Source organism: Kribbella capetownensis, assembly GCF_004331485.1.
GTDB lineage: Bacteria > Actinomycetota > Actinomycetes > Propionibacteriales > Kribbellaceae > Kribbella > Kribbella capetownensis.
Window position 1 is genome coordinate 1 of sequence record NZ_SJKD01000014.1, and the last position, 56,467, is coordinate 56,467.

A 56,467-nucleotide genomic window follows, 5' to 3' on the forward strand; every position below is an offset into this window, starting at 1 on the left:
AGACAGCTCCACTCCACGCCGGGAGGCCTTCACGCATCAACCACACTCACCGCGTGTCGTCACACTTTCTCAACCAACGTGCCTGATCAGTACAGCTAGGTGAGCCAGTCGGTGAGTGGGCCGATCGCGAAGTACACCACGAAGAGCGCCGACACGATCCACATCAGTGGGTGGATCTGGTGCGCCCTGCCCCGGACCAGCTTCAGGATGACGTACGCCACGAAGCCCGCGCCGATGCCGGCCGAGATCGAGTACGTGAACGGCATCAAGATGATGGTCAGGAACGCCGGGAACGCGATGTCGAAGTCGTCGAAGTTGATCCCCTTCACCTGGGTCATCATCAAGAACCCGACCAGGATCAACGCCGGCGTCGCCGCTTCGTACGGCACCAGCGTGACCAGCGGCGCGACCACCATCGAGATCAGGAAACAGATCCCGGTCACCACGCTGGCCAGCCCGGTCCGGGCTCCTTCACCGACACCGGACGCCGATTCGATGTACGACGTGTTGCTCGAGACCGAGGCGGCACCACCGGCCGCGGCCGCGACGCTGTCGACGATCAGGATCCGCTGCGCGTTCGGCGGGTTGCCCTCCTTGTCGAGCAGCCCGGCCTCGGCGCCGATCGCGGTCATCGTGCCCATCGTGTCGAAGAAGTCGGCGAGCATCAGCGTGAAGACCAGCAGCAGCGCGGAGATCACGCCGACCCGCTCGAACGCCCCGAACAGGCTGAACTCGCCGATCGTGTCCAGGTTCGGCTTGGTGAACCAGTCGTCCGGCAACTTCGGCACGCTCAGGCCCCAGCCGCCCGGGTTCTTGTCGCTGCGGGCCCCGATCCCGGCGATCGCCTCGATCACGATCGACAGCACGGTCGCGCCCAGGATGCCGATCAGGATGGCGCCCTTCACCTTCCGCGCGTACAGCGTCACGATCAGGATCAGGCCGACCACGAACACCAGCACCGGCCAGCCCCGAAGGTTGCCGGCGACACCGAGCTCGACCGGCGGCCCGGTCAGGGCGGCCGGGCGACGGACGAAGCCCGCATCGACCAAGCCGATGAACGCGATGAACAAGCCGATGCCGACACTGATCGCGACCTTCAGCTGTAATGGCACCGCCTCGAACACGGCTTTGCGGAACCCGGTCAGCACCAGGACCAGGATGATCAGGCCCTCCAGCACCACCAGGCCCATCGCGTCGGCCCAGGTCATCTTGGTCGCGACCGAGAACGCGATGAACGCGTTCAGGCCGAGGCCGGTGGCCAGCGCCAGCGGGAAGTTCGCCACGAGGCCCATCAGGATCGTGACCACGCCGGCGACCAGTGCGGTGGCGACCGCGATCTTCGCGATCGAGGCCGCCGTACTGGTGCCACCACCGACGAGCTGGCCGTCGCCGTCCGGCACGGTGCCGATGATCAGCGGATTCAGCACCACGATGTACGCCATGGTGAAGAAAGTGACCAGCCCGCCACGGATCTCCCGGCTGAGGGTAGATCCACGTTGGCTGATCTTGAAGAACGAGTCGACGACATTCGATCCGGAGCGGGCCGTCGCGGCCTGGGGCGAGCTCATGCCCGCATCGTGCCAGTTCCTACCCGTCGGTTGCGAGCACTGACGCAAAACCGTTCCGCTGCGGGATACGTCGGCGGTGGGTACTAAGGTGGTGCCGTGGCAGACGAACGGGAGGCGTCGAAGAAGCGGAACGACCCCACGAGCCAGCTCGCCCGCGGCGAACTGGTCCACGCCGAGGTGAAGCCGCTCGACCTGTCCGGCATCCCCAGCGTCATCGTCGGGATCATCGCCTGGGCGATCGCGTTCGTCGTTGTCCTCATCTTCCGCGACGACCTCAAAGAAGACGGCCTCGAATGGTGGCTCTGGGTCACCGTCGCCGGCTTCGGCCTAGGCCTCATCGGCCTCTGGTACTGCCGCCGCCGGTGGGCCGCCATCCAAGCCGGCCACCGCCCAGAACAAGAAGACTGACGCCCACCAAAGGACACCGCCTCCGGCCGTTCGCGGACTGGGGTCGCGGGCACATGTGATCGGCGGGTATGACTGCGAGTGGTGACTACCCCACCGCGCCACCTGCGACTCGTGACCGGCCGAACGACACCTCTTCGGTAAGCCATGGGTGCTCAAGGAACTGCGTTGCGCGGAAACAAGTTGCCACCAGGCGGCGAAAAGGTTCTGGGTAATGGACCGGCGAAAGGAGCGGGTGCGTCAGGCGGCCAACGGTCCACAGGTCCGCGCGAGTGTTGGGACGGCGCGTGGTCGGGCGCTTTGGCGGCGGACTACTTGAGTTCGTCGTCTGATTCTGGTTCGGCGGCGGCTTCGACTTCGGATTGGACTGCGTCGGCTAGTTCGAGGGTGTCGTAGCCGGTGGTGTCGAAGGCGTGTTCGGCGGACGGTTGGTCCGGGAGGTCGATGACCGTGTCGGAGTGGGCGCCGCAGCCGTAGTCGTACGCGACGACGCGGCCCTCGCCCGGGGCCATCTCGTTCGCGCAGATGCCGAAGGCTTGGCCGAGGCTGTCGGCGAGGCGGATCCAGTAGCCGCACGAGTGGCACTTGTACGGGACGGCCTGCGCGATCGGTGCGCTCGGGCCGAAGTCACCGGCGTACCAGCGCTCGGCTGCTTCTTCCCGGCCGAACGGCGAGAGCACGCGCTCCCGGCCGAGGCCGAGCTCGTCGACGACCGCGCGTACGTCGTCCGGGGCGCCAACCTCGGTGAAGCCGGCCTCGAGGCGCGGGTCGTCCGCGTGGGTCGGGAACAGGTCGCCGGGGCGGAGGTCGCCCGGCTGGACGCGCTCGGACCACGGGACCCACTCCGGTGCGACGACTGCCGCCTCGCCGGGGAGCATGACGACCTCATTGACCGTGACCGTCTTCGCCCGGGAGGCGCGGGTCACCGTGACCGCCCACCGCCAGCCCCGGTAGCCCGGGTGGGTGGAGGCGAAGTAGTGGGTGACGAGGCGCTCACCCTCCACCGAATGACCGAGGTACTCCCCGACCTGCGCAGTACCGGCCTCGTCGATCGCTGCCTCACGGGCAGGGTCGACCGCCGCGACACTGACCGCGTCGGCCTTGGCACGCACCGGTTCCGGAGTTCTGACGGGAGTCACAATCGCCCATTCTCGCACGCCCGCGGCAGTGTTCCGAACGCGCCGTGACTACGGTCTGTCCCCTGCAGGAGGCAGGATGGTTCCATGCACAGCCCAGACCCCGCCGACCCGAAGTCGACGCCCGGCGGAAAGCCCGCCGGCGAGCGACCGACCGGCGGTCAGCCGAGGGCGGGACAGCAGGCTGGCGGCCAGCAGACCAGCGGGCAATCGGCGGCGGGGAAGACACCCGGTGACCGGTTCAGTGACGCGCGGGACAAGTTGGGTACTGCGAGCAAGAAGGTCGGCCACGCCTCGAAGGTCGGCGCGACCGGGTTCGCGACCGCGTCGAAGAAGACCGCCGTCGTGGGTGGGAAGGTCGGCCGGGCCACCGGCCGCCGGATCCGCGGACTGACGGGCGCTCAGGGCGCCCGCGAATCGGGGCTGTCCCGGCTGATCGAGCTGGGCGCGGTCAACGCCGCCGGCGACACCGCGTTCGCGGTCTCGCTGGCTGGGACCGTGTTCTTCACCGTGCCGAGCGACCAGGCCCGTGACCGCGTCGCACTGTTCCTCTTGCTGACGATGGCGCCGTTCGCCCTGATGGCACCGCTGATCGGACCGATCCTGGACCGGTTCCGCCACGGCCGCCGCTGGGCGATCGGTGCGACGCTCGGTCTGCGCGGCTTCCTGGTCTGGAGCCTTGCCGCGTCGATGACCGGCTCGAGCTCGGCCTGGCTCTACCCGGCCGCGCTCGGCTGCCTGGTCGCCTCCAAGGCGTACGGCGTGACCCGGGCGTCCGCCGTACCTCGGCTGCTGCCGAAGGAGATCACGCTCGTCACCGCCAACTCCCGGATCTCGCTGGCCGGCGTCGTGGGTGCGACCGTCGGCGCGGGCATCGCGGGAGCGTTCGCCGTGATCGGGCCGCAGTGGTCGCTGCGCTGGGCTGCGGTGGTGTACACGATCGGCCTGATCCTCGCGATCCGGCTGCCCAGCGCGGTCGACTCCCCCGCGGACGAGGAGATCACCGGTACGGCGGGACGCGACGCGCGGCGCCGGGCGATCACGGCGGCGGTGGCACGCGGCATCCGCTGCAACCTCGGACTCCGGTTCGTGTCCGGCTTCCTCACCATGTATCTGGCCTTCCTGCTCCGGGACAAACCGATCAGTGGGGTCGACGGCGCGATCGCGGTCGCCGCGGTGATCGCCGCGGCCGGGATCGGCAACAGCCTCGGCACCCTGACCGGATCGTTGCTCAAGGCACGAAAACCCGAGGTGGTCGTGCTGGTGGTGCTGATCGTGGACGCGACGCTCGCGGTCGCGGTGGCGGTGCTGTACGGCTTCCCGAGCCTGATCGCACTCGGCCTGATCGCGGGGCTGTGCAGCTCGCTCGGCAAGCTGTCGCTGGACGCGATGATCCAGCGTGACGTCGCGGAGTCCGTGCGTACGTCGGTCTTCGCGCGCTCGGAGACAGTGCTGCAACTGGCCTGGGTGATCGGCGGTGGCTGCGGCATCGTGCTGCCGCTGATCCCGCGGCTCGGCTTCGGCTTCCTGGCGGTCGTCCTGCTCGCCGTGGTCTTCCTGGTGATCCGGATGAAGCCGTCGAAGCCACTGCCCACCGGCCTGCGCGCAGAGGGCGGGCCTGGTCACAGACCTGGTGGCGGGGAGCCGCACCGGCGGTCCGGCGAGGCGCCACACCGGACGAGCGACACGGAGCCGGAGCATCCGACCAGCACGAGCCGCACAATCCTGACCACCAGCGTCGCCGAGCAGCGGGCGAACCGGGCGCAGCGCTCCGGCCGGTACGACGAGCCGACGGTGGAGCTGAGGATCGAGGACCAGAAACCACCTGGCGACCCCCAGCAGCCGGTCGGACGGTGGTGGAGCGGACAGCAGGACGACGAGGACGAGGACACGCTCGAGGACCAGGCGCGGTGGGCCGAGGAGCCGACCGAGGAGCGGGCGCCTGAGCGCGAGCGCGGCCTGTTCAAACGGCGCCCAGGCGGCGACACCCCACGCCGCCCACCACGCTGAAGCGACGGACCTGCGGGCAAGCGCAGAGCAGCCCCGGCGGGTGCGCCGGGGCTGCTCGGTCGAGGGGTTCAGGCAACGGGCTGGAGTGCGGGGTCGTCCTCTTCGCCGGAGACGGGAACCGGCTCCGGCGAAGGAGCAGTGCCGCGCAGGGTTGTGGTGGCGACGACCGCGGTGACCAGAAGAAGGACGCAACCGACGACTGCGACCACGTTCATGCTGTGGGTGAAGGCGTGCCGAGCGGTGGCCAGAACGGTCTCGGCAACCTGGGCCGGCAGGTGGGCCGCCGCTGCGGTCGCCGCCGGCAGACCCTCGCGGACCGGAGCCGCCACATCCGACGGCAGGTCCGAGCGGTAGGCCGCAGTACCGATGGAGCCGAGGACCGCGATGCCCAGCGCGCCGCCGAACTCGCTGCAGGTCTCCATCACCGCGGAGGCCGAGCCGGCCCGCTCCGGGGCGACCGATCCGACGATCGCCTCGGTCACCAGCGACATCACCATCACCAAACCGGCGGCCAGCAGAGCAGCTCCAGTCAGGACGACCGCCAGCGAGGAATCCGGCCGCACCTGGGTCAGGACGCCGAAACCGGAAGCCGCCAGGACGAAGGCACCACCGATCACGTACGCCCGGTCGATCCGCCGAGCCAGCGAGGTCGCCAGCGGCGCCGCACCGCCAACCACCACCGACGGAGCCAGTGACCACAGCGCCGCCTTGAACGGGCTCAGACCGTGGACCAGCTGCAGGTACTGGGTCATGAAGACCGCGTTGCCCACCAGGGCCAGAGTCCCAACAGTGTTGGCCACCAGCGAACCGCTGAACGCCATGTTGCGGAACATCCCCAGCTCGATCATCGGGTACGCCGCGGTCCGCTGACGCTGCACGAACATCACTCCGAACATCAGGCCGGCCACGATCGCGACCACCGGCAGCGCGGACGCCCCGTTCGCCGCCAGCTCCTTGATCCCCCAGATCACCGGCAGTACGGCGGCCAGCGACAGCAGCGACCCGAGCAGGTCGAACCGGCCGCCGGTCGGCGCCTTGAACTCCGGCAGCAGCATCGGCGCGAGCACCAGCAGCAGGAGCATCGCCGGGGTGTTGATCAGGAACACCGAACCCCACCAGAAGTGCTCCAGCAGGAAGCCGCCGAGCACCGGGCCGAGCGAGATCCCGCCCATCATCACCGCGCTCCAGAACGCGATCGCCTTCGCCCGCTGCTCCGCGTCGTGGAACATGTTCCGGATCAGCGCCAGGGTCGACGGCATCAGGGTCGCGCCACCGATTCCGAGCACCGCGCGAGCCGCGATCAGCTGCTCCGGGCTCTGCGCGTACGCCGCGGCCACCGAGGCCAGACCGAAAGCGACGGCGCCGAAGATCAGCAACCGGCGGCGGCCGATCCGGTCACCGAGCGAACCCATGGTGATCAGCAGGCCGGCCAGCACGAACCCGTAGATGTCGAAGATCCACAGCTGCTCGGTCGCCGAGACTCCCAGGTCCGCGCTGATGTACGGGACTGCGAAGTACAGCACCGAGACGTCCATCGAGACCAGCAACAGCGGCAGTGCGAGCACGCCGAGCGCGATCCACTCTTTGCGTCCCGCTCGTTCTGTCGGACCCATGATGCCCCTCCGAAGATCTGTTTACGCCGCACACTGTGTGCGCCATACACAGACCATAACGACATCTGTCTATGATGTAAACAGTCAATCCGGAAGAACGCCGAGGAGGGCCACATGGACGAGCAGGTCGAGCTGCCGCGAGTGCTGCAGCAGCTGTGGGGGATCGAGGGCCCGGCCCGGCCCGGGCCGAAGCCGGCGTTCCACCTGAGTGACATCGGCCAGGCGGCGATCCGGCTGGCGGACACGGGCGGCCTGGCCGCGGTCTCGATGAGCAAGGTGGCGGCCGAGCTCGGCTTCACCACGATGTCGCTCTACCGGTACGTCGATTCCAAGGACGACCTGTACGCCGTGATGCTGGAAGAAGCGTTCGGCGAGGCACCCGAGCCGGTGGCCGGGCAGGACTGGCGCGGCCGCATCACCAGGTGGGCCGAGGCGTTCCGCGACAGCCTGCGGCAGCACCCGTGGATCCTGCAGGTGCCGGTGTCGGAGCCGCCGCTGTCACCCAACCAGCTGGGCTGGATGGAGTCGGCGTTGCAGGCGTTCGACGGTACGCCGTTGACGGCGAACGAACGGCTGTCGTCGATGCTGCTGGTGAACATCTACGTCCGCGGGACCATGCAGCTGACCTTGAGCATGCTGACGCAGACCCCCGAGGAGGCCGCGACCGCGGGCCGGCAATACAACCAGCGACTGCGCCTGCTCGCGACCGAGGATCGGTTCCCGGCGATCGCGGCCGGCGTCCAGCAGCCGAACTCGGTGGCCGACCTCGACGTGGACTTCGAGGACGATGGATTCCGCGACGGCCTGGAGACCGTCCTCGACGGCATCCAGGCCCGGATCGACCGGCAGCCCTCGACTGATCGCGAGGGCTGAACTCAGATGTCCAGCTTGTCGGCGACCCCGCGCAGCACGGTCGCGACCTGACGGGCGGCCTTGTTGTCGGGGTGGCGGCCGCGGCGGTAGCCCTCGCCGAGGTTGTCCAGCAGCTTGATCAGGTCCTCGATGACGAGCTGCATCTCCTCCGGCTTCGGCCGCATCGCCTTCGCCACCGACGGCGGCGGGTCGATCAGCCGGACCTGCAGAGCCTGCTCACCCTTGCGGCCCTCGACGACCCCGAACTCGACCTTCTGCCCCGGCTTGAGGTTGGTCACTCCGGCGGGCAGGGCCTCGGCCCGGACGTAGACGTCACCGCCCTCTTCCTTGCTGAGGAAGCCGAACCCCTTCTCGGAGTCATACCACTTGACCTTGCCAACGGGCACGGGAACCTCTTCAGTCGTCAATCGTCGGAACCGACCGGGCGGGCGGCCTGATCGGGAACCCAGCGTACGTGAACCGGCGCCGCGGCGCCTCCGGGAAACCATCTGATCCGGCAGGCTTCCCGCAGAGACCAGGACCCACACCTCATCGGTACTTCTCCGGATTCTTCAGACGCTCGTTCATCGAGCCCGAGCGGAAGCCGCGCGGGTCGAGCCGGGCGGCCGGGAAGCCCTCGGCGACGACCGCGGCGATGAGTGGCTCGTGGTCCACCCGGTCCAGCAGGTCGCGATCGATCTCGATGCTCCCGGCGTCACCCAGATCCCGGACACGGACGTTCTGGACGCCGTACGGCGTGAGGCGGGAACGGACTGCCTGCTCGGCCCGGTCGACCCGGGCCAGCAGGTTCGGCGTGATGCGGATGCCGTACGCGATCCGGCTGGACAGGCAGGCCGCGGCCGGCTTGTCCGAGGTCTCCAGACCCCAGCTACGGGAGGCCTCGCGGATCTGCGCCTTGGTCAGCCGCGCGTCCTTCAGCGGCGTGAGCGCACCCCGCTCGAAGGCGGCCCGGATTCCCGGCCGGAAGCCGGCGATCGCGTCATCGGCGTTGGTGCCGGTCGCGATCGCAGTCATGCCGAACTCGTCCGCGATCGGCTGCAGCGTCTCGACCAGCTCGGCCTTGCAGAAGTAGCACCGGTCGCCCGCGTTGGCCTGGTAGCCCTCGCGATCCATCTCGTGCGTGTGCGGCGTGAGATGCCGGACGCCGAGGCTGTCGGCGAACCGCGCCGCCGGCTCGAGCTCCGCCGCCGGCAACGAAGGCGAGATCGCGGTCGCGGCGACCACGTTGGCCGGGCCGATCGCCCGCGCCGCGGCCGCCAGCAGGAACGCCGAGTCGGCGCCGCCGCTGAACGCGACGACCATCTTGTCGTAGCCGGACAGCCGCTTCATCAACGCTTCCAGGCGCTGCTCGAGGACGTACGCGTCCAGCCAGGCCGGGAACTCGGTCAGATCATTCAGTACGACGTCCGCGCCGTACGCACGCAACTCGTCCGCGGTGAACGGCCCGGTCGCCACGGCCACCGCGACTGCTCCGGCGGCACGGGCTCCCTCGATGTCGGCGGTGTGGTCACCCACGTAGATCGTCGCCTTGTGCTCGCGCAGTGCCGTACCCTTCTCGGCGCCGTGCAGGTCGCCGACCGGCTCGTCGATGTCGAGGCCGAGGTGCTGCATGTGCAGCAGCACCGATGGCGTGTACTTCGCCGACACCACCATGGTCCGGCCACGCAGGGCGCGGACGGCGGCCAGCGACTCGGCCGCACCGGGCAGCGGCAGGCTCCCGGTGATCGCGTGCGACGGGTAGTGCTCGCGGTACCGCACGACCATCGCGTCGATCTGCTCCGGCGGGAACCAGTTCGCCATCTCAATGGTCAACGGCGGCCCGAGCCGACTGACCACCAGGTCGGAGTCGATCGGTACGCCGGTCTCCGCAGACAGCAGATCCCAGACCGCCTGGATCCCCGGCCGCGAGTCGATGAGCGTCATGTCCAGGTCGAAGCCGACCACCAGTTCCGGCACATCGGCGGTGGCGGGCGCGGGCTGGATCTCGGCGGTTGACACGTCCCCAACCCTACGTGTTCCGGCGACGGGACCGCGCGCGGATTCCGCGATCAGTTGACAATCCAAGATCTCATGTCCTGCTACTTGACACTCAGGACGAAAATGTAAACCATCGGCCCCATGGACTCGTTCGCCGACCGGACCAAGCGCCGACTGCGTGAGGAACTGCTCGATGCGGCATACGACGCGATCGTGGCCGGCGGGTACGACGGACTCCGGATGGCCGAGGTGGCCCGGCGTACCGGCGTCTCCCGCCAGACCGTCTACAACGAGTTCGGCGACAAGTGGAGCGTGCTGCAGGCGGTCGTGGCGCGCGAGACCGAGAGGTTCCTGGTCGAGGTGAACGTGGCGCTCGCCGAGCAGTCCGACCCGATCGACGGTCTCCGGGCCGCGGTCGAGGGCGCGCTACGGCAGGCCGCGGACAACCCGCTGCTGAAGGCCGCGCTGGGACAGCCGGGATCCGACCAAGCCAGTCAGCTGCTGACCACACGGGGGCAGCAGGTGCTGGAGCTGTGTCATCAGCGGCTCGACGCACACGTCCGTACGCACTGGCCGCAGATCCCTGTCGACGACGCGACCGCGTGTGTCGACGTCGCACTGCGTCTCGTGATCAGTCACATCGTCAGTCCCGGTCCCGCGCCGGTCATGGTCGCCGACCAACTCGCCAGGGTGCTCGGTCCGTTTCTCAGCACAACAGGAGGTCGCGCATGACGAATCCTTTGCACCGGCAGGGCTTCACTTCGCTGCGGTCCGGAGGACTGAACTGGGAGGCGCTGCCGCTGCGATTGTTCGACAAGGGCAATCGCAAGTTCTGGAATCCACGCGACATCGACTTCAGCCAGGACGCGAAGGACTGGAAGGAGCTCAGCGACAACGACAGGCACAACGCGTTGATGCTGTGCTCGCAGTTCATCGCCGGCGAGGAGGCGGTGACCGAGGACCTGCAGCCGTTCCTGCAGGCGATGGCGGCCGAGGGACGCTTCGGCGACGAGATGTACCTGACCCAGTTCTGCTTCGAGGAGGCCAAGCACACTGCGGTCTTCCGGCTTTGGCTGGACGCGGTCGGCGTCACCGAGGACCTGCACCACTTCATCGAGAACAACCCGGGCTACCGCGCGATCTTCTACGAGGCCCTGCCGGTCGCGCTGAAGTCCTTGGCCGACGACCCTTCGCCGGCCAACCAGGTCCGGGCCTCCGTCACCTACAACCACGTGGTGGAAGGGACTCTGGCCCTGACCGGCTACCACGCGTGGAACCTGCTCTGCACGTCCCGCGGAGTCCTGCCCGGCATGCAGGAACTGATCCGCCGCATCGGCGACGACGAACGACGCCACATGGCCTGGGGCACGTTCACCTGCCGGCGGCACGTCGCCGCGGACGAGTCGAACTGGAAGGTCGTCACCGACACGATGGAGGAGTTGCTCCCGCACGCGCTCACCCAGATCCAGTGGGCGATGGACAACTCCCCCGCGCTCCCGCCCGAGATCAACCCGACCGCCCTGATGGCGTACGCCGGCGACCGCGCGACCCGTCGCCTCGGCGCGATCGAGTCGGCGGTCGGCGCGGACGTGGCCGGGATCGACCTCGACTACTCCCCCGAGCAACTCGAGGACACCTTCGGCGAGGAGGACTCAGCCGCGCTGGCGGCGGTTCGCTAGCACCACGATCAGCGCTGCCGTGCCGAGGACTGCCGGTAGCCAGGTGACGGTCGTCGTACCGAGGTGGTCGGCTGCTTGGCCTCCGGCGAAGGCACCCAGTGCGATCGCGCCGTTGTAGACACCTACGAGTACGGCGGACGAAGCTTCGGGGGCACTGGGTGCTGCGGCGTGGCCCCACGCCTGCGTGCTCACGCTGGTGCCGCCGTGCGAGAAGCCCCAAACAACCAGCAGAACAAGGGCTCCGGCGAGCGTCGTACCGAGGAGAGGCATGAGTACGGCGACCGTCGCGATGCCGAGGGCAATCATTCCGAGGGCACGGGTCGGGCGGAGCGATCCCGCGACGAAGTTTCCGATGACGCCGGCCACGCCGTACGCGAGGAGCAAGGTGCCGATGAGGGCGGGTGTGATGCCGGCCTGCTTCTCGAGCAGCGGACGCACGTACGTGTAGGCGGCGAAGTGGCCGGTGACGAGGAGTGCGACCAGGGCCAGCCCGACGCGCAGTTGCTTGATCTTGAGGACTTCCGCGACGTCGCTCAGCCGGACCGCCTTCTCAGCGGATAGCGGAGGCAGGAAGAGCGCGAGAGCGGCGGCGAGCGTTGCGGACAATACGCCGACGGCGGCGAAGGCCCAGCGCCAGCCGACCAGTTCACCGACGTACGCGCCGGCCGGGATCCCCAGTACAGAAGCGATTCCGATGCCGCTGAAGATGAGCGAGGTCGCCGGTCCGGCCGCGTGCGCCGGTACGACGCGACGCGCGAGGCCGATCGTGAACAGCCAGACACCGCCGAGCGAGATGCCGAAGACGACGCGGGCGATCATCAGTACGCCGAAGGTCGGGGCCGCCGCCGCGAGGAGGCTCGCGGCGGCGAGGAGCACCATCAGCCCGACCATCACGATGCGGCGGTCGAGCTTGCCCAGCACCAGCGGGAGGATCGGCGAGGCCAGCGCGGACACCACACCGGTGACGGTCAGGCTGAGGCCCGCCGTACCTTCACTGACCTGCAGGCTCGACCCGATCGGGGTGAGCAGACCGACCGGCAGCATCTCGGCGGTGACCACGGTGAACACGGTCGCCGCCATCACCACTGGAGGCGCCCAGCCGCGGGTGGCCGGTGCGACCTGGTCGGCGCAGATTGTCGTCATACATCCACTGAACGGCCGCGCACCGGTGCGGAACAACGGCGATGTGATCATGCTTGTATTAGTTGAGCTCATCGATCGGAGGAGGCGCCGTGGCCGTCGAGATCCGCGAACTGGAGTGCTTCCTGGTGCTCGCCGAGGAGCTCCACTTCGGGCGTACGGCGGAGCGCCTCTACCTCTCGCAGAGCCGAGTCAGCCAGTTGCTGCAGTCGCTGGAACGCCGGATCGGCGGACCGCTGTTCGAGCGGACCAGCCGCCGGGTCGCGCTGACCCCGCTCGGCAAGGAGTTCCTCACGTCGCTGCGACCCGCGTACGCCGCGCTGGAACGGGTCGTCGAGAGCGCGCGCGAGTTCGCGAACGACGTGAAGGGGACGCTGCGGATCGGCTTCCAGGGCTCGGCCGGCGACGAACTGCTCGGCGCGGTCTCGTCGTTCCAGGCGCAGAACCCGAACTGCCTGATCAACACCTGCGAGCTTCCGCTGAACGATCCGTTCGGCGCGCTCCGGCGCGGTGGCGTCGACGCCGCGGTCGTCCTGCTGCCCATTGCCGAGGACGACCTGGTCATCGGGCCGGTGTTCTCCCGGCAACCACAAACCCTCACGGTCTCCTGCCGCCACCGCTTTGCCGACCGGGACAGCCTCGACGTCGAGGACCTCGCCGATGAGGTGCTGATCGCTGTCGCGGGCCCGGCGCCGAGCTACTGGCGGCAGGTCCAGGCGCCGACGCAGACACCGGACGGAGCCCTCATCCACCGCGGTCCCGAGATCCACACCCGGGAAGAAGGCCTGTCGCTGATCGCGGCCGACCGCGGCGCGATGCTGCTGTGCCGAGCCACCGCCGAGAACAACCGCCGCGCCGACATCGTCAACATCCCCATCGCCGGCGTCCCCGACTCAGCCCTCGCACTCATCTGGCGCCGCGGCGAGGACACCCCCGCCCTGCAGAAGTTCGCCGCCCACCTCAAGGGAGCTTGAGATGTCCAGCTGGGACGAGGTCGGCCGGATCGCGCTCGGGTTGCCGGAGGTCGCCGAAGGCCAGGCGCACGAGGGCTCACCGGCGTACGACGTCTCCGGCAAACAGTTCGCCCGGCTTCGCTGGGAGGACGACGGCCGCGAGATCCTGCAGTTCTGGACCGGCGACGACCGGAACGCCTTGATCCAGAGCAATCCGGACGCCTATTTCATCGTCAGGGCCTTCCCGTCCGCCATCTTCGCCTACCTGGGTGCGCTCGGCGTCGATGAGTTGCGCGAGATCGTCACCGACTCCTGGCAGGTGCGTGCACCCAAGCGGCTGGTCAAGGCGCACCCTGAGGTCAGCTGAGGCCCAGCATCTCCACGGACTTCTCGCGCATCTCGACCTTGCGGACCTTGCCGGTCACCGTCATCGGGAAGTCGTCGACGAGCAGGACGTACCGCGGGATCTTGAAGTGCGCGAGTTTGCCGTTGGCGAAGGCACGAACCCCGGCCGCGTCGAGCGGATCGGCGCCGGGCTTGAGCTTGATCCAGGCGCACAGTTCCTCGCCGTACTTCTCGTCCGGTACGCCGATCACCTGGACGTCGGCGATGTCGGGATGGGTGTAGAGGAACTCCTCGATCTCCCGCGGGTACACGTTCTCGCCGCCGCGGATCACCATGTCCTTGATCCGGCCGACGATGTTCACGTACCCGTCCTCGCGCATCGTCGCCAGGTCGCCGGTGTGCATCCAGCGCGCCTGATCGATCGCCTCGGCAGTCTTCTCCGGCTCATCCCAGTAACCGAGCATCACGGAGTACCCGCGGGTGCACAGCTCACCCGGCTCACCTCGGTCGACGACCAGCCCGGTCGCAGGGTCGACGAGCTTCACCTCGACGTGCGGCATCACCCGGCCGACGGTCGACGTACGCCGGTCCAGATCGTCGTCGCGACGGGTCTGCGTCGACACCGGCGACGTCTCGGTCATGCCGTAGCAGATCGCGACCTCGGCCATGTGCATGTCGGCGACGCAGCGCTTCATCACCTCGATCGGGCACGGCGATCCCGCCATCACGCCGGTCCGCAGGCTGCTCAGGTCGTAGTCGGCGAAGTCCGGCAGCCCGAGCTCGGCGATGAACATCGTCGGTACGCCGTACAGCGCGGTGCATCGCTCGTCCTGCACGGCCTTCAGCGTCGCCGCCGGGTCGAAGGCCGGGCCGGGGATGACCATGCACGCGCCGTGGGTGGTGCAGCCGAGGTTCGCCATCACCATGCCGAAGCAGTGATAGAAGGGCACCGGGATGCAGAGCCGGTCCTCGGCGGTGAACGCGATCGTCTCGGTGACGAAGAAGCCGTTGTTCAGGATGTTGTGGTGGCTGAGGGTCGCGCCCTTCGGGAAACCCGTGGTCCCGCTGGTGTACTGGATGTTGATCGGGTCGTCGAAGGCCAACTCCGCTTCGCGTTCGTGCAGCTCGTCCACGGTGACGCGACCGGCGGCGTCCCGGAGTTCGTCCCAGTCGCCGGTGCCGATGTAGACGGTCTCCTCGAGCGACTTGCACTCCGGCCGCACCTGGTCGACCATCGCGCGGTAGTCGCTGGTCTTGAACTCGGTCGCCGAGATCAGCAACCGTACGCCGGACTGGTTCAGCGCGTAGGACAGCTCGTGCGTCCGGTACGCCGGGTTGATGTTCACCAGGATCGCGCCGATCATCGCGGTCGCGTACTGCGTGATCGTCCACTCCGCGCAGTTCGGGGCCCAGATGCCGACCCGGTCACCCTTCGCGATGCCGCGACTGAGCAGGCCGCGCGCGACCACGTCGACCTCGGCGCCCAGTTCGGCGTACGTCCAGCGTCGTCCGGTCTGGACCTCGACCAGTGCGTCGCGGTCGCCGTACTCGCCGACCGTGCGTCTCAGGTTGGCGCCGATCGTCTCGCCCAGCAAGGGAACCTCGGACACTCCGGATGCGTACGACGGCAGGCTCATGACTGTCATCGTCGCCCTAGTCAGATGCCCCTGCAACTGCACGTGCGGCAGGAAACAGGGGGTGGACGGCAAGCAATGTCCTTACCAACTCTCCGTCATCACGGTCGCACAGCGTGGTTGCCCGGTTACATTGGTGCTGAGAGGTGTGAGGCGATGGGCCGAACCGTTGAAGGTCACGCCCGCAGCGACCGGCCACCTGGGCGTACCGCCGAGGCGGCTCAACGTACCGTTGCGGTGGAGGAACGCGTCCGGATGCTCAGCGGGATCCTGTCCGACGCCCTCGCGATCGATGTCCACGGCACCGACCTGCAGACCCTGAAGCGGGCACCCCGGCGAGCGCCACCGAGCGCGTCGCCGAGCGATCTCGAGCCCCATCCCGGGCCGGTCTGGGACGCGTTCGTACCGCACCCGCCGGGCCGTTTTCGTTGGTGGGGAGCCGAACGCCGGTACAACCGCCGGCTGGCATGCGCCGAGGATCGCTTCGCCGAGGCGATCGAACGGCACTGGGCGTCCGAGGAGAGCCGCCGGGAGCGGGTGGCGCGCGCACTGCGGGACCAGCTCGAGCAGCAGCGCCGGCTCGACGAGGCGACCGCCGAACAACATGCCCGGATCGACGCGTACCAACGGGCAGTGCAGAACCGGGACCGGGCGGCGGTCAGCCGGTACTTCCAGAAGGCGCTGGAGCGGGTGGCGGAGCCACTCGACTTTCGCCGCCGTCGACGGGTTGGCTACGTGCCCGAGTCGACGTTGCTCGCGGTCGAGTGGGATCTGCCGGACGTGAGCGTCGTACCTGCTGAGGCGTCGTACCGGTATGACCGTTCGCTCGACGCTGTGCTGGCGGTGCCGCGGCCGGAGAAGGAACTGCGGTTGCTGTACCAGCAACTCGTTGCACAGTTGGCGTTGCGGGCGTTGCACCTGATCTTCGGGAGTGACCGGTACGGCGTGGTGGACACGGTGGTGTTCAACGGGATGGTCGAATCCGTGGACCTGCCGACAGGGCAGATGGTGCGGCCGTGCCTGATCACGTTGCGGGCGACGCGGGAGCAGTTCAAGGCGCTGGTGCTGGACCAGTTGGATCCGGTCGCGTGTGTGCGGCACTACTTCTCCGCGGAGGTGTCGCGGCATCCGGAGGAGCTGCAGCCGGTCGAGCCCGTGCTGGAGTTCGACCTGGCCGATCCGCGGACGATCGAGGCGGTCGACGTGATCAGCGAGATCGACAGCCGGCCGAACCTGCTGGAGCTGAGCCCGGAGTCGTTCGAGCACCTGGTGCAGAACCTGCTCACCCGGATGGGCCTGGACACCAGGCTGTTCCGCCGCGGCACCGACGGCGGGATCGACTGCGTCGCCTACGATCCCCGCCCGATCACCGGCGGGAAGTTCGTCGTCCAGGCCAAGCTCTGGACCCGCACCGTCCCACCGTCGGCCGTCCGCGACCTCTTCGGCACCGTCCTCGACGCCGGCGCCACCAAAGGCATCCTCATCACCACCAGCGGCTTCGGCCCCACCAGCTACCAGTTCGCCACCGGCAAACCCCTCCAACTCATCGACGGCACCGCCCTCCTCTCCCTCTGCCACCACCACCACATCCCCGCCCGAATCATCGGCCGCGCCAGTTAGCTATGTTCTGAAAAGTGGGCATGTGGCTGATATAGTGGGCGATTGGAGGTGGTCGGCGTGCAGTTTCCCGAGCCGGTGTCGACCGTGATTCCCGGCGTGCACGGCCGGGTCCTCGGCGTGCTCGCGCGGACCGATCAGCCACTGACCGGACGCGCGGTGGCCGGGCTCCTGCGAGCGCCCGGAAGTCCCAGCGGCGTACAGAAGGTGCTCGACGACCTGGTCAGGAACGGTGTCGTGACCGCACAGCCGGCCGGTCGTGCTCGGCTGTACACGCTGAACCGGGATCACGTTGCCTACCAGGCGATTGACCACCTCGCGCGACTCCGGGAGCTTCTGCTCGAACGCATCAGAGCAGAAGCAGAGTCGTGGCAGCTGCACGCCAAGGCAGTCTGGCTGTTCGGCTCGACAGCTCGCGGACAAGGCGGCACCGACAGCGACCTCGACCTGCTGATCGTTCGACCGGATGACATCGACGAGTCGGATCCCCGCTGGGTCGAGCAGCTCGCAACCCTGGCCGAACACGCGAGCCAGTGGTCCGGGAACTCGTGCGAGCTCGTCGAATACAGCGCCCAGGAGGTTCGTCAACTCATCGCAAGTGACGAACGCCTGGTCACCGAACTACGCCGCGACGCCGTGCCGATCGCCGGCACCTCACCCCAACAAACCCTCACCCGAAAGGCCAGCTAATTGTCTGCACTCGATGAAGCCCGAGCACACCTGGCAAAGGCTCGCGAGTTCCTCGAGGCCGTCGAACTGACCAACGATCTTCAACTCTTCAACGCCGCGGCTTCGAACGCGGTCACCTCCGGGATCAACAAGGATGCGATCTGCCTTGCCTTGACCGGCAGGACCAAGAAGTCCGACAACCACGCGGAGGCAGTGTCCGAACTGAAGGGCGCTGGGCCCGTCGGCCGGGAGAGTAGTACGACGCTCTCCCGGCTGCTCAAGCTCAAGTCGAAGGCTCAGTATCAGGCGGCGGCTGTGTCTGCTGCCGATTCCGCGAAGAGCGTCGACTGGGCGGGCCGGCTACTGGCCGCCGCGCAATCCGTCGCACCCGACTAGCTCAGTGGGGATTCGTAGATTTGGAGTTCGGTGCCGCCGGGGGTTTCGCCGTCGTCGGGGGCGGTGAGGAGGCGGAGTTTGTTGTTGGTGGTTTCGAGGGCTACGGGGTTGCGGGTGGCGGAGTGGTTGGTGGTGGGTGAGAAGTAGGGGAAGGGGATCTCGTGGAGGATGCGGTTGGTGCGGAGGTCCAGGAGGGCCAGGCCGCCTAGGTCGTAGGTGGTGTTCGCCGGGCCGGGGAGGGTGGTGACGCCGCCGCAGAGTTGTTTGCCGCGGGCCACGTAGTCGCAGTCCTGGTAGTCGAGGATGTGGCTCTCGTTCGGTACGGCCTCCAGGCGGCGTCCGGTCGCGGTCCACTCGTAGAGCGTCCGGGAGCCCCAGCTGACCCCGTGGACCAGGCCCGTGGTGCGGTCACGGACGACGCCGCCGACGTGGTCGTTCGCCCGGAAGCGCTCGGTCACTCGGTAGGTCTTCGGGTCGACGGTGTAGATGATCGCCCGCGAGTCCGGGCGGTACTCCGCCGCCGGCACCCACAGGTTCTGCCCGTCGTAGTCGATGCCGCCCGGGTGGTACGCCGTACCTTCGCCGAGGTGGATGTCCTCCTTCAGGTTGCCCTGCCGGTCGATCACGAACAGGTGCCCGATCCCCTTGCCCGGGCTGCGGTCGTACCCGTCCACCGGCTCCGGGTACTTCACCGGCGCCTCCAGCACCTCCACGCTGGTCATGAAGATCAGATCACCCACCAGTGCGAACCCCTGCGGGTGGTACGTCGGGAACTTCAACGGCACTCGCGCCACCTGGGTCCACGCAGTACTGCGCGTGGTCGCCTCGAAGGCCCGGGCGACGCCGGAGTCCTTCCCGGACGCGTCGGCGGTGGTCAGTCCGGTGAGCAGGACACCGGCGAGAGCTGTAGAGATGAGGATCCGGCTGCGCATCAGAGTCTCCTTGGGCGTGAAGTCGATGGTGCAGTGTGCCGCGGCCGGATGACGGCGCGGCCGACACCAGATGATCAGACCCCGATGACCGAGGGAAGTGTCAGACTGCAGCAATGGACGCTGGGGTGCGGGTTGTCGGGTCGGGGCAGGCTGGTGCGGCGCCGGATGTACTGCGGGTGTCGTTCAGCGTGGAGCTTGTGGCTCCCGACGTGGCGGCCACGGTGTCGCAGGTGGCACAGCGGACGGATGCGGTCACCGCGGCACTGCGCGGCCAGGGCGTCGAGGCGGACGACATCTCGACAACCACCGTGAACGTCTACCAGGAGTACAAGGGTCAGGACGCGGTCGCGGGGTACCGCGGTTCGCACGTGTTGACGGTGACGACGAAGGACCTGACCGGGTTCGGCCGGCTGCTCAACGCCGCGGTGGATGCTGCCGGCAACAGCCTCGGACTGCAGGGACTCCAGTTCGACATCGAGGACAAGACCGAACTGCTCACCCGTGCCCGCGAGCTCGCCTTCCGGCAGGCCCGGGACAAGGCGCAGGAACTCGCCGCCCTGGCCGGCTACTCCCTCGGCTCGGTCACGTCGATCTCCGAGACCAACCGCCACTTCCCGATGGCGGAAGGCATGGCGCCGAGCGGCGGCGCGGCGAAGTTCGACGCGGCCCTCAACATCACGCCCGGCGAGCACACCGTTCAGGTCTCCCTCGAAGTCCACTTCTCCTGGGCCTGAGCAGGTGCTCGAGCTGTAACTCCTGTCTCACAGCGTGTTCGAACTGTCTCAAAGCGAGATCAGGGGTATGCGCTGTCGGTGCTGTCATGGAAACTTCTTCCATGTACGCACCGGCACCGCTGCGGCGGCAGTTGAACCGGTCCGGGCTGCTCCTGCTCGGACCGGCGTTCGTTGCGGCGGTCGCCTATGTCGATCCCGGGAACTTCGCGACCAACATCGCGGCCGGCGCGACGTACGGCTATCTGCTCTGCTGGGTCGTGGTCGGGGCGAACCTGATGGCTGTGCTCGTGCAGTATCTGGCGGCGAAGGCGAGTATCGCGACCGGCCGGACGCTGCCGCAGTTGTGCCGTGACCACTTCAAGCGGTCCACGTCGACCGGGTTGTGGTTCCAGGCCGAACTGGTGGCGATCGCGACCGACCTGGCCGAGGTGGTCGGCGGCGCGATCGCGCTGAACCTGCTCTTCGGGATCCCCTTGCTGCTCGGTGGTGCCATCACCGGCGCGGTGTCGTTCGGGCTGCTGGTCTATCAGTCGAAGCGCGGGCAGCGGCCATTCGAGGCCGCCATCATCGGACTTCTCGCCGTGGTTCTGGTCGGATTCGTCGTCTCCACCGTCCAGTCCGAGCCGTCCGCGGCCGGAGTGGTGGGCGGACTGGTGCCGCGGCTCGACGGGACCCAGTCCCTCGTCCTGGCGGCCGGCATGCTCGGCGCGACCGTGATGCCACACGCGATCTGGCTGCACGGCGCACTGGTCACCGACCGGCATTGGAAGACGATCCGGTCAGCCGCCGGCAAGTCCCGCGTACTGCGGGCCACCCGGATCGACGTGGCCGTCGCGATGGCGCTGGCCGGCGCGGTCAACCTCGCCATGGTCGTCGTGGCCGCCGCCGCGCTGAGCGGCACCGGCGCCGACTCACTGGACGCCGCCCACGCCGCCATCGGCGACCGTCTGGGCCAGCTGCCCGCGCTGTTGTTCGCGCTCGCCCTGCTGGCCAGCGGATTCGCGTCCTCTTCGGTCGGCACCTACGCCGGCTCGGTCATCCTCGACGGTTTCTGGCAGCGCCACGTCCCGCTGGCGGTCCGCCGCCTGATCACCCTGATCCCGGCCCTGCTCATCCTTGCGATCGGCATCGACCCGAGCCGCGCGCTGGTCGTGTCCCAGGTCGTGCTCAGTTTCGGCATCCCCTGCGCCCTGTGGCCGCTGGTCCGTTTGACCGCCTCCCGGCGCGTCATGGGTGACTTCACCAACCGGTGGGCGACTACCCTCCTGGCATGCCTGGTCGCCACCGCTGTCTCCGTCCTCAACGTCGTACTGGTCGTGCTCACCGTCCGGGGATGACATGACGGCGGTGTATGCCGTCAGCGACATCCACGGTCATCCGGAGAAGCTGACGGCATCGCTGCAGGAGGCCGGGCTGACGGATGCCGACGGCAACTGGTCCGGCCAGGACGCGCGGCTGTGGTTCCTCGGCGACTTCTTCGACCGCGGCCCGGACGGGATCGGCGTACTGCGCTATGTCCGTGGGCTGATCGAGCAGGCGCCGGACGGGGCGATCCGGATGCTGCTCGGCAACCACGAGATCCTCGCGCTCGGGATGCACAAGTTCGGCGACGAGTTCGTACCGCACGAAGGGATCACCACCCGCAGCTTCGAGCGGTCGTGGACGCTGAACGGTGGACGGGACCGCGACCAGGAACTGCTCACCGAGGACGACGTCGCCTGGCTGCTCGAGCAGCCGATGCTCGCGTTGGACGCCGGGCACCTGCTGATGCACTCCGACACCGCGGAGTACGTCGAGTGGGGCGACAGCATCGACCAGATCAACGAAGCGGCCCGGGCCGAGCTGCACACCGACGACATCGTGGTGTGGTGGGAGATCTGGCGCCGAATGACGTCGCGGTACGCGTTCCGCGGCGCGAGCGGTGGCGAGGTGGCGACCATCCTGCTGCAGCATCTCGGCGGCCACCGCATCGTCCACGGTCACAGCATCGTGGCCGACCAACTCGGCATCGATCCGGCCAACCTGACCGGCCCCAACCTGTACGCCGACGGCCTCGTCCTCGGCATCGACGGCGGCGCCTTCGACGGCGGCCCCTTGTTACTGGTCGAACTCGAACAGCTCTCCGCGGAGTGACGCGACCACGTCATCCACGACCTGAGGACCTACTTGTCAGCGGTGAGCGTGCCGCCGACGGCCCAGCTCTCCGGTGGGGTCTCCTGGATCCAGACCTGGACACTCTCGGCCGGCACGCCGAGGCTGTCGACGAAGGCGTCGGTGATGCGCTCGACCAGCGCGCGCTTGAGCTCGACGGTCCGGGGGCCTTGCTGAACGGTGACGACGGGCATCGGATTGTCCTTTCCTGGTTCGGCTGTTGGTCCTATTCCAGTCGTCCCGGCGGGCCGGAGCCAGACGCAGATCCGATGCCCAGCTATCACTCGAACTGATCGGACGCTGCCCGGCAGGCCTCCAGCAGTACGGCGAGGTCGCCGCTCACCGTAGACCCGGCCGGAATGGCCAGGCACGTGGTCAGAGCAAGCCGCGGGCTGGGCCGACGGAACGCCACCCGCCCCTCGCGGAGGACTTGTGCGTGCGACTCGTAGATGACGGTCCAGCTGGGCGGGCCGGCACCGATCGACGCGTGCGTGTCCTGCAGATTGCTCGACCGCGGACCGAGTACCGGTTCGAATCCCTCGGCGCTGCAGGCCGACATCACCAGATCGACGAGCGGCGGATTGTCCCGTCGTGAGGTGATCCGCAGCGGCAGCGTGCGCAGTTCCTTCAGCGGGACCTCGCCATCCGGTGCGACGGCGGCGGGCAGCGCGATCAGCAACGCGTCCTCCCAGACCGGGATGAACTCCAGACCGGCCACCTCGTCCTGGCCCCGCACGAACGCAGCGTCCAGCTGCCCGCCCCGAACCCGGTCCAGTCGCGCGCGGGTCGACGTACTGACGAGGTCGACCTGCAGGCCACGCCCGCTGAGCTGAGAGACGACGGTCGTCAGCCGCTCCCCCAGTCCGGTGCTGGTGCCGAGGCGGAGACGGCGGCCGGTGGTTCCGGTGGCGGCGGCACGGGCATGGTCGACCGAGACCAGGACGGCCCGGGCAGCGGGCAGGAAGCGCTGGCCGGCTTCGGTGAGCCGGATCGCGCGCGCCGAGCGGTCGAACAGCAGCACGCCCAACTCCCGCTCCAGCCGGGCGATCTGCTGGCTGACCCCGGGCTGGCCGATGCCGAGTTGCTCTGCGGCCCGGCCGAAGTTGAGTACCTCGGCGACGGTCACGAAGTACTGGATCTGGCGCAGCTCCACACCACGATCATCGCCGATCGCGGGAATGCCGGCGGGGACGGGGTGGTTGTTGAAAAGTTGATGGTGAGGTCGACTCTCTGGGAGCTGAGATGGCGGAGAAGACAGTGAAGATTCCTGGTCCGGACCACCCGATCACGGTCGGGAAGAACCCGGATCGGGTCGTGGTCAGGCTCGGCGAGCAGATGATCGCGGACACCCGCGAGGCGCTGTCGCTGCAGGAGGCGAGCTATCCCGCGGTGCAGTACATCCCGCGCGAGGACGTCGACTTCGGGCTGCTGGAGCGCACCGACCACGCGACGTACTGCCCGTACAAGGGTGACGCGTCGTACTACAGCATTCTCCCCGCCGGGGCGGACGGGGTGAACGCGGTGTGGACCTACGAGCAGCCGTACGACGCGGTCGCGGACATCCGCGAGTACGTCGCTTTCTACCCGAACAAGGTCGCGATCGAGATCATCGCGGACTGATTCACCGGCTGAGGAAGTCCCGCAGCACCGGGGCGAGGAGCTCCGGCGGTACGACGTGGTCCTGGTCAGCGAGCTCGGTCAGCCGGGCCGCGGGCAGGATGCCGACGATCCGGTGGGCCGCGTCGACCATGAACGGCGGCGACGCGGTCCCGGCGACGACCAGGGTCGGTTGCATGATCTTGCGGAGTACGTGGACCGGCGTGCGGCCGCCGGGCGCGCCGTGGTCCATCACGGCGAAGTCGTAGGCGAGCGTCGGCGCGACCTCCGCCATGCCCGGGAAGGCCGCGGTCTCGACGGCGGCCTCCTTCGGCATGCCCGCCATCATCAGGAACAGCTCGACCGCCTCCCGCCCGTGACCCTCGCGGATCAGCTCCAGCACCCGTCCGCCGTCCTCGCTCGAGTCGACGTCGTCGGGCCCGTACGGCGGCTCGTGCAGCACGACCTTCGTGAACGGCAGTCCGGTGCTCGCCGCAACCGCGGCCAGCCCGGCTCCCGACGAGTGCCCGTAGACAGCCGCCGTACCGCCGACCGCCGTCAGCAGTGCCCCGAGGTCGTCCACCTCGCGCTGCACGGAGTACGGCGTACCGTCGCCGCTGTCGCCGCGGCCGCGCCGGTCGTAGGTCACCACGTCGAAGTCGGCGGCCAGCTCCACCGCCAACGGCTTGAGCGCGTTCCGGTCACAGAGCGCACCGCCGACCAGAATCACCCGCGGCCCACTCCCCATCCGCTCGTAGGCGATCGCCGTACCGTCCGCCGAGCTCACTTTCTGCATGCCACGTCCTCCCTCGATCATCACTGACATGCGGTACGTCGGAGCCGGTCCGCGCGGTTCGACATAATCCCTGGCGCTCGATCCGGCCTGGTGATTCACTGCGTCGCGATGATCACCAGAGTCGACGACTACCTCCACGCAGCCCCGCTGTCCGGTGCGATCCCGGAGCAGGCCGGGCCGTTCACCCTCTTCCGCAGTACGACGGCCTGGCCGTACTACGCCCGTCCGGTGCCGGGCTCGTCGACGGTCATCGAGCCGGCGGACATCGACGTACTGCGGGCGCGGTGTGCCGAGCTCGAGATCCCGCTGAGTCTCGAGTGGGTCGTGGAGACGTGTCCGTCGCTCGGTCCGGCGGCGGCTGCGGCCGGGCTGACCTTGGTCGAGCACCCACTGCTCGTGCTCGAACGCCACGAGTTCCGCCCGGTGTCCGCGGACGCCCGCTGCGAGATCCTGCCCGCGGACGACGCCGTACTGCGGCAGGCCGCTGCGGTGGCGTCGCTCGCGTTCCACGACCCGGGTACGGCGATCGGCGCGGGCGGACCTGCGGAACGGGATGCGGAAGCCGCTGCGGTACCGGACGACCGGCTCGCGGCGATGGTGGAGCGGGTCGCCAGCGGCATCACCGTGAGCGCCGGCGCCTTCACCGACGAGGGCATGGTGGCCAGCGGGCAGCACCAGGCGGTCGGCGCCACGACCGAGATCGTCGGTGTCGGCACGCTGCCGTCCATGCGTCGCCGTGGCCTGGCCGCGGCAGTCACGTCCACGCTGGCCGAGCACGCGTTCGCGAACGGTGTCGATCTGATCCTGCTGTCCGCCGCGAACAAGGCGGTCGCGGCGGTCTACGAACGCGTCGGCTTCCACCGCATCGGCAGCGCCGGGGCCGCGGAGTGACACGGTTCGTCGTGGGTAGGGCTGGGGCCGTACCGTTGTAGGGATGAGCACATCCGAGCGCAACCGCCCACGCACCCTCGCCGAGGCCCTGCGTACCTGGGACGACGCTGCGCTCGGTCTACTGCTCCAGCGTCGCCCGGATCTGGCGATGCCTATCCCCGCGGACACCGGCCAGCTCGCGGCGCGAGCCACGACGAACGCGTCCGCCGCGCGGGCGATCAACCGGCTCGACGAGTTCGGCGTCGATCTGCTGGAGTCGCTGTCGGCGCTGCCGGAGCCGGTGAACCTGGCCGCGCTGGCGACCGGAGTGGCGCAGCCCGTCGAGGTGGTCCGGCCTCGGGTGGACGAACTGCTGAAGCTCGCGTTGGTGTGGGGCACGGAGGACGACCTGCGTCCGATCCGCGCCGTCCACGAGCTGCTCGGTCCGACGCCGGCCGGGCTCGGACCGGTAACCACGAGGCACTTCGGCGATCTGGACCAGCTGATCGAGGACGCCGGGCCGGACGCGCGTGAGGTGCTCGCGAAGCTGACATGGGGTCCGCCGACCGGCTCGGTGGAGAAGGCTGAGCGTCCGGTGACGATCGCCTCCGCCCGTACGCCGGTTGAGCGGTTGCTGGCACGCGGTCTCGTCGTACCGAAGGATGCGAACACCGTCGTTCTGCCGCGGCAGATCGGACTGCACCTGCGGGGTGGGCGAGTGCTGGCGTCGACTCGGCCAACGCCGCCGCCGCTCGATGGCAAGACCGTTTCTGCGTCGATCGCGGACCGGGCGGCTGCTGGTGCGGCGCTCGACCTTGTCCGGCAGGTGGATCGGGCTCTGGAGCAGCTGGGGACCGAGCCACCGCCGGTGCTGCGGACCGGTGGCATCGGAGTGCGTGAGCTGCGCAGTCTGGCCGGGAAGATCGGTGCGGACGAGCAGACGACCGCTGCGGTGCTGGAGTTCGCGTACGCCGCCGGACTGGTTGCTGCGGCTGAGATCGGGACGAGTGAGTTCTGGCTGCCGACAAGCGCGTACGACGACTGGCTGGACCTGAACCTGGCACATCGGTGGGCTCAGCTGGTGTCGGCCTGGTTCACCGGGATGCGGGCGATCGGACTGATCGGCCGGCGTGACAGTGGTGGTGCGACGGCTGCTGCGCGCGAGCGGCTGATCAACGCGCTCGCACCGGATCTGGAGCGGTTGCTGGCGCCTGAGGTCCGGGTGCTGACACTGCAGGCGCTGTCGAAGGCCGACGCTGGTTCGGCGCCAGCCCCGGAGTCAGTGGTCACCTGGGTGGCGTGGCATCGGCCCCGACGTGGCGGGCAGTTCCGCGACGATCTGGTCGAGTGGACGATCACCGAGGCCGCTCTGCTGGGTCTGACCGGTCTTGGTGCATTGGCGCAGCATGCGCGGCCGCTGCTCGACGCGGAGCCGACGGTGGACGATCTGGCCGAGGCGATCAGCCCGCTGGTGCCGGAGCCGGTGTCCGAAGTGTTGCTGCAGGCCGATCTGACCGCGGTCGCGCCCGGTCCGCTGGTGCGGGTGGTGCAGGACGAGCTGTCCGCCATGGCTGACGTCGAGTCGCAGGGCGGTGCGGCCGTCTACCGGTTCAGCGAGGCGTCGGTACGGCGTGCGTTCGACCTCGGGCGGACCGCGGATCAGCTGCACAAGTGGCTGGCTGAGCACTCGCGTACACCGGTGCCTCAGCCGCTGACGTACCTGATCGACGACGTTGCCCGGCGGCACGGCGTACTCCGGCTTGGTACGGCGTCGACGTACCTGCGGTGTGATGATGAGGATGTGCTGACGCAGCTGCTCAGCTCCAACCTGCCGGGTATTCGGTTCCGGCGGCTGGCGCCGACGGTGGTGGTGTCGCCGTCACCGCCGGACATGGTGCTGAGCCGGCTGCGTGAGGCGGGGCTGGCGCCGCTCGCCGAGACGTTCGATGGGGTCATCCATGTGACCAGTGGTGGGACACGTCGGGGTGACACGCCACGGCGCCGTTCCAGCCGGGACTTCGCGGACAGCGCGGTCGACCTGACCGACGAGCAGGTCAAGGCGGTGATCGAGAAGGTCCGCGCCGGCGACCGCATCGCCGCTGAGCGCCCCGCCGACGAGGGTCTGATCGAGCCAATCGCCCCGGCCGAGACCATCGCCGTACTGACCAACGCGGCCGAGTCCCACACCCGCACCTGGATCTCGTACGTCGACCACAACGGCACCGCCTCCGAACGCATCGTCGAGCCGGTCCGAGTCGCCGACGGCTGGCTCACCGCCTACGAAGACACCACCGACCACCCCCGCACCTACGCCCTCCACCGCATCTCCACAGCCCGAGTCGTGGAGTGAGCTGGCCGCCGTCCTTTCATCTCTTCCTTCGGACGCATGTGCCGCGGTCAGTCGCCCACTTGCAGGACGAGGCACAATGGAAGGTCGGACACCGAATGGGAGATGCAGTGACAGACGGTCCTTTGATTGTGCAGTCCGACAAGACGCTTTTGCTGGAGACTGCGCATCCGGACGCCAACGACTGCCGGAAGGCCATTGCGCCGTTCTCCGAGTTGGAGCGCGCGCCGGAGCATGTGCACACCTATCGGCTGACGCCGCTGGGGTTGTGGAACGCTCGGGCGGCCGGGCACGACGCCGAGCAGGTAATCGACGTACTGCTGCGCTACAGCCGCTACCCCGTCCCGCACTCCCTGCTCGTGGACATCGCGGAAACGCTGGACCGGTACGGGCGGCTGCGGCTGGAGAAGCACCCGCAGCACGGACTGGTGCTGGTGACGACCGACCGGCCGGTTCTGGAGGAGGTGCTCCGCAGCGCCAAGGTCAAGCCGATGCTGGGCGATCGCATCGACGACGACACCGTCCTTGTGCACCCCTCGGAGCGCGGTCACCTCAAGCAGACACTGCTCAAGCTCGGCTGGCCGGCCGAGGACCTCGCCGGGTACGTCGACGGCGAGACGCACAAGATCGAGCTGGTGCGTGACGGCTGGGACGTGCGCCCGTACCAGCAGCAGGCGGTGGACTCGTTCTGGCACGGCGGCTCCGGTGTCGTCGTACTCCCCTGTGGCGCCGGCAAGACGATCGTCGGCGCGGCAGCGATGGCGCAGGCGTCCGCGACCACGCTGATCCTGGTCACCAACACGGTGTCCGCGCGGCAGTGGAAGGACGAGCTGATGCGCCGCACCAGCCTGACCGAGGACGAGATCGGCGAGTACTCCGGTGCCCGCAAGGAGATCCGCCCGGTCACCATCGCGACGTACCAGGTGATGACGACGCGCCGGAAGGGCGTGTACTCGCACCTGGAGCTGTTCGACGCGCGCGACTGGGGCCTGATCGTGTACGACGAGGTGCACCTGCTGCCGGCGCCGATCTTCCGGATGACCGCGGACCTGCAGACCCGGCGACGGATCGGCCTGACCGCGACCCTGGTCCGCGAGGACGGGCGCGAGGGTGACGTGTTCTCGCTGATCGGCCCGAAGCGGTACGACGCGCCGTGGAAGGACATCGAGGCGCAGGGCTGGATCGCACCGGCCGACTGTGTTGAGGTGCGAGTGGACCTGGAGCAGACCGAGCGGTTCGTGTACGCGACGGCTGAGCCGGAGGACCGCTACCGCTTGGCCGCGTCGACCCCGGCGAAGTCCCGGCTGGTACGGCGGATCGCCGACCACCACGCGGGTGAGCCGCTGCTGGTGATCGGGCAGTACATCGACCAGCTGGACGAGCTCGGCGAGCGGCTGGAATGCCCGGTGATCAAGGGCGAGACGACGGTCCGCGAACGGCAGCGGCTCTTCGACGCGTTCCGCAAGGGCGAGATCGACCGCCTGGTGGTCAGCAAGGTCGCCAACTTCTCCATCGACCTGCCCGAGGCCTCCGTCGCGATCCAGGTCTCCGGCACGTTCGGCTCCCGCCAGGAGGAGGCCCAGCGCCTGGGCCGGGTCCTCCGCCCCAAGGGCGACGGCCGCACCGCGCGCTTCTACTCCATCGTCGCCCGCGACACCGTGGACGCCGAATTCGCCGCCCACCGCCAGCGCTTCCTGGCCGAGCAAGGCTACGCGTACACGATCGTCGACGCCGAGAACCTCTTCGCCTGAGGGCCGTACAGCTCGACAGGTGGTGTGCTCGGGTGCGTCGATCGAGCAGGCTCGGCGAGGCGTCACCGGCTCATGCAGCGGGTGACACCTCCTGTCCGTGTGCACGGCCTCGCTGCGCCAACGCAGCACGGATCGTTGCGACGACCCAGGCCGGGTCTCCGATGATGTGCTCATAGGTGAGCCGGAGCACCAACCACCCGGCCGCCACCAGCTCGTCGTACCGATGGCAGTCAGCAGCGAAGTCCCGCCGGGACCCGTGGAACGCGAAGCCGTCCGCTTCCAGCGCCACCCGCGCCACGCGATGTCCCAGGTCGACCCTTGCCCGGAACAACCCGTTGGTCACCGGTACCTGCGGCTCGAAGCCGTCGATGCCCTCGGTGATGAGGAGCGCCCGGAGCATGGACTCCAGAATGCTGCCGGACAAGCCAGTCGCCGCGAGGGCTGTTCGGCGAGCGTTCGGGGATCCTGGCCCGCGCATCGCGATGGCGGCGGCGAGGAGCTCTTCGCGATTCAGATACCCGGTAGCGAGCGCCGCGTCAGCGACGGCCAGCGCTTCGCCGAACGGCAGAACTCGGGCGCAGTCGACCACCGTCCGCAGTAACGAGGTGCTCCGGTTCCGTCGCTCGTCCGCGTCGACCGCCGCCCAATGCAGAACGGCCGGCGGCCCCGGACGCGGATGACGGTTGGGCGGAAGGGTGACATGCGGCTTTTCCGGCACCACCAGGAGCGGAAGCTGCCATGTTCTCGCGGCACTCAGATGCGAGCGCACACCGTCGTACGCGAGCGCTGCCGCCAGATCCGCCGGCAGCTCCGGCAGGGCGTACATCCCCAACGCGATTCGCCGCACCTCTCCACGCTCGAGCGCTGCCGCGACAGCTCGTCGAGACGTCAGTGCCGACAACTCGGCGAAGGTAGCCCACCCACCGAGACGGGCAAGGACTTCAGCGGGCGATTCCACCCTGGGATGGTGCCTGAAATCGGTCGGATCGTGACGTGGGTTGTCCACAGCGGGCATCTCGACAGGAGGTGTCACCGCCGAGCGAGCCGATGCACGCTCGGCCGACCCGCGACAGGCCCCTGAGCAGCCGAGACGTCCTGTCGAGCTGTACGGCCCTATTCGCCTAGACGGGTGTGGATTCCGTTGAAGTGGCTTTTCATGGAGCGGGCGAAGGCGTCCGAGTTGCCGGACTCCAGGGCGAGCAGGAGGTCTCGGTGCCAGGCGGCGGCGTCCGCAGGGGTGTAGCGGGCGCCGGGTAGGCGGGCGTCGACCTGGGCGAAGGTTCGCCAGAAGACGGACAGCAGGTCGATCACGAGCGCGTTGCCCAGGGGTTCGTAGAGGGCCTGGTGGAAGGCCCAGTCCTCGTCCGGGAAGTACTCGCCGGACCGGGCCTTCGCCTCCATGCGTTCGACGATCGGCTCCAGCGCGTCGTACCCGTGCGACTTGAAGTACGCGACCACGTCGTCCGCCATGCCGACCTCGATGGCCTGGCGGACCTCCAGCACGTTCTGTACGTCGCGCAGGTCGCCGGCCATCGACTGCGACATCCGGAACGCGAGCCCGTCCTCCAGCGACTGCAGTGACACCTCGCCGACGTACGTCCCGTAGCCGTGCCGGATCTCGATGATCCCGACCGCCTGCAGTGCCTTCATGGCCTCGCGCAACGGGTGCCGGCCGACACCGAGCTGAGCCATCAGCTCCTGCTCGTTGGGTAGCGGGTCACCCGCCTTGAGCCCGCGTTCCAGGATGTACGACTTCATCTGGTCGCGAATGAAGGACTGATTCCCCGCCGCACCGCGTGCCCGGCTGAGCCCACCCGTTGTCACTGCCGGCCTCCTCGTCTAGGACCGCTCAGTGTAATCCGGCACGATCAAGTAGAGGGCGGATCGCGGCGATCTCCTCGTCGTTCAGGGGGATCGAGGGGAAGGCGGTCAGCGGGCAGTCGATGACGCCGAGCAGGTATAGCCCGGCCTTGAAGGCGCCCAACGCTGCCGAGCTCGCGCCCATCCGCGAACGGTCCGCCACGGTGATGATCTCGAACAACCGGAACAGCCGATCCTGCTCCGCCCGTGCCGTCGCGGTATCGCCCGCCGACGCCGCGTCGAACAACCGCACGTACCCGGACGGATCCACATTCCCCAGCCCTGGTACGACGCCATCGACGCCGAACGCCAACGCGGAGTCGACCGTCAGCTCCGCCCCGGTCATGATCGCGAACCCGGTCAGCCCAGCGCCCCGCCGGTCCAGCACCAACTGCCGCAGGCTGGTCTCCTGACCACTGGAATCCTTCACTCCCGCGATGATCCCGCGCTCTCCCAGCGAGATCATCAACGACGCGGGCAGCTTCGTCCCGACCCGCGGCGGGATGTCGTACGCATACATCGGCACGTCCCCCGCGATCGACGCCAGCCGCGTGAAGTGCTGCTCGATCTCGGCCGGATGCGTCGCCGCATAGAACGGCGCCGTCGCGACAACGGCATCGACGCCGGCTTTCAACGCCGCAGACAGATGCGCACCGGCACGGGCTGTCGACGTGTCGATGACACCGGCCAGCACCGGCACCTGCCCGGCCACTTCCGCGACGGTGGTCTCCAGCACCACCTGGCGCTGTTCGTCGGTCAGGAACGTTCCTTCGCCGGAGGTGCCGAGCACGAACACCCCGTCCACACCCCCGGTGAGCTGGTACTGGATCAACCGGGCCAGCGAGGCCGTGTCGACGTCGTACTCGGGGGTGAACGGCGTGACGAGCGGCGGTACGACGCCGGTCAACTGGGCGGAGTCGGTCAAGGGGTCTCCCAACGTCAAAGGGCGAATGTGGCGAAGCGCAGGGTCGCGAACGACGAGGTCTCACCGGCTTCGTAGAAAATCCCGACCGCGCCATCAGGCAGCAGGACCAGATCGGAGTACCCGGCCATGCCCGGGTGCACGACCAGCGCGGGGCGCCACGACTGACCGGAGTCCGCACTGACGAAGACGGTCAGCTCCCGGCGACTCGACGGGTTCACCGGCGTCGACATCAGCAGCCGGCCGTCGGGCAACGTGAGGACGCTGCCCTGGATCCCCGGCGCCGTGACTTCAGGGATCCCGGCGTACGGCGCATCGAGCGTCGTACCGCCGTCGGACGACCACGCGTGGACGCGCGCCGGGCCGGTGCCCTGGTGGTTGCGCGCGTTGAAGTACAACCGGCCGTCAGGCAGTTCGGCGACGGCCGTCTCGTTCGCGTTGATCTCCGGGCCATCGTTGCGATCGACGAATCCGACCGACCATGTGTGCCCGCCGTCGTCACTGACGATGCAGTGCCCGCCGTTCAGCCGGATCAGATCATCGACAGGTTCCGCAGGCACGAAGGAGTGATTGGCCGGTACGACGAGTCGCCCGCTGGTCAGCGCGATCGCGTGACACGGACCGGTCGCGTACCAGCCCCAGTCGGACGGCTTGACCTGCGCGGTGATCTCCTCGGCCCGACTCCAGGTCGCGCCGTCGTCCGCAGACCGTTGCACGAACACTCGCCGGCCGGACTCCGGATCGGTGCCGCGGGCAAGCGACAGCTCGACCGCGTCAGCGCCGTTCTGCACCGTGACCAGCACGATGTCGCCGCTGGCCGGGTCGATCACCGGGGCCGGGTTGCCGCACGTCTTGCCGGCTACCGCCGACACGACCTGCAGCGGCAGCCAGGTCCGCCCGCCATCGAGCGAGCGGCGCAGTACGACCTCGATCTCGCCCGCGTCGCCGGACCCGTGCAGCCGGCCCTCGCAGAAGGCGAGAACCACCTCGCCCCGTGCCAGGACCGACGGGATCCGGAACGTGTGGTAGCCGCTGCCCGCCGGGTCGAAGACGACCGTAGGAGCGATTTCCAGCGCGCCGACTCTTGAAGACATAGGACGTACTATGTCATGGTGTGGCCCTCCGATGGAAGTGAGGCCTCATGCCAGTCAGCAGAAGAAGATTCCTCGGCGGTGGTCTGGCCGCCGCCGCTGTCGCGGTCACCGGTACGCCGCTGCTGGCGGGGTGCGCGTCGGACAAGAAGGGCACCGCGGCCGCCAACCTGGCGGTGAAGCTGCCGACCTACACCAGGTACGGCGAGATCAAGCCGGACCTGCCCGGCACCGACGTCGTCCTGGACGGCTTCCTGAAGTACCCGGCCAACCCGATCAAGGCGATCAGCGAGGCGCCGGGTGACGGCAAGCCGATCACGTTCCTGACCAACATCCCGGGCGCGATCCCGCCGTCGGTGGACAAGAACCAGTTCTGGCAGAAGCTGAACGAACGGCTCGGGTCCGAACTGCAGATCAGCATGGCGTCCAACGACGAGTACAAGGACAAGTTCGCGACCCGGATCGCCGGCGGGGACCTGCCCGACATCATCAACATCCCGGTCGACACCGTGCAGATCCCAGGCCTGGTGAAGGCCAAGTGCATGGATCTGACCGAACAGTTGTCCGGGGATGCGGTCAGCAAGTACCCGTTCCTGGCCAACATCCCGACGGAGTACTGGAAGGGTTGCGTCTTCAACGGCGCCATCTACGGCGTCCCGGTGCCGCGCGGCATGTCGCGGACCTCACTGCCGCTGTACCGCGCGGACCTGCTCGCCGCCAAGGGGATCAAGGATCCGGCGCCGAAGACCTTCCAGGAGTTCTTCGACCTGGCCAAGGAGCTGACCGCGGCCAAGCAGAACAAGTGGGCCTGGACCCGGGTGCCACTGTCGACGATCCGGCAGATGCTCTCGATCCCGAACGTCTGGAAGGAGGACGGCGGCAAGTTCACCTCGATGTACGAGCACGAGGCACAACTCGACGCGCTCGAGGCCGGCCGCAAGATGGTCGCCGCCGGCGTGGTCAACCCGGACGCGTTCAACGACAAGGCCAGCGCCCGCAAGCAGTGGTTCAACGGCGGCATCGCCGCGTTCGACTACGACAGCTTCGTCGCCTGGAACCAGTACTACTCCGACAACACCGCCGGGCCGGCGTTCTCGGTGAACATGCTCGACGTCCCCGGCTTCGACGGCGGCGCGGGAGCGCCCTGGATGGGTGCGGCACTGAACAACGTCACGTCGTTCAGCAAGAACAGCAAGCACTCGGCCGACACCCTGCTGAAGATCGCGAACTGGATGGCCGCGCCGTTCGGCACCGAGGAGTACCTGTTCCGCAAGTACGGCATCGCCGGCCGGCACTACACCTTGCAGGGCACAGACCCGGTGCCGACGAAGGTCGGCGTGGTCGAGACCGGCATCGGCGTGCAGTACATCAGCGACTCCGCCCTGGCGCTGTACTGGGCCGGCAAGCCCGACGTTCCGCAGAACCAGCACACGATCCAGACGAAGGTCGCGCCGCGGCTCACGTACGACGCGTCGTACGGGCTGTACTCCGACACCCAGTCGAAGAAGCAGACGCAGCTCTCGAAGACGATGCTCGACCTGGAGAACCAGATCGTGCAGGGCAAGAAGCCGGTGTCGGACTGGACGGCGGCGGTCCAGACCTGGCGGTCCTCCGGCGGCGACACGATGCGCACCGAACTCGAGCAGGCCCACACCGAGGCGGCAGGCAAGTAGATGCTCCAGCGCTCCGCACCGCGATCGCAACAGCTCAGCTTGGGGCGCCGTCTGCTCCGGGACCGGGTGCTGTTGCTGTTCGCGCTGCCCGGGATCGGGCTGATCATCGCGTTCCACTACGTGCCGCTGCTCGGCAACGTGATCGCGTTCAAGGACTACCAGCCGTTCCTCGGCATCGGTGGCAGCGACTGGTCCGGCTGGGCGAACTTCGCGGTGATCTTCAACGGCGACCCGGCCTTCCTGCGGGCGCTGAAGAACACGCTGATCCTGACCTGCCTGCAGTCGGTCTTCGTCTTCCCGGCACCGATCCTGCTCGCGCTGCTGCTCAACTCGCTGTTCTCCGAGCGGATCAAGCGGATCGCGCAGAGCATTCTCTATCTGCCGCACTTCATGTCCTGGGTGATCGTGGTCGCGCTGTTCCAGCAGATGCTCGGTGGCAGCGGGTTACTGAACAACTACCTGCGCTCACACGATCTGGGCACGCTCGACATCATCGGGAACTCGGAGTTGTTCCACGTCCTGCTGACCTCGCAGATCATCTGGAAGGACACCGGCTGGGCGACGATCCTGTTCCTGGCCGCGCTGTCCCAGATCGACTCGCAGCTGTACGAGGCGGCCAGCGTGGACGGCGCGAGCCGGATGAAACAGATGTGGCACGTCACGCTGCCGGGGCTGCGCGGGATCATCATCCTGCTGTTCATCCTGCGGCTCGGTGACTCGCTGACGGTGGGCTTCGAGCAGATCATCCTGCAGCAGCAAGCGGTCGGCCGGGACGTCAGTGAGGTGCTCGACACCTACGTCTACAACAACGGCGTACTCGGAGGTGCTTGGGGCGTGGCGGCCGCGGTCGGGCTGGTCAAGGGCCTGGTCGGCGTCGCCCTGGTGCTGGCCGCGAACAAGGTGGCCCACATCTTCGGGGAGCAGGGGGTGTACAGCCGATGACGCAGACGATTGTTGCGCGAAGCCGCGCGCCCCGGAAGATCGTGCAGGGCGTGCCGATGGCGTCCTGGCCGATGCGGGTGTTCAAGGGCCTGGTCCTGCTGGTGTTCTGCGCGGTGGTGATCATCCCGTTCGTCGGGGTGATCTCGACCAGCGTCGCGCCGAACAAACAGATCAACGAGTCCGGTGGTCTGGTGCTGTTCCCCGACTCGGTCAACTTCGGCGCCTACGAGTCGCTGTTCGCCGGTGGCGTGGTGACCCAGGCGCTGTTCATCAGCATCTTCGTCACCGTGGTCGGCACGCTGCTCAGCCTGACCGTGTCGTGTCTGCTCGCCTACGCGTTGTCCCGGCCGGGGTTCGCGGCCGGGCGGCCGATCCTGCTGGTGGTCCTGTTCAGCATGCTCTTCTCCCCCGGCATCATCCCGACGTACCTCGTGGTCAAAGGCGCCGGACTACTGGACAGCATCTGGGCGCTGATCGTGCCGACGATGGTGAGCGCGTTCAACGTGATCGTGCTGCGTGCGTTCTTCATGAACCTGCCGAACGAGATCACCGAGAGCGCCCGGATCGACGGCGCGGGTGAACTGAAGACGTTCGTCCACATCGTGCTGCCGCTGTCCAAGGCGGTGCTGTCGGTGATCGGGCTGTTCTACGCGGTGGCGTACTGGAACGCGTTCTTCTCCGCACTGCTGTACCTGAACGACAGCAAGCTGTGGCCGTTGCAACTGGTGCTGCGGACGTACGTCATCAACGACACCCAACTGGGTAGTGCGGAACTCGGCACCGAACTGCTCCCACCGCAGGCGTCGATCCAGATGGCGATCCTGGTCGTCTCGATCGTGCCGATCCTGATCATCTACCCGTTCCTGCAGCGGCACTTCGCCAAGGGCGTGCTCACTGGCGCCGTGAAGGGATGATCGCAATGGCGTGACGGGTGCGTCACGAACGGTCGCCCTGAGCATGACCAGGGGTTGCCCAGGGCAACGCCAGGGTTGCGCCTGGGCAAATCCTGAGCAGACGGCAGGTACCGTCGACAGGTATGGGGACGCAGGCGCTGGAGCGGGTGGGGCTGGGTGGGGAGAACGAGAACCGGCGATCGGGGACGGGGCCGGTCGTCTGGCGGGTGGTACGCGAAGCAGTCCTGCTGGCGACCTTGTTTCTCGTCTACAGCGCCGGACGCCAGATCGCGGCCAAACACACCGGCTCCGCGTTCGACCATGCGCACGACGTACTCGCCATCCAGAGCTGGCTGCACCTGCCGAACGAGGCCTCGATCCAGCACGCGGCGCTGAAGCTTCCGGACCTGGTCGAGGGCGCGAATCTGTACTACGCGTCGGTGCATGCCCCACTGACGGCCGTCGTACTGCTCTGGCTGAGCATCTGGCGGCCGAAGGCGTATTCGCACGTTCGCTGGACGATCGTGGCACTGACCGGCCTGGCGCTGGTCGGTCACATCGTGTTCCCGCTGGCACCGCCGCGGATGATGCCCGGGTTCGTCGACACCGGGCTGGCGTTCGGTCAGTCCGTGTACGGCGTGGAGCGGTCCGGCGGGATGGCGAACCAGTTCGCCGCGATGCCGAGCCTGCATGTCGGGTGGGCCGCGCTGATCGCGCTCTCGATGATCCTGATCACCCGGACGAAGTGGCGCTGGCTCTGGCTGGCGCACCCGATCATCACGTTCGCGGTGGTCGTGGTGACCGCGAACCACTACTGGATGGACGGCATCGTCGTACTGCTCCTGCTCGCGGCCACGCTGCCGCTGCTGCTCCGCCCCGGCCTGCACGACGACATGCCTCGGACCCGTAATTCGGTTTCCCCGCGCCGGGTGCTCAAGTAACGTAGCTGGGCTTCCCCACCCCTTTGCCGGAGGTTCCGCATGCCCCCCGATTCGTCCGACACCCTCCAGGCCGAGAAGGACTATCTGAAGAGCTCGCGCGCCGCGCTCGCGGTGATGCGGGAGAAGACCGGCGCACTGGAGATCCACAGCGCGGACCGGGTCAACGAGGAGTTCCTGAAGGCCGCGATCTGGCGGCGGATGAAGGAACTGGAGGACGACCCGGAGGTGCCGCTGTTCTTCGGCCGGCTGGACTACCTGGAGCCGACCGACGAGACGTTCCACATCGGCCGCCGGCATGTGAACGACGAGCTCGGCGAGCCGCTGGTGGTGGACTGGCGAGCGGACATCTCGGTGCCGTTCTACCGGGCCAGCAAGACCGAGCCGATGGGGGTCGGCATCCGGCGGCGGTTCGGCTTCACGCACGGGGAGATGACCGCGTTCGAGGACGAGGATCTGACCTCCTCGGCGGCCGCCGAGCAGCACAGCAACATCCTGGACGCGGAGATCGAGCGTCCACGCTCCGGCCCGATGCGCGACATCGTGGCCACGATCCAGCCGGAGCAGGACGTGATCGTCCGCGCCGGCGTCGACGACACCATCTGCGTGCAGGGAGCGCCCGGGACCGGGAAGACCGCGGTCGGGCTGCACCGGGCGGCGTACCTGCTCTATGCGTACCGCGACCAGCTCAGCCGGTCCGGTGTGCTCGTGGTCGGACCGAACGCGAGCTTCCTGCGGTACATCGGCGACGTACTGCCCGCGCTGGGCGAGATCGAGGCGAAGCAGACCACTGTCGAGGAGCTGGTCGGACGGGTGCGCGTGGCCGGGCCGGGTCCCGCGGCGGTCGACGTACTCAAGGGCGATGTGCGGATGGCCGAGGTGCTGCACCGGGCGGTGTGGTCGCAGGTGCAGCTGCCGAAGGAGGCGCTGGTCGTGCCGCGGGGCGCACACCGCTGGCGGGTGGTGACGTACCAGGCGGAGGAACTGGTCAACGAGCTCCGGACGCGCGGAGTCCGGTACGGCGCCGGGCGGGCGATGCTGCCACAGCGGCTGGCCCACGCCGTGCTCCTGCGGATGGAGGCGGCGGGCGACTCCCCGGACGACCGGGTGCAGGACGCGGTCGCGCGCAGCCGTCCGGTCAAGCAGTACGCCGAGGCACTCTGGCCGGCTGTGGACCCGGCGAAGCTGCTCTTCCGCCTCTTCACCGACCCGGCTCTGCTGGCCGAGCACGCCGACGGCATCCTGACCCAGGAAGAGCAGGAGCTGCTGCTCTGGGAGAAAGCGCCCCGCTCAGCCGGTGCGGCGAAGTGGTCGGTCGCGGACGCCACTCTGATCGACGAGGTCGCCGATCTGGTCGACCGGACGCCCTCACTCGGCCACGTGGTGCTGGACGAGGCGCAGGACCTGTCGGCGATGCAACTGCGCGCCGTCGGGCGCCGCTGCTCGACCGGCTCGATGACAGTCCTCGGAGACATCGCGCAGGGCACCACTCCGTGGGCCACACCGTCTTGGGACGAGGCACTGAAGCACCTGGGCAAGTCCGGCGCCCACACCGAGGAGCTGACCGCCGGCTTCCGCGTCCCCGGTCAGGTGATCGAGTACGCCGCCCGCCTCCTCCCGTCGATCGCTCCGCACCTCACACCGCCGACCGCCGTACGACGTGCGCGCGGTGAGCTCACCATCACGCGAGTGCCGGACAGCCTCGCCGCAGCCATGGACACCGTCGGCGAAGTGTCGACCCGGCTCGGCTCGATCGGTCTGATCGTTCCGGACGCCCTGGTGCCGGCCACCCGCAAGGCCCTGCTGGCCTTGCAGATCCCGTTCTCCGTGCTCGGCGACGAGGACGATGTCGACGCGCACCTCGACGTCGTACCCGCGTCGCTGGCCAAGGGTCTCGAGTTCGACCACGTCGTACTGGTCGAGCCGGCCGGCATCGTCGCAGGTGAGGCCGACGAGCGCACCGGTCTGCGCCGCCTCTACGTCTGCCTCACCCGTGCGGTCACGTCGCTGGCCGTACTGCACAGCCAGGACATACCGCCGGTGCTAGAAACCGCGGGAGCCGCCTGAGCGTCGCGACGAACGTCGCGAGGACCCGCCACCGCTGGAGCGCGTGCGGGACGACCAGGAGCTGCGCCGACGACGACTACTGGAACCGCTGGACCAGCCGTCGCTGTCGGAAGAGCCCGAGGACGCCGACCAGCTGCTGACCGAGCTCCCGACATCGGAGCTCCATCGACCCAGGCGTGCACCGGGCCGGCGAGAGTGCCAGCGAGCCCGCATCCGGTCCCTCGTCCGGCGAGCGTCGTCGTCGGGGAACCACCACTGGCGCTCGTCGCCCTGCGACCAGTAGCCGTCGATGTACGCCGACATCTTCTCGCCGACCATCCAGTACGGCCGCAGGTTGCCACTCCACTGCTCGACCATCCGGACCTGCGGCTCCTCCCCGGCCACGGCCCGCTCCTTGCAAGCCGCACAGACCTGGACCTCGCGGACCGCTCCGCGCTCCGGTTGCCACTCGACGGACGCCGTACTCGGACCGTGTCGCGGGTCGAAGAAGCAAGGCGGCGTCGGCTCCGGGATCGGCTCGCCTGCGCGCGCCGCGTCCAGACAAACCAGTCCGTACCGCGCAGAGCCCAGCAGCGTCGTCACCGCTTGGACATCGTCATCACCCTCGGCGGCGTCCAGCCGGTGCCGCGCCTTCTCGACCGCGTCGAGCACGTCCTTGGACAGCTTGGACTGCTGCGCGTCGGACGTGGTCGGCAGGTCGGACACCTGCTGCGACAGAGCGATGATCTCCTCGTTCAGCAGCGGCTTGGTGAGCTCCAGGTGCTCCTTCTCGTCTTTGCGGCGAGCCCGGCGAGCCCCAAGTGCCGACAGACCCCACCAGAGCCCGGCCAGTCCGGCAGCTCCACCGGCGTACGGCGCAGCGTCGATGTAGAACGGCTTGTCGACCTGCTGAGCCCGCTCGATGAACTTGGCCAGCATGTCCTCGTAGTCCGGCGCGCAGCAGTCGACGGCCTGGTTCACCGCGTCTTCCACGTGGTACGTCGGCCCACGGTCAGCCCGCTGTACGGCGTGGAACCCGCGGCCGTCGGACTCCGACGACGCGTCCACCAGGACGGCGTACACACCCTCCACACCGACGCGGTCGTACAGCTGGTCCGCGATCTCCTCGCCCTCCCAGGCCAGGTTCACGGAGAAGCCGCTGTCCGAGGTGTTGATCTTCTCCGCCGGGATGACTGCGATCCGGATCGGTGCCACTGCGCTCTTGGCCGCTGCGTCGAGCTGCGAGACCTCGGCCGGCGACAGCTCTGTCACCTCCGGGTCGACCCAGATGCCGACGTCGCCGAGGTGACCGGCCACGGTGCTCATGTAGGCGTCGGGGTCCTCGGCCGCGTGCGCCGGCAGTGCGGGCAGGACCGAGGCCGCGACCAGCGCGAACGCTCCCAGCAGACGTTTCATCGTTCTCCTCCCGAGAGGCGGTTCCGGCAGGCGGCGCAGACCGGGACCTCACGGGACCGGCCACCGGGTGGCTTGTACATCCAGTCCGTCACGGAGATCCCGTGACCGGGGTCGAAGAAGCAGAGCGCTCGCCAGGGCGGCGCGATCTTCCCCGCGATCCGCGCCTGTGCACAGGCCAGCCGCCAGCGGCCGTACCCGACCGTGGCACGCACCCCGCGCAACTGTTCGTCGTCGGGCTTGCCGTCGACGACGCGGCCGGCGGCGGCGTACGCATCCATCGCAGCCTGCACGTCCGCCGTGGTCGCGGTCCCGTCTCCATGGCCATCCAGACGCACGTCCGCCGCATCCAGTTCCTCACCGAAGCGCGTGACGTCCTCGCGGGCCAGCCGTCTGCGCTCCTCCACCGTGTCCGCCTCGTCCGGCAGGACGTCGTACGACGGGCGGTAGAGCGCAGGGCCCTCGTCCTTGCCCGGCCGGGACCTCCACCAGCGCAGCGCGAAGGCACCGGCGATCAGTACGACGAGGACGATCACCAACGGCCAGAGCCAACCAGGCGGACCACTCGGCGCCTTGGGTGCGCCGAGCTGGTCCAGCACTCCGTTGAGCGTGCCGACCGGATCGGACCGGCTGTGCTTACCCAGCTCGTCGGTCAGGATGCTCGCGATCGGGGTGTCGACGCCGACCGCACTCCCCCAGGTGATCAGCCCGCCGAACACGATCACGTAGATCCCGTCCGCGGACTGTTTGTCGACCACGGAGTCCAGGAAGGCCTGCGCCGAGTCCTGCTTGTCCCGCCGGCCGTCGTTCAGCGCCTCCGCCGGGAGTACGGCGATCCGGATCGCCGGGCTCTGGTCCTTGATTCGCTCGGCCAGCTTCGCGGCCTCGTCGTCCGGGACCAGTGCGCGCTGCGACGAATCGACGTACACGGGTGACGTCCGCCAGCCTTCGACGACCGCCGCGGGGTCACTGGAGCCCGACACTGTGGACGTGAGCAGCAGGAGGGCGGCCAGAAAACGCATGGCCGCTATCCTGCTCTATCCCGGGTGCGAACCGTCAGTCGGTCGTAGTGACAGTGACGCAGTCCTCTTCGGGCTCCAGATGCTCGATCTCCTCCAGCTCCGGATCACGGCGCAGGGTGAACACCAGACCGAGCACGATCAGCGTCAGTACGGCGGACATCGGCGGCAGGAAGCGCAGACCGGCCATGTCGATGACCAGACCGCCGACCACTGCGGCCAGTGCGGCACCCAGGTAGATCGCCGAGGCGTTCAGCGAGATCAGCAGACCGCCACCGAGCTCCAGCAACAGGTTCTGGATGGGCGGGTTGAAGGCCCAGGTGAACAGACCCAGTACGAACAGCGCCGCTGCGGCGCCACCGATCGAGTTCGCGGTGAGGTCGAGCGTGGAGACGACGGCGATGATGCCGGTCAGCAGCACGATCAGCGTGCGGATGCTGCCGAACCGGTCTGTCGCCCGGCCACCGATCACGTTGCCCAGTACGCCGCCTACGCCGTACAGGAGGAGCAGGATGCTGGTGGCGTTGCCGGCCAGGCCCGCGGTCTCCTTCAGGAACGGGATGATGTAGATGTACACGCTCAGGGCCGCCAGCACGCCCAGGATGGTGATCGCCAGCACGGTCTGCACGCGCCGGTCCGTGACGCCGGCGAACCGCTCGCGGAGTCCGACCTGTGGTGGCGCATCGACCTTCGGGAGTGCGGCACGCTCGACGATGGCGACGAGTACGGCGACGGCTGTGATGAGGGCGAACACACCCTTGTAGCCGAGTGTCGGACCGAGCAGGCTGCCGGTCGGTACTCCGAGCACCAGCGCGAAGGTCAGGCCACCGAACACGATGGCGACGGCCCTGCCGCGCTCCTCCGGCGGCAGCAGACCCGTGGCGAACAGAGTGGCGGCCGGGGTGTAGATGGCGGCTCCGAACGCGGCCACCACCCGGCCGACGATCAGCACGGGGTAGTTGGTGGCGACGGCGGCGATCAGGTTGCCCAGCGCGGCCAGGACGAGCGCGGCGATGAGCAGAGTACGGCGCTCCCACCGGCCGGTCAGCGTGGACAGGATCGGCGCACCGACGGCGTACGCCAGGGAGAACGCAGTGGCGAGCTGGCCTGCGGCGGTCAGGGAGACATGGAGCTCGGAACTGACGTCGGGCAGCACACCGGACACGACGTACGCGCTGGTGCCGACCGCGAACGCGCCGGCGCCGAGCAGGTAGATCCGTGCGGACATCGAGGACCTTCCGGACGAGGGTTTCTTATTTCGACCGATATCGTACTACGAAGATCATCGAACTTCGATGGGCGTCGTATCATGGACACATGACGAGGAAGGCGCTCCCGCAGCCGGAGCGCGACGAGATCCGGGTCGAGTCGGTCCTGCAGGCCCTCGGCGAGCCAGTGCGCCTGCAGATCATCCGCGCCCTCGCGGACGCCCCCGAAGGCATCGCCTGCGGTGAGATCGAGCTCCCGGTCACTGCCTCCACCCGAGCCCACCACCTGCGCATCCTGCGCGAGGCCGGCGTCTTGTCCACCCACACCGAAGGCACCCGCCGCATCAGCACCCTCCGCCGAGAAGACCTCGAATCCCTCTACCCCGGCCTCCTCACCGGCATCCTCACCGCCCGCCACTAACCGTGGTGGGCCTGGGCGGGAAACGTGAGGTCTTGGTGGGGAGATCGAGCGTTTGCTGTCGAGGTGGGGCTGGCAGACTGGGGCGGTGGTGGAGCTTCGTGGGCGGTGGAACGAGCTGGCGCCCGGCTCGGCATCGTTGGCGGACGAGCTGGTCGGCAGGTACGTCGAGCGCACCCGCCGCGCCTACCGCGACCAGTACCTCGAGATCGTCCTGACCGCTCTCGACTCACTCATCCAGCTCTCCACTGACCCCACGTCCGTCCGACTGGCGGCCTGGTTCCACCGCGCCGTACACGAACCAGGCGGCACCCCAGCCGAGGACGCCGAGGCATCCGCCCGCTTGGCCGAGCACCTCCTCCCGCGGTACGGCGTACCGCCGATCCGCATCGCCGAAGTCGCCCGCCTGATCCGCCTCACCGGCGAGCTCGTCGCACCCCCGCCCGACTCCTACGCACCACCTCGCCGCGACGCGAACGGCGACGTACTGCTCGACGCCGTCAACGCAGTCCTCGCCTCCGACCCCAGCCGGTACGCCGTCCACACAGCAGAGGTACGCCGGGACGCCGGCGACCGGAAGGTAGCGCTGGAACGGCGGTACGACGAGGTCCGCCAGCTCCTCGACGGCCACCTCTACCGGACCCAACTGGCCAGGCAGCGCCTCGGCCCGGTGGCCCGCATCAACCTCGAGACAGAGCTGGCCGGACTCGACAGCGAGCTGCCCGCACCGTGGCGCGGCTGGCAACAAGCAGCACTCACCGCCATAGCTACCTTCACCGCGGTCGGAGCCGTCGTCGCTTCCATCGCCGCATCGGGCGCGTCCTGGCAAGTCCCAGCGACCGAGGACGAGGTCGGCTGGCCTCCCGTCGTACTGGCCGTGGTCGCGTTCTTCAGCGCACCAGTGCTGTTCCGTTGCGCCCGCAGCGCCAGCCAGCGCTCACGCCTCACCGCAGGCGCAGTCCTGGCGGCCGCCGTGACCGGACTGCTCGTCGCGTGGGCCCGAGTCCCCAGCATCAACCCAGCAGTCGGTGTCGGCCTCAGAGTGCCGCTGCTCATCTCCGCTCTGGTCTTGCTGCTCGTGGCCGGCACAGCAGCGCTGGTCGCCTCACTCCTCCGCACCCGGACAGCCCGCTTCCTGCCGCCCCGCAACCTCGGACAGCAGCTCGCCTGGCTCGCCGTGCCAGGGGTGATCGCACTCATCCTCTTGCTGATCATCCAGCCGCTGGCGCGCAACTATGTGATGACCTCCAACGAGCGAGTGGACGGTCCACGCGAGCCAGCCGGCAAGGCATCGCCCTCCACCCTGGACGGCGGTGTCGCCTGGGTCAGCAAGTCGCTGCCGGGATCCGGCGCGGAGGAGGCGATCGGCACTCGGTACGGCATCGCCATCCCACGACAGAGCGGTGTGGTCGAGATGCTGGACGCCGCCACCGGCGAATTGCGCTGGCGCTACAGCCGCTCCGACTCCGACGAGAAGCCCAACATCACCGCGACCGGCAACGGCGACTACGTGCTCGCCGAGTTCGCCGACATCGGCTACCTGCTTCTCGACGCCAACACCGGCCGCCGCAAGGCCACCTGGCCTGGCGGCACCCGCGACCACCTCATCCAGCAGTCCGAACCGCTGCTGACCGGCGAGCGCGTCGCCCGCGGCTCCGACAAGCTCCACGGTGTCGACCCGGACGGCCACCAGCGCTGGACGTTCGAACCGGGCAACTGCACCGACATCGGCGCGGTCGCGACCATGGACACCGTCGTCGCATTCCTCGGGCAAAGCTGTGGCAACGAGAGTGACGAGATGACCGGCTTCGATCTGAAGTCCGGCAAGGAGCTGTGGTCCAAGCCGTCGACCGACATGTACCGCCGTCCCGTTGTCGTCGCCGGACTGGTCGTGGTCGCCGAGCCCGCGGGGGACTCCGACGTACCCGAGGCCCTGACCGCCATCGACCCGCGCTCCGGCGAGATCAAGTGGCGCTGGCCGGTGCCACGGACCTGGGCGTGCCGGACGCTGCTCAACCCAGTCGGCCGGTACCTGGTCGTGGTGGACTGCCCCGGCCCGAGCACGCTGGAGAACCGCCGGACCGTCGTCACGGCTATCGACGCCAGCACCGGGGAGACCGCCTGGCAGAAGACCGCACCGGTCAGCCCGAGGGTGAAGGTCACCGTCACGGCGGACGCCCGAGTGATCTCCCTCGGCCGCGGCGTGGACGGCTGCCAGGCCAACGTGATCAGCCGACTCGGCTTCCGTCAGGTCCGCCTCCCGACCGGCATCTCCTGCAGCCGAGACGCCCGCGCCATCGGTAACCTCGTCCTCACCTCAGGCAGCAACACCGTCATCGCCCTGCGCTGAGTCAGAAGCGATAACGCAGTACGACGTTCTGCGGCTAGCGGGCGAGTTGGGCTTCCGCGGATGCCAGCAGCTCGACGACGCGGACGCCGAAGGCGACATCAATCGGGTGCGATTCCCCTGACTCCGCCGCTTGGACCAGCTCCTCGACCGCCACCTGGTACACCTCGACCGGTGCCGTGTACCCGTCTGGCATGAGCGCCGTACCGGACTCTCCCCAGACGCCGGTCTCGAAGCTGGAGCCGGACGGCGGGGCGGACAGCGTCAGGCTGGCGGTGCTCGTCGCGCCGGACTCGTGCGTCACGACCAGATGGACCAGCCCGCCCGCGCCGCCGACAGCGCTCAGCTCAACGATCGGCCCGAGCAGTGCACTCAAGTTGGACAGTGCGTGCGGCCCGACGTCCCAGAGCGCGCCTCGCTCCTCACGCCGCCATGGCGACTCGGCGTTCGGGTCCATCGCTGCCAGCATCCGGGCCCAACCGCCCTTCCACCCCTCCTGAGCCTGCACCTCCGCGAAGAACTGCCGCATGATCGGATCGAACCGGCCGGTGAAGAACACCAGCGTCGCGATCCCCTCGTCGGCGGCCTCGTCGGCCAGCGCGCGGGCATCGTCGAGCGAGTCGGCCACCGGCTTGTCTAGCAGCAGATGCTTGCCGATGGCAGCAGCCTCGAGCGCCATCGACGCCTGCACCTTCGGCGGTACGGCGAACGCGACCGCATCCACCGTCTCCAGTAACTCCGCGTAGTCGCCGTACGCCGGAACCTCCAGCTCGGCCGCGAACTCGGCCGTTTTCGCCGCGTCCCGGCCCCAGACGCCGGCCAGTTCGGCCCCGGACGCGGCTCGCAGCCCTGGTCCGTGCGCCAGCCGAGCCCAGGGACCGGTGCCGACAAGACCGAAGCGCATGGTGTCCTCCCGAGCCGGAAATGTGACTTGCACCGCAATTTCATCGATGGGATTCGATGCCTGACGCACCCATCGAAGCGGTCAGGTGACGAGCCGATATCGCTTTGGCCACGACCCTATCCGGGAACGCCGGATCGGTCGGCCGAGGCCTCCACCGAGTGCGAGACTCCGTAGCCATGGACCTGCGCGACCAGTGGAATCGCCTGCTGCCGCACGCGCAGCCGTTGGGCGACGATCTGCTGGCTCGTTACGCAGAGCAACACCGTCATTATCACGACCAGAGGCACCTGACCGAGGTGCTGCAGACCGTCGACGTACTGGCCGGCGCCGCGGATGACCCGGACACGGTCCGGCTCGCGGCGTGGTTCCACGACGCGATCTACGACCCGCAGGCCGACCCCGGCGAGAACGAGGAGGTCTCGGCCCAGCTGGCCGAGCTCGAACTGGCCGCGTACGGCGTCGACGCCGCGCGGGTCGAGGAGGTCGGCCGGCTGATCCGGCTCACCGCCAAACACGACTGCGAGCCGGACGACGCGAATGGAGCGGTCCTGTGCGACGCCGACCTGCGCATCCTGAGCATGTCGCAGCAGCGGTACGACGAGTACGCCGCGGGCATCCGGCAGGAGTACGGGCACATCGGCGAGCGGGACTTCGCGCGCGGCCGGATGTCGTTCCTGCAGAGCCTGGCCGAGACGCGCCTGTACGCGACCGACCGCGGCCACACCGATTGGGAGCAGGACGCCCGGGAGAACCTCCATCGGGAGGTCGAGTCGTTAGGCCCTAAGGCCGCCCGGCCGATCGGCGGGCTGATCCCGATCGTGTACTTCGGTGCTGCCCTCGGAGTCATCGTCGCCGCCTCGGTCCTGCTCGGCCGTGGCCTGGGCGCGGCCGCCAAGTGGCCGGTCGGTCCGGACGACACCACCGGCTTCCCGGTCTGGACACCGATCGCGGGTACTGCGCTCGCCGCCGGACTGTCGTGCGCATGGTTCCGGCGGACACAGCAGCGGCTCGTCACCGTCCCAGCTCTGGTCTTCGGAGTGATCGGGCTGATCGCGGTCGGCATCTGCTGGTGGCGATGGCCCGCCGCACAGCCTGGTGCGGCGATGTCGGAGCGCTGGCCGTACCTGATGCTCGCGTCCGCGGCTCTGGTGGTCGCCGGTGCGCTGCTGGCGTTGGCGAGACGTCTGCGGCTCGCACCGCCGTACGCACAAGCCCCACCGCGACTGCTCGGCATCGGTGCGATCGTCGTGTGTGGCGCAGTGCTGGCCTGGATCGTGGTGTCGGCGGGCGAGCCATTCGTGCAGGCCCGGCTGGAGACCGCCAACACGGTCAGCACGACGACTACGACCAAGCCCGACCAGATGCCGGTGCAGCTCGACGGGACCCTGGCGTGGAGCCGTGAGGTCCCGGCAGCCGGCGCCATCGCCGGTACGGCGGGCGGCATCGCGGAGCTGCGGCCGGACGGCGTGGTCATGTCAGACGCGACCACCGGCCAGATCCGGTGGCGGTACTCGCGGGCCGACGTCAACGACGCCGCCTCCAGTGGTTCCAAGGGGCTCCTGATCTCCGGCGACGGGCGGACCATCGCCGCGCACCTCCCGTACGCCGGCAACCGTGCACCGGCGGGCATCGACCTGCCGACGTACGCCGTACTCGATGCGGTGAGCGGAGAGGTGCTGACCGAGGTCCACACCGACGGTGTGGCGCTCGCGGTCGACGCGAACCAGCTGCTGGTGGCGGAGGGGAACTACGTCGTCGCCCACGGCGTGAGCGGTCCGACACATTGGCGCACCCAGTTGCGGTGCACCGTGACGCAGGGCGAGCTCATCGGCGACCTGGCGGTGGTCGTGGACGCGTGCGGTGGGAACGGTGCCGTCGTACGCGGACTGGATCTGAAGGACGGCGACCAGCGGTGGGAGGTCGACCTCGGTCTGCGGTTCGACCTGAGTGCCGAGCTGGACCCGACCACCTGGGTCGGCGACCTGGTCGCCGTACCGGACACGCGTGAGGTCTCCGGACTGATCTGGACCGGCGCGGCGGGCGGCACGCTCTTCCAGTGGTCCGTCGATGTCGGCGAGGGCCGCGTCATCTGGACGACCCCAGTGCCCGGTACGCCGCGGCCGCGGCTCGGGCCCGCCTCGTGCGACGCACAGCTCGCCGCTACCCATGCATCGCTGGTGCTGATCACCTGTCGGAACGCGACCGACCCCGGCCAGCCTCAGACGTACGACGTGTCCGCGGTGAGCCCGGCGGACGGCACACCGCAGTGGCATCACCTGCTGCAGGTGCCACCGAAGTTGCAGCAGCCGGAGTACCCGCTCGACGGCTTCGGACTCCTGCCGGACGGGCGTGTGGTCACGCTGATGCCGCAGCCGAACGGCAGCTGCTCCCCCGTCCTGATCGGCACCACCGGCGTCCAGCCCCGCCCGATCCTGGCCGGCCCGACGGCCACCTCGGTCGCCGCCTCCGAAGAAGTCACCTGCAACAAGCCGGCCGTGACCGTAGCCGGGGCCCGCCCCGCCTTCTCCGACGGCACCCGCCTCTTCGCCCTCAACTAGGCCGCCGGGAATTCTGTTGCCGGGGGCAGCGTTCCTACCTATCGTGACGCACATGTTCCCCGTGGTTCTCGAGCACAACCTGTCAGGCACCGGCCTGACGGGCGCTCCCACGTGGGCTGCGTCAGTCGATTCAGCAACCTTCACCGGCGCGCGAATCCGACCCTCCTCCTGCTGAGCAGGACCCGCGGAGGAGGGTGGACCGCTCACCGGCCCCCTCCCGTGCGGTGACAGCGCTGCGGAAGGCCTGCCGGAGGGTCCTGGCTCTTCGAATCTTCTGACCAGCAAAGGAAACTCATGGCCAAGAGCCAGTTCGTGCGGACCAAGCCGCACCTCAACATCGGAACGATGGGTCACGTCGACCACGGCAAGACCACTCTGACCGCCGCGATCACCAAGGTGCTCGCCGAGCGCGACCCGGCCGTCAACCGGTTCGTCGCGTTCGACGGCATCGACCGGGCGCCGGAGGAGGTCGCGCGCGGGATCACGATCAACATCTCGCACGTCGAGTACGAGACCGCGACCCGCCACTACGCGCACGTCGACATGCCCGGGCACGCCGACTACGTCAAGAACATGATCACCGGCGCCGCCCAGGTGGACGCCGCGATCCTGGTCGTTTCCGCGCAGGACGGCGCCATGCCGCAGACGCGTGAGCACGTGCTGCTCGCGCGCCGGGTGGGCGTGCCGTACCTGGTGGTCGCACTGAACAAGGCGGACACCGTCGACGACCCCGAGCTGCTCGACCTGGTCGAGCTGGAGGTCCGTGAACTCCTGTCGGAGTACGGCTTCCCGGGCGACGACGTACCGGTCGTGCGTGTGTCCGGACTGCGGGCGCTGGAAGGCGACCCGCGCTGGATCGCCGCGATCGGCGAACTGCTGGACGCGGTGGACACCTATGTCCCGGTGCCGGACCGCGAGCTGGGCGAGCCGTTCCTGATGCCGATCGAGAACGTCCTCACCATCAGCGGCCGCGGCACTGTGGTCACCGGTGCGGTCGAGCGCGGTTCGCTGAAGCTCGGCGACCAGGTCGAGGTGGTCGGTCTCGGTCCGACGGTCACCAGTACGGCGATCGGACTCGAGACGTTCGGCAAGTCGCTGGAGTCCGCGGACGCCGGCGACAACGCAGCGGTCCTCCTACGCGGTGTGAAGCGCGACGAGGTCCGTCGCGGCCAGGTAGTAGCCCTGCCGGGCAGCGTGACGCCGCACCGTAAGTTCCGTGCGACTCTGCACGCCCTGTCCACAGCCGAAGGCGGCCGCCACACCCCCTTCGCCGCGGACTACCGCCCGCAGTTCTACTTCCGCACCACCGACGTCTCCGGCGGCATCAACCTGGGCGAAATCACCCTGGTCATGCCAGGCGACACCATCGACCTGTCCGTTGAACTCGAGAAGCCCATAGCCATGACCCCCGGCCTAGGCTTCGCAGTCCGAGAAGGCGGCCACACCGTAGCCGCCGGCACAGTCACAGAACTACTCGACTAACGAACGGCCCCAACCGCCACCACGGTTGGGGCCGCTCTGCTGCGCGGCAAAGCGCTGGCGTGAGTCAGGGGCGTTTGCGGTGGCGGAGGCCGGCTTTGGTTAGGCGGTGGACCAGTTCTCGGCTGGAGACTGGGACTGCGCCTGCGGCGATCAGGGAGTCGTATTGGTCGCTGGGGACGTCGTAGTGGTCTCGGTCGAAGCCTCGTGCAGGGATGCCGGCGGCTTTGGCGAAGGCGTGGAGTTCTTCGTAGGACTCGTCGCTGACGAGGTGGGACCAGACGCGGTCCCAGGCCGGCCAGGCCGGGGGGTCGATGAGGATCATTCGCGCGGATCCCCGGAGTCCAGTCCGCCGGCATCGGGGGCGGATGGTGCGGGTGAGCCGGGATCAGCCTGTGGGTCTGGGGTGCGGGCGTCTCGGGCGTCCAGGAGGTTGCGCCAGGAGCGGACGAAGCCGGAGTTCACGTAGGCCTTGGTCCAGGAGCCGTCTTGGCGGACGGAGGAGCCGACGTGGAAGCGGCGTACGCCGGACTGGTGGAGCCACGGAACGTGCTCGGGGCGGAGAGAGCCGCCGGCCATCATCACGCTGGCGACGGCTGAATCTGCTGTGGCGAGTTTGCACAGGTCGTCGAGGCCGCGCGTGACACCGAGAGCTGATCCAGCCGTGAGTACACAGTCCAAACCCGGCAGCGATCGCAACGCACGCCACGCCAACGCTTGCTCCAGTACGGCGTCAATCGCGCGATGGAAGGTCCACGGCGTACCGGCGAACGTGCTCGCCAGCGCGGCGACGGACTCGACGTCCACCTGGTTGTCCGGGGTGAGGAACCCCAGCACGAAGCCGTCGGCGCCGGCCGCGAGGTAGGACTGTGCGGACGCGGTGAGGCGGTTGAGTTCGGCGCCGTTGGTGACGAAGGAGTCGGACAGGCGCAGCATCACCCGCAACGGGAGGTCGGTCGACCGCCGGATCGCGCTGACCGTCGACACCGACGGGGACAGGCCGTCGGCCTCCATCGACGCGCACAGTTCCAGCCGGTCCGCCCCACCCTCCTGCGCCGCCTCCGCATCCGCCGGATGCAGCGCAATCACCTCCAGCAAGGAACCCATACCCGCCATCATCCCGCACAGCCCGGCCCCTCCCCCATCAGTCCCACGTGCTAAGGACAGGAGGTAGTCGCGTCGGCCGCCCCGCGTTCACGCGGGCGCGAGCGCGGGGCGGCACCAAACTGGGCACTACCTCCTGTCCTTAGCGCGGAAGCGGCCCCAGAAATAGGTCTTGCACTCCCGCCAGGTCTTCTGTATCGTTTTTCTAGAACGATTTAGAAGAACGATACAGAAGACTGTCACCAGGCAGTCCACGACCGGGAGGCGGAGAGATGGCGGGAGTCACGCTCAAGACTGTGGCCAAGGCTGTTGGTGTGTCGCCGTCGACTGTGTCCAACGCTTACAACAAGCCGGATCAGCTGTCCGTCGCCCTGCGCGAGCGGATCCTGAACACGGCCCGCGAGCTGGGGTACTCGGGACCGGACGCATCCGCACGCGCTCTGCGCAGCGGCAAGGCCGGGGCGGTCGGGGTGCTCTTCACCGACAAGCTCGCCTACGCGTTCTCGGACCCGTACGCGGTCGGCTTCCTGGCCGGTCTGGCCGAGGTCGCCGAGGAGTTCAGCACCAGCCTGCTGCTGATGCCGCTCAGCTCGACCGACATCGCGGGTGGCAGCAACGCAGTGCAGCAGGCGGCCATCGACGCGGCAGCGATCTTCTGCGTGCCGAGCGGCAACCCGGCGCTGGACATCCTCGCGAACCGCGGCATCCCCGCCGTGTCCACGGACCGAGGCGACCACCCGGACCTGTCCTGGGTCGCGATCGACGAGGTGGAAGCGGCCGCCCAGCTGGGCGAGCACCTGGCTCGGCTCGGCCACCGGGACGTGGTCGTGCTGGTCGACAACGCCGAGGCGGCCGGCGGCAATCCGGTCGAGCTCAGCGTGGACCAGGTCGGCTACACCGACTGCGAGCTGCGGATCCAGGGCCTGCAGAAGGCGATGCCCGACGCCAGGCTGCGGATCATCTCCGGCGGCCACAACGCGTTCAGTTCCGGCCGCACGGGCGCCGAATGGGTGCTCGACTCGCAGGACCGGCCGACCGCGATCGTCGGACTGAGCGACGTCCAAGCGCTCGGCGCGCTGGAGGCGATGAGGGTACGCGGACTGATCCCGGGCCGGGACCTGACGCTGGCCGGATTCGACGACATCCCGGCGGCCGAGGCGGCTGGACTGACCACGGTCCACCAACCGATCAGGGAGAAAGGCCGTGCGGTCGGCAGGATCCTGCTGGACCCGACGGCCACCGAGCGACAGCTCCTGATGCCGACAGAGCTGATCGTCCGCGCCAGTAGCGGACCAGCCCCGAAGGCCTGACAACCACACATCACCACCCAGGACCCACGCGGGTTCCCGGGCCGATACCGCACGACTTCCGACGGCCGCCCGGCCGCCGGCCGACCCAACACGCTCTCAGGAAGGGAGCAGAACCATGACGTACTTCATCGCCGGCAACACCGCTGTCGAGAACGCTCGATCCCTGGCGCAGTCGGCACTTCCGAACGCTCCCCAGCAGCCGTACGACGAGCCGGTCGCACGCCACGGCATCGCGGTCCGGATCAGCCAAGTACTTCGGTCCGCCGCCCAACGCCAGCTCGGTCTCGCGGAGCGCCTCGACCCGACCCCGACGTGCCCGACCACCGGCTGACCCCGGACCTGCAGCACTCACCAAGCAGGCGCGCCGCGAGCGGTTCACGCTCATCGGCAGGCTCGCACGACCCGGAACTCCGGGTTGGTGAGTGCTGCAGGTCCGCCTCCACAAACCCCACGCCCGGCGCCGGGCGTGGGGTTTTGTCGGTGTGGTCTGGCACTCTGTAGGGCGATGAATGAGCCAGGGGTGTTGCTGACCGCCCGTGCCATGGTCCTGCACGACCTGGCCGTGCGGGGGTTCGACGACGCGGTGATGGTGTCGGTGCTCGAGGACGCCGTGGCCGGCCGTCAGTGGTGGCTGGACCAGTGGCCGGACGGCGCCGAGCACATTGCCGGCCTGGTCGCGCAGGATGTGCAGGACCGCCTGGTCGACTCCGGGGTGCGCTGGCCGCGGTGTACGGCGTGCGACGACCTGCACGATCACGAGCTCCGGATCGAGCCCGAGCTCGGCCCCGACCCGCACTGGGTCTGCGAGCGCGCCGGCATCTCGGTCGCGCCGCTCGGCCACCTCACCTGACCCCGCTCCGCCGAGCGCTGACGGCCCGAACCGTCGCTTGACCTCAAGAATGCTTGAGGTTTGACGATCAGGCCCATGACTTCACCCGATCACACCCAGAGTGGTACTCCAGGGATATACCTGATTGCACTACATGTAGACAGACTACTATTGTCTGTCTACATGAAGGCTCCCGTCTCTCTCCGCGTGGTCGCCGCCCTCCACGCTGTCGCGATCTGCCTGCAGCCCGTCCTGGCCGGCGCGTACCTCAACGGCGCCGGCCCCGCAATGCGGATGCACGAGCCGATCGGCCTCTCGCTCGCCGGCATCGGACTCCTCCAGTTGCTCATAGCAACGGCCTGGTGGCGTACCGGCGGCCGCTGGATCGCCCCGGTGGTGGCCCTGCTGATCCTGGCCGGCGAGGTGTTCCAGATCGCGATGGGCTACACCCGTCAACTGGCCGTCCACATCCCGCTCGGCGTCGCCCTGGTGGCCGGCACGATCGCGTTCGCCGTCTGGATCAACCGCAAGCCCGCGGAGGTGCCGGCATGACCACACTCGCCGTCGAGAAGCAGGTACGACGCCCGCACGCAAGCCTGTGGGCACTCCGGATCACGCTTCTGCTGCACGCCGCACTCGCGATCGCGCAGCCGATCTTCGCCGGTTACTTCCTGTCCGGCGACGTCGACGCGATCAACACGCACGCCGCGATCGGCGGGACGATCTGGATGGTGGCGATGATCCAGATCGTCGTCGCGATCCTCTACTGGCGCCCCGGCGGTGGGCGGTTCTGGCCGACCTGGTTCACGGTCCTGCTGTTCTTCGCCGAGTTCGCGCAGGCCATCTTCGGCTATCAGCAGAACTTCTCCTTCCACGTCCCACTCGGCACCGCCATCGTCATCAGCATCGTCTGGATGGCCGTCTGGTCGTTCCGCCCCACCGCACGCCTGAGCCGCCAGGAGGCCAAGAAATGAAGCTGTCCCGCCGTGGTTTCCTGGCCGTTGCCGGCGGCACCGGTGCGGCGCTGACGCTGACCAACTGCGGCCTCGAGGCGAGCCCTGGGCAAGCCGGCGAACTGCTCCGCAGCAAGGCACCGCTCCCCGAGCCGTTCAAGGTCCCGCTCCCGATCCCGCCGGTGAAGAAGCCGGTCCGCAGCGACGCCCGCGCCGACTACTACCGCGCCGTACAGAAGAAGGCGATGGTCGAGATCCTGCCCGGTCTCAAGACCGAGGTGATGGGGTACGACGGCCTCCTGCCCGGGCCGACGTTCGACGTACGGAGCGGCCGGAACACTGTGATCGAGCAGGTCAACGAGCTCGACGTCTCGACCGTCGTCCACCTCCACGGCGGTCATACCCCTGCCGCGAGTGACGGCTGGCCCCTCGACCTCCTGATGCCGGCCGGCGGTCAAGGGGAACACGAAGGCCACCACGCCATGACCGGCGGCGACATGAAGATGGGCAGCCGGACGTACACGTACCCGAACACGCAACGCGCCGCCATGCTCTGGTACCACGACCACACGATGGACTACACCGCTCCACAGGTGTACCGCGGCCTGTTCGGACTGCACATCGTCCGCGACGACGAAGAGGACCAACTGCCTTTGCCCACAGGCGATCGCGAGATCCCGCTGGTGATCGCGGACCGCGCGTTCGACGACAACGGCGGGTTCCTCTACCCCATCGCCAAGGACGGCGTCGGCGTCGAATCGCAGTACATGGAAGGTGTCATCGGTGACGTGACGCTGGTGAACGGCGCACCGTGGCCGGTGCACGAGGTGGACGCGGTCCGCTACCGGCTGCGCTTCCTCAACGCGAGCAACGCCCGCCGGTACGAGCTCGCCTTCGACAGGGGGCCGGCGAAGTTCGTCCAGATCGGCAGCGACGGTGGGCTGCTGGACAAGCCGGTCGAGCACAAGACTCTGGTGATCGCGCCCGCGGAACGCTTCGACGTGATCGTGGACTTCTCGCAGTACCAGCCGGGTGACGAGGTCACGCTGGTCAACAAGCTCGACGGCAGCGCGAACGTGATGCGGTTCAAGGTCGCCCGCAAGGCAACCGACGACAGTCGCATCCCGGACAAGCTCTCGTCGTACGCCGCGGTCCCCGAACCCACCGGCCTCACCCGACGGCAGTGGCGGTTCCGTCGCGGTGATGCGGGCGGGCACAAGGGATGGACGATCAACGGCAAGGCGTTCGACCCGAAGGTGATGCAGGCGCAGGTGAAGCTCGACCAGTACGAGGTGTGGTCGTTCGTCACCGACGTCCACCACCCGGTGCACGTCCATCTCGCGCCGTTCCAGGTAGTGCGGCGTGGCG

53 protein-coding genes (1 of these 53 cut by a window edge) are annotated in these 56,467 nt (G+C 68.6%); 32 read left to right on the top strand and 21 right to left on the bottom strand.

Going from position 1 to position 56,467, the window contains the following annotated elements; all coding sequences use genetic code 11:
• Positions 1 to 95 precede the first annotated feature (95 nt).
• Complete coding sequence (locus E0H75_RS39375; RefSeq protein ID WP_131518835.1) at positions 96 to 1,568, bottom strand: NCS2 family permease; 1,473 nt, start codon at positions 1,566 to 1,568, stop codon at positions 96 to 98.
• A gap of 96 nt (positions 1,569 to 1,664) precedes the next feature.
• Here E0H75_RS39375 and E0H75_RS39380 point away from each other — a divergent pair, with 96 nt between their 5' ends.
• A complete protein-coding gene (locus E0H75_RS39380) occupies positions 1,665 to 1,976 on the top strand; it encodes a DUF2530 domain-containing protein (RefSeq protein ID WP_131518836.1) in 312 nt (103 codons plus the stop codon).
• A gap of 308 nt (positions 1,977 to 2,284) precedes the next feature.
• Here E0H75_RS39380 and E0H75_RS39385 read toward each other — a convergent pair whose 3' ends face one another.
• Positions 2,285 to 3,112, bottom strand: a complete 828-nt coding sequence (locus E0H75_RS39385; RefSeq protein ID WP_131518837.1) for a DUF3027 domain-containing protein — start codon at positions 3,110 to 3,112, stop codon at positions 2,285 to 2,287.
• A gap of 84 nt (positions 3,113 to 3,196) precedes the next feature.
• Between E0H75_RS39385 and E0H75_RS39390 the strand changes: the two genes are divergently transcribed.
• Entirely contained in the window at positions 3,197 to 5,119 is a 1,923-nt protein-coding gene (locus E0H75_RS39390; protein ID WP_238163542.1) for an MFS transporter, read from the top strand.
• A 68-nt stretch (positions 5,120 to 5,187) separates the two neighbouring features.
• Here E0H75_RS39390 and E0H75_RS39395 read toward each other — a convergent pair whose 3' ends face one another.
• On the bottom strand, positions 5,188 to 6,732 hold the full coding sequence (locus E0H75_RS39395) for an MFS transporter (protein WP_131518838.1): 1,545 nt from the start codon (positions 6,730 to 6,732) through the stop codon (positions 5,188 to 5,190).
• A gap of 114 nt (positions 6,733 to 6,846) precedes the next feature.
• On the opposite strand from E0H75_RS39395, the gene E0H75_RS39400 reads away from it, so the two are divergent.
• Positions 6,847 to 7,605, top strand: a complete 759-nt coding sequence (locus E0H75_RS39400) for a TetR/AcrR family transcriptional regulator (protein WP_131518839.1) — start codon at positions 6,847 to 6,849, stop codon at positions 7,603 to 7,605.
• Between the two features lie 2 nt (positions 7,606 to 7,607).
• Here the strand turns inward: E0H75_RS39400 and E0H75_RS39405 are convergent, their stop codons facing one another.
• Positions 7,608 to 7,991, bottom strand: coding sequence for a cold-shock protein (locus E0H75_RS39405; RefSeq protein WP_131360638.1), 384 nt, complete (start codon positions 7,989 to 7,991; stop codon positions 7,608 to 7,610).
• A 142-nt stretch (positions 7,992 to 8,133) separates the two neighbouring features.
• Positions 8,134 to 9,603: an ATP-dependent sacrificial sulfur transferase LarE gene (gene larE, locus E0H75_RS39410; RefSeq protein WP_131518840.1), complete on the bottom strand. Its 1,470-nt coding sequence runs from the start codon at positions 9,601 to 9,603 to the stop codon at positions 8,134 to 8,136.
• 120 nt (positions 9,604 to 9,723) lie between these two features.
• Between larE and E0H75_RS39415 the strand changes: the two genes are divergently transcribed.
• Entirely contained in the window at positions 9,724 to 10,314 is a 591-nt protein-coding gene (locus E0H75_RS39415; RefSeq protein WP_131518841.1) for a TetR/AcrR family transcriptional regulator, read from the top strand.
• Positions 10,311 to 11,261, top strand: a complete 951-nt coding sequence (locus tag E0H75_RS39420) for a R2-like ligand-binding oxidase (RefSeq protein WP_131518842.1) — start codon at positions 10,311 to 10,313, stop codon at positions 11,259 to 11,261. Before E0H75_RS39415 ends, E0H75_RS39420 begins: the two co-directional genes overlap by 4 nt.
• Here the strand turns inward: E0H75_RS39420 and E0H75_RS39425 are convergent.
• Positions 11,235 to 12,404 (bottom strand): MFS transporter, encoded by a 1,170-nt coding sequence (locus E0H75_RS39425; RefSeq protein ID WP_131518843.1) that lies wholly within the window; start codon positions 12,402 to 12,404, stop codon positions 11,235 to 11,237. The two genes, E0H75_RS39420 and E0H75_RS39425, sit on opposite strands and share 27 nt — an antisense overlap.
• An 89-nt stretch (positions 12,405 to 12,493) precedes the next feature.
• On the opposite strand from E0H75_RS39425, the gene E0H75_RS39430 reads away from it, so the two are divergent.
• Together E0H75_RS39430 and E0H75_RS39435 are read left to right on the top strand one after the other, a co-directional pair.
• On the top strand, positions 12,494 to 13,375 hold the full coding sequence (locus tag E0H75_RS39430) for a LysR family transcriptional regulator (protein ID WP_131518844.1): 882 nt from the start codon (positions 12,494 to 12,496) through the stop codon (positions 13,373 to 13,375).
• A gap of 1 nt (position 13,376) precedes the next feature.
• Positions 13,377 to 13,721 carry an MmcQ/YjbR family DNA-binding protein gene (locus E0H75_RS39435; protein ID WP_131518845.1) on the top strand — a complete coding sequence of 115 codons (345 nt, stop codon included), beginning with the start codon at positions 13,377 to 13,379 and terminating at the stop codon, positions 13,719 to 13,721.
• Here E0H75_RS39435 and E0H75_RS39440 read toward each other — a convergent pair.
• Positions 13,714 to 15,336, bottom strand: coding sequence for an AMP-binding protein (locus E0H75_RS39440; protein ID WP_272948975.1), 1,623 nt, complete (start codon positions 15,334 to 15,336; stop codon positions 13,714 to 13,716). The two genes, E0H75_RS39435 and E0H75_RS39440, sit on opposite strands and share 8 nt — an antisense overlap.
• 153 nt (positions 15,337 to 15,489) lie before the next feature.
• Here E0H75_RS39440 and E0H75_RS39445 point away from each other — a divergent pair, with 153 nt between their 5' ends.
• From E0H75_RS39445 to E0H75_RS39455, 3 genes are read left to right on the top strand one after another with little or no spacing between them, the layout of a single operon-like run.
• Complete coding sequence (locus E0H75_RS39445; RefSeq protein WP_131518847.1) at positions 15,490 to 16,953, top strand: restriction endonuclease; 1,464 nt, start codon at positions 15,490 to 15,492, stop codon at positions 16,951 to 16,953.
• A gap of 57 nt (positions 16,954 to 17,010) precedes the next feature.
• On the top strand, positions 17,011 to 17,640 hold the full coding sequence (locus tag E0H75_RS39450) for a nucleotidyltransferase family protein (RefSeq protein ID WP_165554383.1): 630 nt from the start codon (positions 17,011 to 17,013) through the stop codon (positions 17,638 to 17,640).
• Positions 17,641 to 18,015 carry a DNA-binding protein gene (locus E0H75_RS39455; RefSeq protein ID WP_131518849.1) on the top strand — a complete coding sequence of 125 codons (375 nt, stop codon included), beginning with the start codon at positions 17,641 to 17,643 and terminating at the stop codon, positions 18,013 to 18,015.
• On the opposite strand, the gene E0H75_RS43380 is transcribed toward E0H75_RS39455, so the two are convergent.
• Entirely contained in the window at positions 18,012 to 18,947 is a 936-nt protein-coding gene (locus E0H75_RS43380) for a DUF6454 family protein (protein WP_165554381.1), read from the bottom strand. The two genes, E0H75_RS39455 and E0H75_RS43380, sit on opposite strands and share 4 nt — an antisense overlap.
• Before the next feature lie 113 nt (positions 18,948 to 19,060).
• Here E0H75_RS43380 and E0H75_RS39460 point away from each other — a divergent pair, with 113 nt between their 5' ends.
• The 3 genes from E0H75_RS39460 to E0H75_RS39470 all read left to right on the top strand — a co-directional run bounded on the left by E0H75_RS39460 (position 19,061) and on the right by E0H75_RS39470 (position 21,814).
• Positions 19,061 to 19,681, top strand: coding sequence for an SIMPL domain-containing protein (locus E0H75_RS39460; protein ID WP_131518850.1), 621 nt, complete (start codon positions 19,061 to 19,063; stop codon positions 19,679 to 19,681).
• A 101-nt stretch (positions 19,682 to 19,782) separates the two neighbouring features.
• A complete protein-coding gene (locus tag E0H75_RS39465; protein WP_131518980.1) occupies positions 19,783 to 21,018 on the top strand; it encodes an Nramp family divalent metal transporter in 1,236 nt (411 codons plus the stop codon).
• 1 nt (position 21,019) lies between these two features.
• Complete coding sequence (locus E0H75_RS39470; protein WP_131518851.1) at positions 21,020 to 21,814, top strand: metallophosphoesterase family protein; 795 nt, start codon at positions 21,020 to 21,022, stop codon at positions 21,812 to 21,814.
• 29 nt (positions 21,815 to 21,843) lie between these two features.
• Here E0H75_RS39470 and dmpI read toward each other — a convergent pair whose 3' ends face one another.
• Positions 21,844 to 22,026, bottom strand: a complete 183-nt coding sequence (dmpI, locus tag E0H75_RS39475; protein ID WP_131518852.1) for a 4-oxalocrotonate tautomerase DmpI — start codon at positions 22,024 to 22,026, stop codon at positions 21,844 to 21,846.
• 86 nt (positions 22,027 to 22,112) lie between these two features.
• Positions 22,113 to 22,985 (bottom strand): LysR family transcriptional regulator, encoded by an 873-nt coding sequence (locus E0H75_RS39480; RefSeq protein ID WP_131518853.1) that lies wholly within the window; start codon positions 22,983 to 22,985, stop codon positions 22,113 to 22,115.
• 89 nt (positions 22,986 to 23,074) lie between these two features.
• Here E0H75_RS39480 and E0H75_RS39485 point away from each other — a divergent pair, with 89 nt between their 5' ends.
• Entirely contained in the window at positions 23,075 to 23,452 is a 378-nt protein-coding gene (locus E0H75_RS39485) for a DUF427 domain-containing protein (protein WP_131518854.1), read from the top strand.
• A 1-nt stretch (position 23,453) separates the two neighbouring features.
• On the opposite strand, the gene E0H75_RS39490 is transcribed toward E0H75_RS39485, so the two are convergent.
• Positions 23,454 to 24,224, bottom strand: a complete 771-nt coding sequence (locus E0H75_RS39490) for an alpha/beta fold hydrolase (protein ID WP_131518855.1) — start codon at positions 24,222 to 24,224, stop codon at positions 23,454 to 23,456.
• Positions 24,225 to 24,332: 108 nt separating this feature from the next.
• On the opposite strand from E0H75_RS39490, the gene E0H75_RS39495 reads away from it, so the two are divergent.
• The 3 genes from E0H75_RS39495 (at position 24,333) to E0H75_RS39505 (ending at position 29,192) form a co-directional block, all read left to right on the top strand.
• On the top strand, positions 24,333 to 25,115 hold the full coding sequence (locus E0H75_RS39495) for a GNAT family N-acetyltransferase (protein WP_131518856.1): 783 nt from the start codon (positions 24,333 to 24,335) through the stop codon (positions 25,113 to 25,115).
• A 43-nt stretch (positions 25,116 to 25,158) separates the two neighbouring features.
• Positions 25,159 to 27,444 (top strand): helicase-associated domain-containing protein, encoded by a 2,286-nt coding sequence (locus tag E0H75_RS39500; RefSeq protein ID WP_131518857.1) that lies wholly within the window; start codon positions 25,159 to 25,161, stop codon positions 27,442 to 27,444.
• A gap of 95 nt (positions 27,445 to 27,539) precedes the next feature.
• Entirely contained in the window at positions 27,540 to 29,192 is a 1,653-nt protein-coding gene (locus tag E0H75_RS39505; RefSeq protein WP_337589528.1) for a DNA repair helicase XPB, read from the top strand.
• A gap of 70 nt (positions 29,193 to 29,262) precedes the next feature.
• Here the strand turns inward: E0H75_RS39505 and E0H75_RS39510 are convergent, their stop codons facing one another.
• From E0H75_RS39510 to E0H75_RS39525, 4 genes are all read right to left on the bottom strand, one after another.
• The gene (locus tag E0H75_RS39510; RefSeq protein WP_131518859.1) at positions 29,263 to 30,150 is read right to left on the bottom strand and encodes a DUF559 domain-containing protein; all 888 of its coding nucleotides are present in this window, start codon (positions 30,148 to 30,150) and stop codon (positions 29,263 to 29,265) included.
• A gap of 155 nt (positions 30,151 to 30,305) precedes the next feature.
• Positions 30,306 to 31,016: a FadR/GntR family transcriptional regulator gene (locus E0H75_RS39515; RefSeq protein ID WP_131518860.1), complete on the bottom strand. Its 711-nt coding sequence runs from the start codon at positions 31,014 to 31,016 to the stop codon at positions 30,306 to 30,308.
• Between the two features lie 25 nt (positions 31,017 to 31,041).
• Entirely contained in the window at positions 31,042 to 31,977 is a 936-nt protein-coding gene (locus tag E0H75_RS39520) for a dihydrodipicolinate synthase family protein (protein ID WP_131518861.1), read from the bottom strand.
• A gap of 14 nt (positions 31,978 to 31,991) precedes the next feature.
• Positions 31,992 to 33,068 carry a sialidase family protein gene (locus E0H75_RS39525; RefSeq protein ID WP_131518862.1) on the bottom strand — a complete coding sequence of 359 codons (1,077 nt, stop codon included), beginning with the start codon at positions 33,066 to 33,068 and terminating at the stop codon, positions 31,992 to 31,994.
• A gap of 47 nt (positions 33,069 to 33,115) precedes the next feature.
• Between E0H75_RS39525 and E0H75_RS39530 the strand changes: the two genes are divergently transcribed.
• The 5 genes from E0H75_RS39530 (at position 33,116) to E0H75_RS39550 (ending at position 39,578) form a co-directional block, all read left to right on the top strand.
• Positions 33,116 to 34,738: an extracellular solute-binding protein gene (locus E0H75_RS39530; RefSeq protein WP_131518863.1), complete on the top strand. Its 1,623-nt coding sequence runs from the start codon at positions 33,116 to 33,118 to the stop codon at positions 34,736 to 34,738.
• 39 nt (positions 34,739 to 34,777) lie between these two features.
• Positions 34,778 to 35,680, top strand: coding sequence for an ABC transporter permease (locus E0H75_RS39535; protein ID WP_238163543.1), 903 nt, complete (start codon positions 34,778 to 34,780; stop codon positions 35,678 to 35,680).
• Positions 35,677 to 36,594: a carbohydrate ABC transporter permease gene (locus E0H75_RS39540; protein ID WP_131518865.1), complete on the top strand. Its 918-nt coding sequence runs from the start codon at positions 35,677 to 35,679 to the stop codon at positions 36,592 to 36,594. The genes E0H75_RS39535 and E0H75_RS39540 overlap by 4 nt, the downstream gene beginning before the upstream one ends.
• Positions 36,595 to 36,716: 122 nt before the next feature.
• The gene (locus E0H75_RS39545; RefSeq protein WP_131518866.1) at positions 36,717 to 37,514 is read left to right on the top strand and encodes a phosphatase PAP2 family protein; all 798 of its coding nucleotides are present in this window, start codon (positions 36,717 to 36,719) and stop codon (positions 37,512 to 37,514) included.
• Positions 37,515 to 37,553: 39 nt separating this feature from the next.
• Positions 37,554 to 39,578, top strand: coding sequence for a HelD family protein (locus tag E0H75_RS39550; RefSeq protein WP_131518867.1), 2,025 nt, complete (start codon positions 37,554 to 37,556; stop codon positions 39,576 to 39,578).
• Here the strand turns inward: E0H75_RS39550 and E0H75_RS39555 are convergent.
• Genes E0H75_RS39555 through E0H75_RS39565 form a run of 3 tightly spaced genes read right to left on the bottom strand, consistent with a single transcriptional unit; the run spans position 39,555 to position 43,217 of the window.
• Positions 39,555 to 40,973 carry a hypothetical protein gene (locus E0H75_RS39555; RefSeq protein WP_131518868.1) on the bottom strand — a complete coding sequence of 473 codons (1,419 nt, stop codon included), beginning with the start codon at positions 40,971 to 40,973 and terminating at the stop codon, positions 39,555 to 39,557. The genes E0H75_RS39550 and E0H75_RS39555 overlap by 24 nt on opposite strands.
• Positions 40,970 to 41,992 carry a hypothetical protein gene (locus E0H75_RS39560; protein ID WP_131518869.1) on the bottom strand — a complete coding sequence of 341 codons (1,023 nt, stop codon included), beginning with the start codon at positions 41,990 to 41,992 and terminating at the stop codon, positions 40,970 to 40,972. Before E0H75_RS39560 ends, E0H75_RS39555 begins: the two co-directional genes overlap by 4 nt.
• A gap of 34 nt (positions 41,993 to 42,026) precedes the next feature.
• Positions 42,027 to 43,217, bottom strand: a complete 1,191-nt coding sequence (locus tag E0H75_RS39565; protein WP_131518870.1) for an MFS transporter — start codon at positions 43,215 to 43,217, stop codon at positions 42,027 to 42,029.
• A gap of 89 nt (positions 43,218 to 43,306) precedes the next feature.
• Here E0H75_RS39565 and E0H75_RS39570 point away from each other — a divergent pair, with 89 nt between their 5' ends.
• Together E0H75_RS39570 and E0H75_RS39575 are read left to right on the top strand one after the other, a co-directional pair.
• Positions 43,307 to 43,618: an ArsR/SmtB family transcription factor gene (locus tag E0H75_RS39570; RefSeq protein WP_131518871.1), complete on the top strand. Its 312-nt coding sequence runs from the start codon at positions 43,307 to 43,309 to the stop codon at positions 43,616 to 43,618.
• Positions 43,619 to 43,703: 85 nt separating this feature from the next.
• The gene (locus tag E0H75_RS39575) at positions 43,704 to 45,965 is read left to right on the top strand and encodes an outer membrane protein assembly factor BamB family protein (protein WP_238163544.1); all 2,262 of its coding nucleotides are present in this window, start codon (positions 43,704 to 43,706) and stop codon (positions 45,963 to 45,965) included.
• Positions 45,966 to 45,999: 34 nt separating this feature from the next.
• Here E0H75_RS39575 and E0H75_RS39580 read toward each other — a convergent pair whose 3' ends face one another.
• Positions 46,000 to 46,866, bottom strand: coding sequence for a Gfo/Idh/MocA family protein (locus E0H75_RS39580; protein ID WP_131518873.1), 867 nt, complete (start codon positions 46,864 to 46,866; stop codon positions 46,000 to 46,002).
• A gap of 176 nt (positions 46,867 to 47,042) precedes the next feature.
• Between E0H75_RS39580 and E0H75_RS39585 the strand changes: the two genes are divergently transcribed.
• Complete coding sequence (locus tag E0H75_RS39585) at positions 47,043 to 49,424, top strand: PQQ-binding-like beta-propeller repeat protein (RefSeq protein ID WP_131518874.1); 2,382 nt, start codon at positions 47,043 to 47,045, stop codon at positions 49,422 to 49,424.
• 294 nt (positions 49,425 to 49,718) lie between these two features.
• Complete coding sequence (tuf, locus tag E0H75_RS39590; protein ID WP_131518875.1) at positions 49,719 to 50,906, top strand: elongation factor Tu; 1,188 nt, start codon at positions 49,719 to 49,721, stop codon at positions 50,904 to 50,906.
• A 64-nt stretch (positions 50,907 to 50,970) separates the two neighbouring features.
• On the opposite strand, the gene E0H75_RS39595 is transcribed toward tuf, so the two are convergent.
• Together E0H75_RS39595 and E0H75_RS39600 are read right to left on the bottom strand one after the other, a co-directional pair.
• A complete protein-coding gene (locus E0H75_RS39595; protein WP_131518876.1) occupies positions 50,971 to 51,228 on the bottom strand; it encodes a DUF4031 domain-containing protein in 258 nt (85 codons plus the stop codon).
• Positions 51,225 to 52,010 (bottom strand): copper homeostasis protein CutC, encoded by a 786-nt coding sequence (locus tag E0H75_RS39600; protein WP_131518877.1) that lies wholly within the window; start codon positions 52,008 to 52,010, stop codon positions 51,225 to 51,227. Before E0H75_RS39600 ends, E0H75_RS39595 begins: the two co-directional genes overlap by 4 nt.
• Positions 52,011 to 52,279: 269 nt before the next feature.
• Between E0H75_RS39600 and E0H75_RS39605 the strand changes: the two genes are divergently transcribed.
• The 6 genes from E0H75_RS39605 to E0H75_RS39630 form a co-directional block, all read left to right on the top strand.
• Positions 52,280 to 53,317: a LacI family DNA-binding transcriptional regulator gene (locus E0H75_RS39605; protein WP_131518878.1), complete on the top strand. Its 1,038-nt coding sequence runs from the start codon at positions 52,280 to 52,282 to the stop codon at positions 53,315 to 53,317.
• Positions 53,318 to 53,432: 115 nt separating this feature from the next.
• Complete coding sequence (locus E0H75_RS39610; RefSeq protein ID WP_131518879.1) at positions 53,433 to 53,648, top strand: hypothetical protein; 216 nt, start codon at positions 53,433 to 53,435, stop codon at positions 53,646 to 53,648.
• Positions 53,649 to 53,822: 174 nt separating this feature from the next.
• Entirely contained in the window at positions 53,823 to 54,167 is a 345-nt protein-coding gene (locus E0H75_RS39615) for a hypothetical protein (RefSeq protein WP_131518880.1), read from the top strand.
• A 162-nt stretch (positions 54,168 to 54,329) separates the two neighbouring features.
• On the top strand, positions 54,330 to 54,698 hold the full coding sequence (locus E0H75_RS39620) for a hypothetical protein (RefSeq protein ID WP_131518881.1): 369 nt from the start codon (positions 54,330 to 54,332) through the stop codon (positions 54,696 to 54,698).
• Positions 54,695 to 55,120 carry a hypothetical protein gene (locus tag E0H75_RS39625; RefSeq protein WP_131518882.1) on the top strand — a complete coding sequence of 142 codons (426 nt, stop codon included), beginning with the start codon at positions 54,695 to 54,697 and terminating at the stop codon, positions 55,118 to 55,120. The genes E0H75_RS39620 and E0H75_RS39625 overlap by 4 nt, the downstream gene beginning before the upstream one ends.
• Positions 55,117 to 56,467 carry the 5' portion of a multicopper oxidase domain-containing protein gene (locus tag E0H75_RS39630; RefSeq protein ID WP_131518883.1) on the top strand. Its footprint extends 173 nt past the window's final position, so the window shows 1,351 of its 1,524 coding nt (coding positions 1-1,351); its start codon is at positions 55,117 to 55,119; the stop codon falls past the right edge of the window. The genes E0H75_RS39625 and E0H75_RS39630 overlap by 4 nt, the downstream gene beginning before the upstream one ends.

Coding starts and splice junctions, on each gene's coding strand:
- E0H75_RS39465 (WP_131518980.1), top strand. CDS start 19,783: ATGTACGCACCGGCACCGCTGCGGCGGCAGTTGAACCGGTCCGGGCTG.
- E0H75_RS39395 (WP_131518838.1), bottom strand. CDS start 6,732: ATGGGTCCGACAGAACGAGCGGGACGCAAAGAGTGGATCGCGCTCGGC.
- E0H75_RS39595 (WP_131518876.1), bottom strand. CDS start 51,228: ATGATCCTCATCGACCCCCCGGCCTGGCCGGCCTGGGACCGCGTCTGG.
- E0H75_RS39600 (WP_131518877.1), bottom strand. CDS start 52,010: ATGGGTTCCTTGCTGGAGGTGATTGCGCTGCATCCGGCGGATGCGGAG.
- E0H75_RS39565 (WP_131518870.1), bottom strand. CDS start 43,217: ATGTCCGCACGGATCTACCTGCTCGGCGCCGGCGCGTTCGCGGTCGGC.
- E0H75_RS39570 (WP_131518871.1), top strand. CDS start 43,307: ATGACGAGGAAGGCGCTCCCGCAGCCGGAGCGCGACGAGATCCGGGTC.
- E0H75_RS39560 (WP_131518869.1), bottom strand. CDS start 41,992: ATGCGTTTTCTGGCCGCCCTCCTGCTGCTCACGTCCACAGTGTCGGGC.
- E0H75_RS39530 (WP_131518863.1), top strand. CDS start 33,116: ATGCCAGTCAGCAGAAGAAGATTCCTCGGCGGTGGTCTGGCCGCCGCC.
- E0H75_RS39585 (WP_131518874.1), top strand. CDS start 47,043: ATGGACCTGCGCGACCAGTGGAATCGCCTGCTGCCGCACGCGCAGCCG.
- E0H75_RS39615 (WP_131518880.1), top strand. CDS start 53,823: ATGAATGAGCCAGGGGTGTTGCTGACCGCCCGTGCCATGGTCCTGCAC.
- E0H75_RS39605 (WP_131518878.1), top strand. CDS start 52,280: ATGGCGGGAGTCACGCTCAAGACTGTGGCCAAGGCTGTTGGTGTGTCG.
- E0H75_RS39490 (WP_131518855.1), bottom strand. CDS start 24,224: ATGCAGAAAGTGAGCTCGGCGGACGGTACGGCGATCGCCTACGAGCGG.
- E0H75_RS39390 (WP_238163542.1), top strand. CDS start 3,197: ATGCACAGCCCAGACCCCGCCGACCCGAAGTCGACGCCCGGCGGAAAG.
- E0H75_RS39555 (WP_131518868.1), bottom strand. CDS start 40,973: ATGAAACGTCTGCTGGGAGCGTTCGCGCTGGTCGCGGCCTCGGTCCTG.
- E0H75_RS39425 (WP_131518843.1), bottom strand. CDS start 12,404: ATGACGACAATCTGCGCCGACCAGGTCGCACCGGCCACCCGCGGCTGG.
- E0H75_RS39445 (WP_131518847.1), top strand. CDS start 15,490: ATGGGCCGAACCGTTGAAGGTCACGCCCGCAGCGACCGGCCACCTGGG.
- E0H75_RS39500 (WP_131518857.1), top strand. CDS start 25,159: ATGAGCACATCCGAGCGCAACCGCCCACGCACCCTCGCCGAGGCCCTG.
- E0H75_RS39400 (WP_131518839.1), top strand. CDS start 6,847: ATGGACGAGCAGGTCGAGCTGCCGCGAGTGCTGCAGCAGCTGTGGGGG.
- E0H75_RS39495 (WP_131518856.1), top strand. CDS start 24,333: ATGATCACCAGAGTCGACGACTACCTCCACGCAGCCCCGCTGTCCGGT.
- E0H75_RS39485 (WP_131518854.1), top strand. CDS start 23,075: ATGGCGGAGAAGACAGTGAAGATTCCTGGTCCGGACCACCCGATCACG.
- E0H75_RS39610 (WP_131518879.1), top strand. CDS start 53,433: ATGACGTACTTCATCGCCGGCAACACCGCTGTCGAGAACGCTCGATCC.
- E0H75_RS39545 (WP_131518866.1), top strand. CDS start 36,717: ATGGGGACGCAGGCGCTGGAGCGGGTGGGGCTGGGTGGGGAGAACGAG.
- E0H75_RS39420 (WP_131518842.1), top strand. CDS start 10,311: ATGACGAATCCTTTGCACCGGCAGGGCTTCACTTCGCTGCGGTCCGGA.
- E0H75_RS39625 (WP_131518882.1), top strand. CDS start 54,695: ATGACCACACTCGCCGTCGAGAAGCAGGTACGACGCCCGCACGCAAGC.
- dmpI (WP_131518852.1), bottom strand. CDS start 22,026: ATGCCCGTCGTCACCGTTCAGCAAGGCCCCCGGACCGTCGAGCTCAAG.
- E0H75_RS39550 (WP_131518867.1), top strand. CDS start 37,554: ATGCCCCCCGATTCGTCCGACACCCTCCAGGCCGAGAAGGACTATCTG.
- E0H75_RS39440 (WP_272948975.1), bottom strand. CDS start 15,336: ATGAGCCTGCCGTCGTACGCATCCGGAGTGTCCGAGGTTCCCTTGCTG.
- E0H75_RS39460 (WP_131518850.1), top strand. CDS start 19,061: ATGGACGCTGGGGTGCGGGTTGTCGGGTCGGGGCAGGCTGGTGCGGCG.
- E0H75_RS39620 (WP_131518881.1), top strand. CDS start 54,330: ATGAAGGCTCCCGTCTCTCTCCGCGTGGTCGCCGCCCTCCACGCTGTC.
- E0H75_RS39415 (WP_131518841.1), top strand. CDS start 9,724: ATGGACTCGTTCGCCGACCGGACCAAGCGCCGACTGCGTGAGGAACTG.
- tuf (WP_131518875.1), top strand. CDS start 49,719: ATGGCCAAGAGCCAGTTCGTGCGGACCAAGCCGCACCTCAACATCGGA.
- E0H75_RS39540 (WP_131518865.1), top strand. CDS start 35,677: ATGACGCAGACGATTGTTGCGCGAAGCCGCGCGCCCCGGAAGATCGTG.
- E0H75_RS39580 (WP_131518873.1), bottom strand. CDS start 46,866: ATGCGCTTCGGTCTTGTCGGCACCGGTCCCTGGGCTCGGCTGGCGCAC.
- E0H75_RS39375 (WP_131518835.1), bottom strand. CDS start 1,568: ATGAGCTCGCCCCAGGCCGCGACGGCCCGCTCCGGATCGAATGTCGTC.
- E0H75_RS39435 (WP_131518845.1), top strand. CDS start 13,377: ATGTCCAGCTGGGACGAGGTCGGCCGGATCGCGCTCGGGTTGCCGGAG.
- E0H75_RS39505 (WP_337589528.1), top strand. CDS start 27,540: ATGGGAGATGCAGTGACAGACGGTCCTTTGATTGTGCAGTCCGACAAG.
- E0H75_RS39470 (WP_131518851.1), top strand. CDS start 21,020: ATGACGGCGGTGTATGCCGTCAGCGACATCCACGGTCATCCGGAGAAG.
- E0H75_RS39525 (WP_131518862.1), bottom strand. CDS start 33,068: ATGTCTTCAAGAGTCGGCGCGCTGGAAATCGCTCCTACGGTCGTCTTC.
- E0H75_RS43380 (WP_165554381.1), bottom strand. CDS start 18,947: ATGCGCAGCCGGATCCTCATCTCTACAGCTCTCGCCGGTGTCCTGCTC.